This is a genomic window from Burkholderia sp. 4M9327F10 (assembly GCF_005503145.1).
In the GTDB taxonomy this organism is placed as follows: Bacteria; Pseudomonadota; Gammaproteobacteria; order Burkholderiales; family Burkholderiaceae; genus Paraburkholderia.
In genome coordinates this window covers 57,672-113,248 of the sequence record NZ_SCNV01000009.1, presented here as the reverse complement: position 1 = coordinate 113,248, position 55,577 = coordinate 57,672, and the positions used below count along the sequence as shown (strand labels likewise).

The window sequence follows — 55,577 nt, the reverse complement described above, 5'->3', positions numbered from 1 at the left end:
ACTCCCGGGTTTGACGGACGAGGCAGTCTGCGATTTCGACATCCTGGCTCAGCACTCGGCCAGCGGCTTTGGTCTCGGGCTCAAGCTGGCTGCGCGCATCGTCCGGCTTCACGGCGGCACCCTCACCGCCGATCGCAACAGGAAAGGCGGCACCGATTTTTCCATGCGTTTGCCGTGCCTGGCTGTACAGCGCGGCAACCAGGACGAGTCCGATCTGGTGCGTGAATTCGGTGGTTTCGCAACGACAGGGCGCCCGTTGCGGACGCATTCCCGGTGACAGCAGGCGCGAGACAAGGATGGGAGCTCCGGTCAAAAGCCGGAACATGAGCATGCGCAATCAAGCAAGAATTCTTATAGCCGAAGACGACCTCATCCAGCAGTCGCTCCTGGTGTCATGGCTCAAGGCCGAAGGGTATCAGGTCGAGGCATTCAGGAACGGACTGGAAGCCCGCAATTATCTGGCGGACCACTGGGCCGATCTGATGATTCTCGACTGGGATCTGCCGGGCATGTCGGGCGACAAGCTGCTGAGCTGGATACGCACCCGTTCCCACGCGACGGTGCCGGTGATCTTTCAGACGGTCCGGTCCGAAGAAGCGGATATCGTGAGGATTCTCGACACGGGCGCCGACGATTTTCTCGTCAAGCCGCTCGACCGGATGGTATTGCTGGCGCGTATCCGTGCGCTGTTCAGGCGTTTTCAAACGCCCGGCAGCGACCGGCGCCGCATGCTGGTCGGCGAGTACCAGCTCGATCGTGCCAACCTGACCATCTCACGCGGCGTAGACGTGCATACGCTGGGCACTAAGGAATTCGATCTGCTGTGGCACCTCGCCACGCACTGCGGCACCGTCGTGCAGCGCCAGGATCTGCATTCCATGGTGTGGGGCTGGGATGGCGGCGTGCAAAGCCGCTCGGTCGACATGTACGTGAGCCGCCTGCGGGCGAGCCTCAAGGCACTCGATGTCGAATGGACGATCCAGTCGGTGTATGCGAAGGGTTACCGGCTCAACCTCAGCGAAGCGGAGGCGCGGCAGGTGACCGGTGCGGCGGCAATCCGCTCGAACGAGACCGTTGCCACGCTTTAGTGACGACTTCGTGCCGGGCCGTTTCAGGGTGCGCCGCGCAGTTGCGCTCGCATGCCTCGCGGTGTCGTGCCTGCCTGTTTTCGCCACGCAGGATGCAGGCGGGCAGGCCGCCGCTCAACATGCGCCGCGTACCTCGGCCCGTACACCCGGTACGTCTGCCGGGCTGCGCTTGCCCGCGCGACCGGACTGGGGCGTGCAGCGCTATCGGCTCTCGACTAGCGGCGCCAGTGTAGCCGACGTCCTACGCGACCTGTCGTCGGCGACGGGTGTGCCGATTGCCGCCGGCCCCCATGTCGCGGGCTCTGTCGAAGGCCGTTTCGACCTCGCGCCGCAGCGTTTCCTGGAGGTGCTGACGAACGCCTACGGGCTGCTCTGGTACTACGACGGCACCGTGCTGCACGTGGACTCGACGAGCGACGCACGCTCCCTCACGCTGCGCCTGAACTACGCGAAACCGGCTGCGTTGCACACGCTGCTGGATGGCACGGGTAGTACCGATCCGCGTTTTCCGCTTGCCGACGACACGCCGGCGCCGGGGCTCATCACGGTCCGGGGGCCGCCTGCCTACCTTGCGCTGGTGGAGAAATTCGCCAGGCAGGTGGATGGGGCGGCGCGGGCGAAGGTGGCCACCTCGGTGCGTATTGTCGGATTGCGCTACGGCACGGCGGCGGATCGGGTCGCCCAGACCAACGACCGCACGAGTCCGGTGGAGGGCGTGGCGAGCGAGGCGCGGCGTCTGCTCGATCCACCGGACAACCGCCAGGTCGATGTGGTCGAATATGAAGCGCCGTTGCCGGTTATCGCCGCTGACGCCCGGACCAACGCCGTGCTGATTCGCGATCGCCCGCAGCGGCTCGACGCGGATGCTCAGGTGGTGGCCGTGCTCGATAGCAACGCGCCGCTCGTCAAGCTGGACGTGCTGATCGCCGATGTGCAGAGCGCAGCGCTGCCGCAGTTGCCGCTGGGCAACGCGCGAGCCGGTCCGAGCGGCGGTGCCGGCGGACAGGTCCGGGTCGACGCCGACGGCGAGGCGTTGCGCGGCCAGTTGCGCCAGATGGAAACCTCGCACACCGCGCACATTTGCACCGAGAACGAGCTGGCCACGATCGATCACGTGGCCGCCGCGCTCGAGCAGCGTCTCGATCGGCCGGTCGCAGTGAGCGGTCGCGCTACGCCGGCGGACACCGCGCCCGCGGCCATGTCGTTGCGCGTCGTGCCGTCGGTCGACAGCCGCGCGAGTCCGCCCGGCATCACGCTCGCGGTCGAACTGCGCAGTGCGGCCGATATCGAGGTGGCGCGCATGACGCTCGCGCCGCACCAAGGCATCGTGCTGGTGGTCCCCGACGAGAGCGGGGCTCAGGGCAGTACGCGATCTGGAACGACCTGGCTGGTCATGCTGGTGCCGCATGTGATCGACAGCCGTTGAAGGCGGCTTGCAGGAGGGCGCAACGGCGCCGCCGCCCGCTGCAACGCGGGCGCGCGGAAAGCGGCGCCGTTCAGGCGCGCAGCCAGAAGTAATCGCCGCTGACGATACCCATGAACATTTCGTCGGTCGACTCGATGATGTTGCGGCGCCAGTAGCGGCCATGTTCAGCATAGTGCGCCAGCAGGTCGGCTACCACCGTGCCGTTCACGTCGGGTGTCAACGGCAGGCGCAGGATCAGGATGATGCCGCCGGTATCGGTGTCGAGACCGAGTTGTGCCTGGTCTTGCGCGTAAATCAGCAGGTTGGCTTCGAGCATGAGCCGGAACACCACCAGCGTGCGTCCGGCGGTCACGGTGCCGTAGTGGAAGTTCACGTACATCGCTTCCGGATCGTTCTCGAAGTGATCGAGCCGGACGTCGAAGCCTTCGACTTCGATGGTGCGCGTTTGCAGCACATGTTCCGGATCGGGAAGATCGACAACAGTGCAGACGTCGCGTACGACTTCCGCGAATCGTTCGATGCTCATGATGCGTCCCGAGACGAAAATAAGGAATCCGGAGCACGAGACCCCGGCTTCCCTGTGCGGACAATAGGCGTACGACGTGCCGTGATACCTGGCAGGCCGTCACTGCTTCTTCGAATCGTCCTCGATGTCATTTGCCGCTGTTTTGGCAATGTTCAGCACCGATTGCACCATCGACATCTTCGCCTGGTCTTCGGTCGCCGTAATCATGACCGGAATCATCGCATCCATCATTCCGCTCATCATACCCGACGCCTCAGAGGCCATTGAACCAAACGACATGATCTACTCCTTTGCTGTTGAGATTACGAACACGCTAACCAGCCAGTCGGCATCCCCGGCTGCGCACCTACGGCACTGACGTACCGCCCGTTTTCTACACGGTACTGCTTCCTGCAACGACTTCACTGCAAACTGCTTTGGTCCATGCCCGACAGTTCGTGCAGGCGCAGCACGATCCGGCGCGCGGCAACCATGCCCCGATAGACCTTCTGCAGCGCGGCGCGATCGTCTTCCCCGGTCGCCTGACGGGTGGCGTCGCTGACGTCCTGCGCGCATTGTTCGAGAGCCTCGGCGATGCGCGCCACGCGTGCTGCGGCAGCGGGCGTCCTGAGGGTGTTCTCCAGACCTTTGAGATCGGCGTGAACCGCTTCGAGTGCGTTGTACATGTAGCTTCTCCTGAGCGTGATTAAAGGCACCGTGGGTGGATTACTGCGCTTGCGCATTCAGTGGGATGACCGACTCGTGCAGGATGTGCACGTTGTTCGCCGAACTGGTTGCGGCGCTGGGGAACAGATGCTTGACGCCATCGGCCGTCTGAACATAACGAGTATCGCCGACGGAAATCATTTCGGTGTACACATTCATCGGTATGTTGGTTGGAACTTCGGTAACATCCACGTCGATTCGCCTGATGTTGCCGTCCAGATCGGTTCGCAACCGTTCCAGCTGATCCTCGAACGGGGTCAGTGACGCAACGGTGCCTGTCAGCGTGAACACGCCGTTGCCCGAATACGCCACGCGCACGCTGTCCTCGCCGAGCGAATCCGCAATGCCCGCTACGTCGGCTTGCGCGACATCGTAGTGACGCGCAATGCCGTCGCGGCCGAAGCGCTCGAAGATGACGCGCGCAGCACTGTCTTCCGAGGCGTTCAGCGCCATGCCGTCGACCACGATCGTATTGCCGTGTTGCTGGGCGTGCAGGTTGCCGAGCCGGGCTTGCCGCAGCGTCGCGTTCAGTTGTTCGGTGAGGGCGCCGATTTCGCGTTCGCTGAGGGTCGAGAGGTTGCGCCCGTTCAGCGCGGCCGCGCTTGCCGCCTGCGGATGGCGCACAAGGCCCGATACCAGCGAAGCGCAGATCACCAGCACCGCGCCGGCCATGATGGCGATGCAGAGGGTGCGCAGCGCGCGCATCCCGCCGCTCGCGAGCCCGGAATCGACGGGTTTGCCGGCGTCTGTGCCGTGGCCTGGCGGCAACCCGGCGTCACCTTGGCCGGCGCCGTTGTACATGCTGGCCAGCAACTGGATGTCGGGTGGCCATTGTGCGTCTTCGGAGCCGAAGCACAAGACGGTCGTGCCGAACGGGAAGGGCACGAAGTCCGGAACCAGCACCACCACCGAATCGGCTTCGTCCGCCTGGGCGCCGCCGGCAACGGTGTCGGCGAAACGTCGCACCTTCACGACGCCGGCTTCGTCCATCTCCACCACGACCTCATGATCGTCCCAGTCGGTGATGCAGATGTCGGTGTCGTCGGCCTTGCCGATCCGGTAGCGGCCCGGCGTGAGCCTCGCCTGGATGCCCGCGTGGGTCCCAGTCAAGATGCGCAGGATTTTCATACCGCTTTCTTCCCGTTGATCGGTAGTTAAAGGAGTACCGCGGCAAGGGGCGGTACCGGATCCAGTCTAGTGAGTCTGTTGCGCCGCGCTATGCAGGCCGCGAAGTCGTTACGGCGGTTCCGAAGCATCGTCGCCGCACGGCTTTCTGCCGCCCATGACGAGCGTGTTGAGCGTGGTCGACACGTGGCGAATGGCACGATCCAGCATGCTCGGACACAACGGGCGCGTTCCGTGAAACGCCCAGAGCGGCAGCAACGCGTTATGGGTTTCTTCCTTCTCGTCGCGTGGCGGCGCGATTGGCGACGCGCGCAGGGCGGCGCTGCTCGCGATGAGATCCTGGCGTATGCCGCTGAGATCGTCAGCGGCCGAGCGGGAAAAGTCACCCGTTCGCCTGCGCGCTTTCAGCATGTCGAGCGCGATGGCGTAACGCAGGTGAGCGCCCCGCTGGTCAGGATGTGTCCGGCCCTCTTCGTTTGCCATGAAACACTGCCGGATCCATTCGGCCCGCAGGCTCTGATCGAGCAGCATGGGCCGGTCGTGCAACTCGTTCGCAAGGCTCTGCAGACCGGAGCGCGGTGCGACCGCGGCACTCGCGCCGGCCGCGCCGGCCGCGCCGGTCGCGCCGACAGCGGTGCTGCGCACGCGCGGCAACGTGCCGGCGCTGCCGTAACCGCCCGCTGTGCCGTTACCCTGTCCGCCGGGGAGCGGCCCGCGGCGCTCGCGTCCGTCCTGCTGCTGGCGGCTCTGCTGCTGGCCGCGTTGACGCTGGCCGTCCGGTTGTTTGCCACCCTGCTGTTTGCCGTCCTGCTTGCGGTCCTGTTTTCCGCCTGGTTGTCTGCCCCCGCCGCGGCCGTCGCCGTGCACCGCCGTCACCCGGCGGCCCTGCAGACCCTTCGGCAGGCGGCCGGCGTTGGCCGGGTCGTGTGCGGGCAGGGCCTTGCCCGCATGCCGAATCGTGGTCTGGCGATATTGCTTCGCTTGCCGCAGGAGCTTGTGCGGATGATGAGCCGCGAGCGCCTCGTGCGCGTCTTCGGCCTGGGTGGCGTGGACGGTTGCCGCGTCCGGGATGATGCGCTCGGTGCTCATGTCGGCACGGCCAGTGTCAGCAGCCGCATGGCAAAGCGCAGGATCGCCGAGCCGCCCCAGGCGCCGGTCAGTGCAATGGTCGCGGTGACGGCGATCAGTTTGACGCTATGTGAGATGGTCTGGTCCTGCAGTGACGTGATCGCCTGGATGAACGAGATCAGCAGCCCGGAGAGTGCAGATACGATGATCACCGGCAGCGACACGTACAGACAGAGCAGCATGCCCTGGGTGGTCAGTCCGATCAGGTCGTCGGTATTCATGCCGTGTCACCGGTAGGTCAGAATGAGGCCGTGAACCAGGGTCGACCAACCGTCCATCGCGACGAACAGCAGCAGCTTGAACGGAATCGCAACGTTGGTAGGCTGGATCTGGTTCAGGCCCATGGCCAGCAGCACGTTCGCGATGACGAGGTCGATGACGATGAAGGCGATGTACAGCAGGAAGCCGATCTTGAATGCGTCGCTCAACTCGGACAGCGTGAAGGCCGGAGCCAGCACGATCAGGTCGTCCTCATGCAACTGATTCGCCATGTCGGCCGGCCAGACCACGTGCGCCGAGCGCAGAAAGAACAGCTTCTCGCGTTCGCGGGCGTGCTTCTTGAGAAAGTTGCGGTACGGCTCGCGAGCGGCGCCGAACGCCTGGATCATCGCCTGCGATGGTTCGGGCGATACCTGCTCGTGGCCGAGTGTCTGCATCGCGCTCATGCCGATCGGCGCCATCACGTACATGGATACGAGGATGGCGATACCGTTGAGCACCATGTTCGACGGTACCTGCTGCACGCCGAGTGCGTTGCGCAGCAGGCCGAGGACGACGGTGATCTTGGCGAATGAGGTCACCACCATTGCGACGAAGGGGATCAGACCGATCGCGATGACCGCGATCATCAGTCCCGTGAAGTCACTAAACTGTGTCATGGCCGCTGAACATCTGAACGACGCGTACGCCCAGCTGCTCTCCCACGGTGACGAGTTCGCCGAAGCCGATCAACTGGCCGTACGAGACGAGCCGCACGCGCGCATCGCGCAGCGTGCCCGGCAATTCCAGCACATACCCCGCGCGCAAGGCCGAAAGCTGGACGAGCGGGAGCGTGACGGTCTCGATCTCGAACTTGACTGGCAGATCGAGATCGTCGAGCGAGCCCGCGGTGTCGACGTCCAGGTGAGCGGCATCGGTACGTTCGTTGTTGTAGGTCATGGAAGGTTCCGTGGTAATGACAAGCCGGCTGCCCTCGAGCTTGACGCCCGTGAGGAGTTGGTGGGCGCCAGGCGGGCCCCAGACGATCTGGGTACTGATGGCGGCGTCCGCGCCCTCGAGCAGCGTGCGCCAATCCTGCGGAACGGCGCGCAGAATGACATCGCCGGGACGCAGTCCGTTGAGCGCCTGGATGCTCAGCGTCTTTTCGCCGACACAGAAGTACCCAGGCACGTTGATCTCGCTGACGCGATTGGCGAACGGCACCCGATGCAGGTTGATGTGGCGTTCGAGCAGCGTCTTCCAGCCGCTGTCCACGGAGCCGAGCCGGCATTCGACAAGGCGTCCGGCGTGCGTGAAGCTCAGGCTGAGGGTAGGTTTCGTCAGTTCGTAGCGGCGCAGTCCGCAGACGTCGACGTCGGCTGCGCCCAGACTGTCGAGCGCGGCAAGCAGCGGCTCGAGCAGCAGGGCGACCACCGCGCACCGCAGCGAAGCGCCGGCCTCGACGTCGTCAACCGTGATCGCTTCCGAGACGGCGCTGGCGAGCGCTGGGTAGACCGTGAGGTCGACTGCAAAACTGGTGCGCGCGCTGCCGTGTTGCAGATCGATCCAGCACGCGCTGCGCGGCACGCTCCGGGTGTCGTGCGAGACGCGCCAGTTGGTGATGCCGATCTGGGCGAGCCGGTCCACGAGCCGGGCATCGCACAGGAGCCTGGTGAGACGGGCGGTTTCGTGATCGATGCGCGGCAGTGCGTCGGCGTGGTCGGCTAACGGCTTGACTTTGATGCTGGAGATTGGAGCTATCCGGTCCATATTGTGTCGACCCCGTGTGTTTCTGCTGTTCATTGACGTTTGAACCAGGGCGGTTCGATTTCGCGTCATCTGACCCGTCGCTACGGCATGTCGATGGAGACTTCGCGAGGGGTATCCATTTGCTGCAGTAGCGCGGCCAGCTTTTGTTTTAAGTCGTCTTCATGTCGGCAGATTAGCTTTCGTGTGGATTCCTCATCGGTTTCGAAGCGAAGCGTCAAATCGAAATGCGAAAGGCCAAGTTCGAGCGTGCAGCCGGGCAGCAAGGCGGGATCGAGCTTGATACGGATCGTCCAGCTGCCATGTTCGACAATGGCTTCGTCGCTGCAGAAATCGACCACGCGAGTGGCGAGAAACTGCATTAATCCGACGATGCGTGCCTGCTGGTTTGCCAGCGCCGCGACGAACGGCGCCGCGTGTTCCTCCTGACGCTGCTCCCGGGCCCGGATCGATACTTCGTCCGTGCCTTCGTCCTCGGTGCGCTCGTCCATCGCCATGGTTGCGCCGCCAGGCGCCGGTTGCGCCGCAGCGGCGCCTCGCGCGTCGGATGCGTTGCGCGCAGCGGCGCTGCCCGTGCAGCGCAGCATGGCCCGTTCGCTGCGCAAACGGGCTTGGCGCAGCAAGGCAGCGTAGTTGAAACCGCCGCGGCGCCTGGTCGGGTGCACCGCTGGGCGCACCGATGCCTCATCCGGGCCGGCCGGCTCCAGCGGGATGATGCGCGGATGGACGTTGCTGCTGCACATGGCGCCGGCCTGTTAGAGGGACACGCGGCCAAGCGGACGCAGTGCGACGTGCTCGCCCAGTTCCTGGTACGAATACACCGGCAGCCATGCGATATGCGCTTCGATCATGCGCCGCACGTAGCGTCGGATGTCCATCGAGGTAACCAGCGCGATGCCTTCGCGCTGGTCGTTGCCGGTGTAGGACGCGATGCGGTTGCAGATTTGCCGGATCTCATCGGGCTGCAGCGCGAGAAAATTGCCGGTGGGCGTTTGCTTGATCGACTGGCGGATATGCTGCTCGACGTCGTTGTTGAGCAGCACCGCTTCGAGAGTGCCTGCGCCGCCGGCGGCCCGGTATGCGATATAGCGGGCGAGATCGCCGCGCACATACTCGGTGAGCAACAGCATGTCCTTTTCCTTCGCCCCCCAGCTCACGAGACTTTCCATGATGCTGCGCGCGTTGCGGATCGGCACGTTTTCTTCGAGCAGGCGCCGCAGCACATCGGCGATACGTTGCAGCGGCAGCGCCTTCTGCACTTCGGCGACGAGGCCCGGATAGTCTGCGCCCAACTGGTCGAGCACCCACTGCGTTTCCTGAATACCGACGAACAGCTTGGAGCGCAGGCGCAACGCACTGATTGTTTCGTTGGCGATCACCTGCTCGGCGCGCCACACGGTTGCGTTCGGAGGGACGTGGCGTTCGCCGATCCAGTAGCTGACCGGCATGCCGCCCGCCGCGCCGGCGGTTTCGCAGAGTCCGGCCAGCCCAGGGTCGGTGGCCGCGCCCGGCAGCATCACCTTGCCGGCGGGTATCTGCGTACGGGCATACGGCACGTCCTGTACGAGGATTTCATAGGTTCCCGTGGGGAGTTCGCCGCTGGTCCACATCGTGATGCCCGGGAACGGCAGGCCGATTTCTTCCTGCAGGCGAGTGCGTTGCGCCTCGAACGCTTCGTCGAGCACAGAGGGCACAAGGCGGCCGGCGAGATCGACGGCAAGCCGCACGCCAAGTGCGCTGGTGAACTGCGGCGCATGCTTGAGGATGCTCGGTGCGTCGCCTTTTGCGCCGGCGCGCTGCAGCGACATGACCTGCTCGCCGACGTCCACCTTGCGGACTACGTTGCGCTGCAGACGATAACCCGCGAACGCCAGAATTCCCGAGAGCAGCAGGAACAGCGGCCACGGAAAGCCCGGCACGGCTGCAAAGCCCAGCAGCAGCAGCGACGCGAACCACAGCGCGTGCGCATTGCCGCCGACCTGACGGATGATTTCGTCGCCCAGCGAACGGCCGCCGTCGGCGGAATCGTCGGACACCCGGGTAATCATCACGCCGGCTGCGACGGAAATCAGCAGCGACGGAATCTGCGAGACCATCGCATCGCCGACCGACAGGATCGAGAAGCGGTTGGCGGCGTCGGCCGCGCTCATGCCGTGATAGGCCATGCCGACTGCGATACCCGCCACCATGTTCACGAGCGTGATGATGAGGCCGGCAATCGCGTCGCCTTTGACGAACTTCATCGCGCCGTCCATGCCGCCATAGAGCTGGCTTTCGACGGCGAGGCGGGTGCGTTTGCGGCGCGCTTCTTCCGGCGTGAGGATATTGGCGCGCAAGTCGGCGTCGATGCTCATCTGCTTGCCCGGCAGGGCGTCGAGCGTGAAGCGCGCACCGACTTCGGCGACCCGCTCCGAGCCTTTGGCGATCACGATGAACTGGACCGTCGAGATAATCACGAACACCACCAGCCCGACCACCAGATTGCCGCCCACCACCAGCTCCCCGAAGCTTTCGATGATGTTGCCGGCGTCCGCGTGCAACAGGATCGACTTGGTCGACGCGATGTTCAGCGACAGGCGGTACAGCGTGGTGAACAGCAGCACCGCGGGAAACGACGAGAGCGCTGTGATGGTCGGCACATACATCGTCACCATCAGCAGCGTCACGCTGATGCCGATATTGATCGACAGCAGCACGTCGATCATTTCGGGCGGCAGCGGCAGGATCATCAGTGCGATGATCGCCACCACCAGGACGGCGATACCCACTTCACCGCCGGCAGGTATTTTGAGTGCTTTAAGCATGACAGGCTCCAGGGCTAAATCCAGTGAAAAGCGGGGCTATGGCAATCTCTGTGACGGCGTGCTGCCGACCGGTTGCGGCGGCGCCGCGGCGGTCGCACCAATGGCGCGTATCGCCTGAACAGCGCTGGCGTTGCCCGCCACGCCGGCGGCGCCGCGCGGCGCGCCGATCGACTGGACCCAACGCAGAATGGCGGCGACCACTTCGAACAGATCCTCCGGAATACTGTCGTCGATATCGACGCGATGCAGTGCGCGCGCCACGGGCGGATTGGCCACGATCGGCACGCCGCGTTCGGCGGCGAGGCGGCGAATCACCAGAGCGTCGGCGTCCACGCCCTTGGCCAGTACCACCGGCAGCGCGTGCTCGAGCGGCGCATAGCGCAGGGCCACGGCGTAGTGCGTCGGATTCACCACCACGACGTTGGCGAGCGCCACGGCGGCGGGCCGCGGATCGCCTTTGATCAGTTCCTTGGCGCGCTTTTTCCGCTCGCTCTTGATCTTCGGATCACCATCCTGGCTCTTGCGCTCGCGCTTGATTTCGTCCTTCGACATCCTTTGTGATCTGAGCATCAACCAGTGCTGGATCTTCCAGTCGGCCACGCCGATGATCAGATAAAGCAGGCACGCGACCATCAACAGCTTGACAAGCGCGCTCCACAAAATCGTGGCCAGTTGCGGCAACGGCTCGTACAGCGCGCCGGTGATCAACGGAAATAGCGAGCTGATGGTCTGCCAGAGCACCAGCGCGAGCACGATCGCCTTGAGCGTCATCTTGGCCAGATCGACCAGCGATTTCTTCGAGAAGATCCGCTTGATGCCGCTGCCGGGACTGATTGCGTTCAGCTTCGGCATGATCGGCGCGAAGGTGATCTTTATGCCGATCTGGCCAATGGTCGAGACAACCGCTGCGAGCAGTCCGACGAGGCCGATCGGCGCGCAGACCATCGCACATACGCCGAGCATATGCATCAGTGCGGAGGACAGCGCCTGGGTCGAGCGGTCCGACGCGCAGAAGCCGAGGGCGATGCCGATCGTCTGATGCAGCGAGTCGAGCAGCCAATGGCTGCCAAACTGGAACACGCCGATCATGGCGAGCAGCAACGCCGCGGAAATCAGGTCTGTGCTTTTTACTACCGTGCCTTTGCTCCGGGCGTCCCGCAGTTTCTTGGGTGTGGGCGCTTCGGTCTTTTCGTCGCTCATATTGACGTCCCGTCCGGGCCCGGCGGGTGGACGTTCTGTCCGCTTGTCCGGGTCTGCGTTGCACGATAGCCGTTCATGCCGGGTTGCCGCGCAGCGGGTGCGAAGCGTCGCCGGTTCATGCGAAGCAGCCAACACACGGCGTCCACCAGGCGTTCACCACGGCCGGCGCAGGCGGCTTCGCAAATCTGCCGCTCGCTTCGTCCGACTAAGCCGTCCCGGAAGAGCGCTTTGCTACCGTTCAATCGCCAGTACGAATGAACCGTCAACTTCACAGTCAGGATTGAAAATGAACAAGCAATGCGACTATACGAATTGCAGCCAGGAGCTGGTTGGAGCGTTGACCGAGCTGGTCAGGATGGCGCTCGTCGATCAGTTTCCGCAGCCGCGTGTGGAGATTGGCGACTCCGAGCATCTGCTCGAAGCCCTGCACGCGATGCGCCCGAAACTCGGCGAACTTTCGCTGTTCGACGGCTTCACCTATATCGTCAAAGGCCAGTGGCACGATGCCATCGCCGTCTTCGAGGCGCTCGTCGCCCGCTCGGTGTGCATGCCGGGCAGCCGGGCCATGCTGGTCTATTGTCTGGGCTCCAGCGGCAATTCCGATTGGCGGATTGTGGCCAATCAGGCGCTCGATGAGCCGCTCTCAGCGGATGCGAACCTCCTGATCAGCTCCGTCACAGCCCTTCAGGACATGAAGCAGGTGCGCGCGGAGGGCGCTGTTTCGGGCAAATTCGTCATACCCGAATCCGTGCGCCCATTTGCCGAAATGAGTGCTGCGCAACACGGTGTGCAGTTTGCCGCGCCGCCGCTTGCCGAAGTCAATCACGCAAACGTCGAGATACCGCTCAACGGCTACCTCCGCCTCTGATCCAACCTGTCTATCCGGAGAGCGCAATGGATATCACCCTGTCGATGCTGCAGATGCAGGCCGCCATGGCGCAGGCGCCGGCCGCCGTCACGAACGCCCGGCCGGCGCCGCCCCAGCAGGCCGCCAGCTTCGAAGCGATGATGCAGAACGGCGTCATGGGGCCGGGGGCGCCCAATGAGGACACGACCGGAACGTTGGTTTCGGAGGTCGTGCGCGGTGAAGATACTGCGTTGCAATCGGTTTCCAACGACATGCTGTTCATGTTGCAGAACTCCAGCGGCATGTCGATGCAGCAGTTGACCGCTGCGACCATGGCGATCCAGGTCGAGTCGACCAACATGCAGGTCGACTTGCAGACGAAGATGGCCGTGGTCAACTCTTCGAAGGACGCCCTCGAAACCCTGATGAAAAACCAATGACATGAACATCCTGACTGGAACCAGACAGCGCGGCGTCGCGCTGTGCATCGCTTTCCTGATTTCATTGCTGCTGAGCGGCTGCCAGAAGGAGCTGTACGGCAATCTGAGCGAGCGCGACTGCAACGAGATCGTTGCCGCGCTGATGCAGGCGGGTATCGACGCGCAAAAGGTCAGCGCCGACGGCGGCAAGACCTGGAGCGCGAAGGTCGACGAAAACGACATCGTGCGCTCGATGGAAGTGCTGCGCGAGCGTGGCTTGCCGGCGCGCAAGTACGACGATCTCGGCGATCTGTTCAAGAAAGACGGTCTTGTTTCCACCCCGACCGAAGAGCGCGTGCGCTTCATTTACGGCATTTCGCAGGAACTCTCGGATACGCTTTCCAAGATCGACGGGGTGGTGGTGGCGCGGGTGCATATCGTGCTCCCCGATAACGACCCGCTTGCGATGACCATCAAGCCGTCGTCCGCGTCAGTGTTCATCAAGTATCAGCCGAGCGCCAATCTGGCGACGCTTACGCCGCAGATCAAGAACCTGGTGGTGCACAGCGTCGAAGGACTGACGTATGACCAGGTCAGCGTGACCTCGGTCCCGGCCAATCCGCTTGAACTGGAGGCGAGCCGGTCGTCCAGTGGCTTCTCGCTGCGCACGCTTGCGCTGGGTGCGTTCGGGCTGGGCGCGCTTGGCCTGCTGGTGCTGGTACGCCGTAACAGGCTGGGCCGCACCGGTCTGCCGGCGGCTCTGCTCAAGCGCCGCAAGCAGGCGGAACCTGTGCATTGATGCGAAGCGCCGACACCCGCACAAGGACCGCATATGACCGACACGGAACGGCACGGAAGCGTTGCGGCACAGCTTGCTGACCGGCTTCTGAAGTATCAGGGCAACCGTCTCGCGCTGTTCGACTGGATCCATCCGGGCTGGCTCGATACGGAATTGTTCCGGCGCCCGGCTGACGTATCGCAGAGTTCCCATCGACGGCTCGCGCGCGGAATCGACGCATGGCTGAGCGCGGCAGGAACCGCGGTGCCGCCACTCGAAGCGTTCCGCGGCGAGCACGCGTTGCTGGGCGCGCTGCCTCTTGACGACGCGCTGGACGCGCTGCGCCTGCGCGCGCTGTTTTTGCGCCGGGCGGAATTGCGCTATTGGGTCGACCGCGACAGCCGTGAACGGGTGTTGCGCTGGCTCGGCCGCCACGGCTCGGCCGCGCTGCGCTGGCTGATCGAAACCTCGAACGCACCGGCACTCGACCGGCTGATGCGCGATTACGACATGCGTCCGCTCGACGAGCTCGACGATCTGGAGTTGGCGTGGGAAGGCTATTGCCTGTTCGCTGCCAGCGGACTATGCGAACGCTCGATGCCGGCGGCGCTGCTGCGTTTCGTGTGGGCGCAGGACGCCATGGAACCGCGCTGGTTGTCTGCGCACGACGCGTCTGTACATGCGGATGACAGCGGTAAGGTCATGCGCCGACTGGGTGATTTCTTTGGGAGCGATACATGATGATCTGGCTAAGAGCGCCGGCTGTGGCGGACGCGGGCGAGGCGCCTCAATTGGGCGTGGGAACACACGGCGATATCGTGCCGCGCGAAGCGCTCGCACAACTCGTCGAACTGGACAGCGGCTATCTCGCGTTGCAAAACAAGCATACCGAAATACTGGCAAGCGCTCACGCCGAGGCGGCGGCAATCGTTGCGGCGGCCGCCGCCGATGCCGCGGCGTTGCGCCGGCAGACGCAACGCGAATTCGACACGGCGCACGAGCGCGGCTTTGAGGCAGGCCGTCTCGAAGCTGCGACGCAATGGTATGCGCGCACGAGCGAACTGCTGGCACAGCGGCGTGAGCTGCAGATGTCCATGCGTAACCGCATCGCTGGGCTGGTGGTGTCGGCGGTCGAGAAGATCGTCGTCAGCGAGCAGCCCGCTGCGATGTTTGCACGGGCGGCGACGGCCGTCGAGCGCATCGTCGATGGCAGCAGCCATTTGCGCATTCGCGTCAATCCCGAGCAGCGCGATGCCGCTGCCGAGGAGTTTGCGCGCGCCGCCGCCGGCTGGCGCGAAAACGGCCGCGCGGTGCCGATCACCGTGATCGCCGACCGCACGCTGGAGGCCGGCGCCTGCATTTGCGAAACGGATATTGGTTCGATGGACGCAAGTCTTGCCGTGCAGATCGAAGCGGTTCGCAACGCAGTCGACGCGGGGTTGCGCCGTGCGCTCGCGCAGGACGGCAAGGCGGGTGACGAAACGGCGGCTGGGGAGGCGGAGCTCGCGGGCAAGGAAGGAGGGGATGCTCAGCCGCAGGCGGAAGCGACGCTGCCCGACACGCTTACGCAGTCCGATGCCCAAGCCATCGATGGCGCGCTTGCGCTGGAGTTCGCATGACCTCGCATCCCGTAGCGGAGCCCATTGCCGAGGACCTGGCGCAACTGAATGTGCTGGCGGATACGATCGAGGCGGAACTCGCCAGCCGTTCGCAACTGTCGACGCGCGGCAAGGTGCTGGAGGCGATCGGCACGCTGATCCGGGTGAGCGGGATCGACGTGCGCTATGGCGAGCTATGCGAGTTGCGGACGCCGCAAGGGGGGCTGATGCAACTTGCCGAGGTGGTCGGCTTTTCACGCGACACGGCATTGCTGTCGCCGTTCGGCCGCTTCGACGGCTTGTCGCGCGACACGCAGGTCATTGCCCTGCGCAGACCGCTGGCGATTCCGGTCGGGCCGCAACTGTTCGGGCGAGTGATCGATAGCGTGGGCCGGCCGATCGACGGGCTCGCCCCGATCGAGACGCTCGCAACCACGCCGATCTACGCGGCGCCGCCCAACGCCATGAGCCGTCCGTTGCTGGACCGGCCGCTCGATACCGGCGTGCGGGTGGTGGACGGCATGCTCACGCTCGGCGAGGGTCAGCGGATGGGAATCTTCGCGCCGGCCGGCGTCGGCAAGAGCACGTTGATGGGCATGTTCGCACGCGGCACGGCCTGCGACCTCAATGTCATCGCGCTGATCGGCGAACGCGGACGCGAAGTGCGTGAGTTCGTCGAACAGATTCTCGGCCCTGAGGGCATGGCCCGTTCGATCGTGGTGTGCGCGACCTCGGACCGCTCGTCGATCGAACGAGTCAAGGCGGCGTACGCCGCGACTGCGATTGCCGAGCATTTCCGCGATGCCGGCAAACGGGTGCTGCTGATGATGGACTCGCTCACACGCTTTGCCCGCGCGCAGCGCGAGATCGGCCTGGCTGCCGGCGAACCGCCGGCGCGGCGCGGCTTTCCGCCGTCCATCTTCGCCGAGCTGCCGCGTTTGCTGGAGCGCGCAGGCCTGTCCGAACACGGGTCGATCACGGCCCTTTACACCGTGCTCGCCGAAGATGAATCGGGCAATGACCCGATCGCCGAGGAAGTGCGAGGCATCCTCGATGGTCACATGATCCTGTCGCGCGAGATTGCCGCGCGCAACCAGTATCCGGCGATCGATGTGATGGCCAGCCTGTCGCGGGTCATGCCGCAAGTGACCGATGCTGCGCATATGAGCGCGGCGGGCCACATCCGGCGTTTGATGGCGAAACATCGCGAGATCGAAACCCTGCTGCAGCTTGGCGAATATCGGGCCGGCGGCGATCCCGTTGCGGACGAAGCCGTGCGCAAGCACGAAACCATCCGCGAATTCCTCTCGCAACGTACCGACGAGTTTAGCCCGCGCGCCGAGACTCTGGCGGCGCTGATGGCCCTGCGCGGACCCTAAAGGCCCGCCTGAACCGCATACAACCCAGGAGTACCGGCATGGCCGATCCCCGGCTGAAGGCTTTTGCAATGGTGACGCGGCGGCTGGAGCGGCTGCAGTCGAGCTTGCGCGAGACGCTGGCCGCGCAGCAGAAGCAGAGAGACGACGCGATTTCGCAGGTGGAGCAGCAGACCGGGGAGGTGGCCCGCGCGAGTGGCAGAGTGCTGGAGCATGAGGCTCGCATCGATGCGTTGCTCAATGGCGGCAGGGCGGTGCGCATCGAGGAATTGTTGAACTGGGAGGATCATCGCGCCCAGGCGGTCGAGCGGCGTGCGGCGCTCATCGGGGTGCTGGGCCAAATGCGCGAGGCGGTCGCGCAAATCGACGGGAAGATCGCGCAGACGCGCGCCGAGATCATGCGTAACGATGTGCGTCTCGATCTTTGCAAGGAACGCGTCGCCAGGCTGCACGCGCACGCGCAGACCCAACTTGAGGATCTGCAGGACGAAGAGGCCGAGGAAGGGGTGGTCAACCGGCAGATTGCGCGGCGTGCACAGACGCGGCGCGAGGGGGGAGGCATTGCACGATGAATCAGTCTCAGTTCGATATTCTGCAATACGGCGTCACCCTGCAGGAGATGCTGCTGTTGTGCGGCGTCTGCAGCATCCGGCTTCTGGTCGTGATGTTCATCTTTCCGCCGACCGGCGACAACGTTCTGCACGGCACCACGCGCTCGGCGATCGTGGCGGTATGGGCCGGGTATATCGCCTTGGGTCAGCAGGCGTCGCTGCCGCAGTTGCATGGGTTTTATCTGATTTACGTGTGTGCAAAGGAAGCCGTGGTCGGGTTGGTGATGGCCTTCATCGCGTCACCGGTATTCTGGGTGGCGGAAGCGGTCGGCTCGTATGTGGACGACCTGACCGGCTACAACAATGTGCAGATGACCAACCCCAGTCAGGGACGGGAGACTTCGCTCACGTCGACGCTGATGAGCCAGTGCGCGATGATCGCTTTCTGGACGCTCGGCGGCATGACCTATCTGCTCGGCGCCTTGTTCGAATCGTATCGGCTATGGCCGCTCATGAGCGCGACACCGGTGCCGGGGGAGGTGATCGAGGCGTTTGTGATGAGACAGACGGATTCGCTCATGCAGTCGATCGCCAAGCTTGCGACGCCCGCCATGTTGCTGCTGCTGCTGATCGATGTCGGCCTCGGTCTGATATCGAGGGTGGCGCAAAAGCTGGACATCGTTTCGTTGGCACAACCGGTCAAAGGCGCAATGGCCGTACTGATGCTGGCCTTGCTGACCGGCATGTTCATTGGGCAGGTACGCGACCAGGTTGCCCTGCTGCACGTGGGCGATCAGATTCGCGCAATGGTGGACAGGAAGTAAACCTGGTCGCCGGCGAGCGCTCACTCGAACAGGTCGACGCCGAAACTCCGGCAGAACCACACTCGCGCATCAGGTGCGAGATACGACAGTATGTGTGCCTGAGATCCGCTACTGCAGGCATGTTCCGCGCCTGCCTGCACAGTCGCGATCGCGACAACCAGCATGGCGATCAGTCCAACCAGAGATCGATTCATCGCCTTCTCCCCGAATCCATTTCGACAGACCACCGGCGCGCACCGGCGTTAGCCGGGTTCGCCGATCAGTTGGCAACGGTCCCCACTCGCGGGACGTTCAATGCCGACCCTGACGACATTTGGCAGTGAGACGGCCAGCTTCCTGTAGATATAGGCGCAGAGATTTTCCAGCGTAGCCGGACCGAGGTCCGGAACCTCGTCAAGAAAGCGGTGGTCGAGCTGCTCGCGTACGACCCGGATGTGTTCGTTGAGCACTTCGAGATCGACGATCATGTGGGAAGCCGCGTTCGGCGCGCCGCTCAAGACCACTTGCGCGTGGTAGGTGTGGCCATGAATCCGGCGGCTGCTTTCGGTCCCGATCTCGCGCTCGAGGGTATGGGCTGCCTCGAAGTAAAATTTCTGGCTAAGTTCGTATCGCATATCAGCGCTCCTGTGACGATGGCATTGCATTGTCGAGCCGCGTCGGCACGCAAGCAGATGCTTGCTGAAACTATGATTCGTTATCCGGATCATCGCAGGGATGCCGCGAAGCGCGCGGCGAAGAAGCGAAGCAGATGTCACCGCTCCTCTCGCGCGAGTTTCGCTGCCACGCTCCACGCGAGGCGGCGCCGATAGACGAAGTCACGCGGTGAGCGGTAGCTGAGGCCGGTCATGTTCGTTACGAAGGCGATACGATCACGCCCGGAGCTTCGCGTGATGCGTCTGTGCTTCGGGATGAGCGAGGGCGGGGCGCCGTCGCTATGACATATTGGGTCCTGTGAATTTGATCGCTTACTCGATCTGCCGGGAGCACCCTATGTCGTTTCTCATGAACACCTGGTACGTCGCAGCCTTCTCACACGAGGTGCGCCCGGACCAGGCGTTCGCCCGCACGCTGCTGGACCTGCCCGTCGCGATGTTTCGCGAGGCTGATGGCCGGCCGGTGGTCCTGGATGACCGGTGTGCGCACCGGTTCGCGCCGCTCTCACGCGGCCGGATCGTCAATGGTGCGCTCGAATGTCCGTATCACGGGTTGCGTTTTGGCGCTTCTGGCCAGTGTGTTCACAACCCGCACGGAGGCGGTCGCATTCCATCGGGTGCGCAGGTGCGCCGCTATCCGGCTGTGGAGCGGTACGGGGCCGTCTGGTTCTGGCCGGGCGACGCGTCGCTGGCCGATGCCGCTTCGCTGCCCGATTTCCCGTTCGTTTGCCGCGATTCCAACACGACCCATGACGGCTATCTGCTCACACGCGCGAACTATCAGTTGAGCGCGGATAACCTGCTCGACCTGAGCCACTTCCAGTTCCTCCATCCCGACACGCTCGGCAGCGATGCCATGGCGGCCGGCGATGTACAGTCCGGCGGTGTCGGCGACACGGTCTGGGTGCGCCGCACGACCCGCGACGAACTGCTGCCTGCGTTCGTGGCGCAAGGATTCGGCATTGCGCCGGATGTCCGGGTGGACCGATGGATGGACGTGCGCTGGTCGCCGCCCGGGTTGTTGTCGATAGTCGTCGGTGTGACCGCGGCGGGCATGGCGCGCGAGACGGGATTGATCGCGCCGTCCGCACATTGGTTGACACCGGAGACGCTCGCGACGACGCACTACTTCTTTTCGTTTGGCTTGCCCAATGAGATGGGGGAGGCCGGTCAGCAACTGGTTCGCTACGCTGTCGACGGTCTGATGAAGCCGTTCGAACACGAAGATCTGCCCATGCTCGAAGCGCAGCAGGCCCGCATGGGCGGCCAGGAATTCTGGTCCATGCAACCCGCGCTTCTGCCGATTGATATGGGGGCGATCCGGGCCCGGCGGGTGATGGAACGGCTGATTGCCAAAGAGGCTGCGCAACGAGCGGAGCGGTTGCGCGCGGCGTGCGTGCCGATCGGCACGCTGGTGCGGGCGGCGGGGAGCAGGTAATGGCCCCGATCAACGCCACAGGCTCCACGACCCGCGCATCGCTCGAGGCCTTGCATCGATACGCCGGCGCGTCCGCGCCCGATAGCGTGTTCCTCGACGACATGCAGCACCGCATCGATGCCGCGCGTCCCACCGCCACGCACCGTGACGGCCCGCTTCGTATCCTGCTGCTGGGCTACGCAGGGGCGGGGAATACGGGGGCCGATCTTCGCGCGATCGAGACGATCCGGCAGTTGCGGCGGCTCTTCGGTGAGCGCGCGCATCTGAGCCTGCTCGCGCTGGGCGAGCGCTTCGATCATCCAGTGCTGGCCGAGGTCCCGAAGCGGGTCCCGGATTTTCCCTACCTCCCCGATGCACTCGATGCAGCGATCCGCGATTCGGATGTCGTGATCAACATGGAAGGCTCGACCTATACGTCGAGGTTTTCAGATTCGCTCGCCGGCGCGTTGATTGGCGGTGTTGCATTGGCGGCTGCGCACGGGCGGCTGGGAATTGCCTACGGGGTCGATAGCGGTAGCCAGTCTGCGGCCCTGCTGAGCTTCGTCAGGTGCAATGCGAAGCTGGGCCACGTGATCGCGCGCAACGAGGCGGCGAGGCACGAATTGCTTGCGCTTGGCGTCGCGTGCGAGGCAGGCGCGGATACGGCGTGGACGTATCGCGTGGAACATGACGCGCTTGCCGGCGATGGGATTCTCCCGTACGTCGCGCTATGCCCGAACAATCCGTACTGGTGGCCGGTCCATGCCGATGCCCCGCGTGCCTTCGCACTCGATGCACGCGGCGAAAGATCGCCGCATCGTTATGGACCACTGCACTTTCACGCATGGGACACGCACCGCTCGGCCGCGTTCGACGGCTACATCGGCCGCTTCGCGCAGATCGCGTCGGCATTGCGCGAGCAGGGGTATGTACCGGTGGTCGTCGGCATGGAACAGCTCGACGCCGCCGCCTGCGACGCGCTGGCGGCGCGTCTGCCGTTCGACATAGACAAGATCGTGCGCGGGCCGAATACGCTTTCCGAGGTTGCCGCTGTGGTGAGCCGCGCCCGCTGCGTGGTCACGACGCGCTATCACGCAGCCGTTCTTGCCATGTCGCATGGTATCCCGGTGTTCGGGCTCTCGATGGATTCGCGCATCGATCGCTTGCTGACGGAAGCGGGCGTGCAGGGCTGGCATGCGTCGTGCGATGCGCCGGATGCCGCCTGTCTGGCACTCGAAGCAATAGGTTCGCTCAACCACGACCCGGTGCGCGAGCGTCTTGTGGCTCGTCTGTTGGCGTATGCGGATAACCAGCGAGCCTGCTTTCACTCGATGGGCGCACGCCTCGCCACGCTGGTCGAAGCCTACGGCATCAATGAGACGAGCACTCCCGTACACGTCGAAGCTTGCGCAGACGCTCGAGCGTGATGAAACCCGGGCCAGTTTTCGTTTCCCGACCACGCTGAAACCGGGCTTGAAAACGGCAAAAAATAGAGGATACCGAATGAAACAGAAATATGACGTCATTGTTCTAGGCAGCGGCATCGCCGGATCGATCACTGCGCTGGTGCTGCAGCAGTGCGGCATCAGGACGCTGGTCGTCGAACACAAAACCCATCCTCGATTTGCGATTGGCGAGTCCACCCTGCCTACCAACACGTTGATTTTGAATCAGCTCGCGAGAACGCATAACATTCCCGAGCTCGCGGAAATTTGCTCCTACCCGGGATTGCAAAAGAACGGATGTGCAGCGTGGCCAAAGCAGGTATTCTGGTTCGGCGTGCACCGGGCTGGTCTGCCGCTTGAACCCAGGCACGAAAGCATCAACGAAGCGTTGCTCGCACCTATCGGTCCGGATGTCCACATGCTGCGCGCCGATGTGGATGCATTTCTCGTGTCATTGTTTGGCAAATACGGTGTTGACTATGTCGACAACACCGAGGTCCTGGATTTCCGCAGCGACGCCGATGGCGCACGTGTCTGGACACGTGGCCCGGCCGGTGAACGCGAGGTAGGCGCGCAGCTTGTGGTCGACGCCACTGGACATACGTCGTTTCTCGCAAAGCGTTTCGGGTTGCGGGATCAGGAGGCTCGACTGCATACCAATACCCGCTCCATATTTGGCCACTTTACGGCGGTGAACGACCTGGACGACACGCTTGGCGGGCCGAATCCGACATTTCGATTTCGCCGTAGCGCCGGCACCATGCATCATTGTTTTCCGGGCGGCTGGATCTGGGTGATCCCCTTTGATAACGGGGTAACGAGTGTCGGACTCGAGCTTGATCGTCGAATCTATCCACTTGACGAGAGCGTCCCTGCGGACGAAGAGTTTCGCGCCTTCATCGAGCGCTATCCGAGCATCAAGGCCCATCTGGCGGGATTGACGCCAACCCGTTCGCTGATTCGTTCCGACCGGATTCAATTTACGTCCAATTCGATCCTGGGTGACCGCTTTATTCTGACACCACATGCGGCAGCTTTTGTCGAGCCGCTTTTTTCGACCGGTCTCATGCTTACCCTCGCGTTTGTCGTTCGCTTTGTACCGGAAGCGTGCGCTGCGTACAGGGAAAACGATTGGAACACCGGGCGGTTCCGGATGATCGAAAAGATCTTCTTCGAAGAAATCGACCAGATCGATCTCCTGGTCAACGGACTGATTCAGTCTTTCCGCGATTACGATCTGTTCAAGCAATATTGGCGGACATGGGTGCTGGGTACCCTGGTACAGTACGGCGCATGCATTCTGACGAACGGCGTCACGCGAACCTGGCCCATGCTGTACGGCTCGGGAATGGTGCGTTACGTGGACGATCTGAAAAAGATGTATATCCTGGTCTGCGAGGCCGAGGCGGATCCGAAAATTCAGGCTCAGAAGATCAAGGAACAGATTGATCCGTGGTGGCGACGGCTGTTGTCGCCGTTGTGCGACCTGCGTGGAGATTTCTCTATTGACTCGGAGTTCGCCATCAACGTCTTTCCAGACGTGATGGACTACCCCGCTTTTCTCGATGTGCTACTGGACATTCAAAAGGCACATTGGCCGGGCGATGCGAACATGACCTTGGCGCATATGCATCAATGGGTCGAGCATGCAAAGCTCGACTATGTGCGTCAGCGCGAAATGTATATTCACTCCCGGCAACACGAAACGGAGTTATACCAGGCTTACGATCGCATCTTCGCCACTGCCAATCCCGCCGTCTTCGACTATCGCCAGAAGCTCAATTTAAACTAGGCAGCTGACGCGGCAGCAGGTGGTTGGCCAGCCGCCGCCGGGCCGCGTGGTCTATTTTTTCTTTCCGCCCCGGCCCTTCTTCGCGTTGCTGCCTGTACCGGCCTGCGGCTCCTTCAGCGTTTCGGCAGTCGGCCTGTTCTTGGTTGAACGGATATTGACCGTCTTCATGCTCTCCATGCGTATGCAAAAGAAATAGGGAGCCAGCGATTTGGCCTTCGCCTGAATGCTCTCGCCAGTCGCCAACAGCAGGGAGTTGTTTTTTTTGGCTTCGCCGTAGATTCTTCTCAGTAACTTGACGGCATCCGTGTCAGCAGCGAAGGAATTGCTGGATGCCAATCCCAAACCCCACGACAAATCGCCGGACTCGGCTTTCCCGCTTTTGTATCCGATGCTCTTCATATCCCGGACGAATCCCGGAGCGTAAACCTCGAGCAGATGCGTGTATTTCTGTCCTTCCTTCAGATACCGTTTCGAATATTCCCGGTAGCCGGCCCACCCTTTATGCCCGTGAGCGAGCAAGGCGCTGAGCGCCACGTATTTCCTGGCGCGTAATTCCGGCGAACCCTGCTTGAAGATGTCCTGCCAGGCATCGTATTCGTCGCGGCACATGGCGCGATAGAAATAATTCTGATTTTCCAGCTTGGGGAAATTCTGAGCGTCCATGCCCATGGCTTTGTCGGCATCGGTGTCGTTCTCGATCTCAGCCGGCCGTTCGTAATAACGGTCGCCATTCCCGCTCTGGCGCCCGAATTTCATCGTGCTGGTTTCCACTTTGTCCATCGGGTCATAGGGCGCTATGGAAACGCCGGATGCATCGGATGTGCTGGTGCCGTCTTCAGTATTGGCCATGAATCGTTCTATACCTCGAGTTCGACGTTAAGTTACGGCACATGGAGGCTTACAGGAGGCGCACCTCCATTTGAGCCGGCTTTGCAGCGGAAAACCCGGCTCGCGAAGCGCGCAACGGCCTCTGCTGTTGCTCTTACAACGCTTGGGCCCCGGGTTCTATTCCAGACGACGACGCGCAGGGAGCACCTGCCTTGAGGAAGCGAAGGCGGCGCGATGCAGACCGCCTCTTCAGAGGCCTCGCAGTAAAAAACCCCACGACAGCCCTGATACATCTCAGACAACTCACTGTTACTGCACTGAACAATTGTCCGCCGAACAAGGCGCTCCCGTGTGTCGGGTGGGACGTTTCGCTACCTCAACCGCTCAACTTCCTTCGACCATAAAAACTGCCGTTTTAAGGCCGCAAACATGCGATTTTCGGACATCACACCATTCAGAACCCAAGGTGGCAGAAACTCCGAAGCGATTGTCCGTCGTGAGCGCAGCAAATCGATAGCATGAATATACTGAACCAACGATCGACCACGGAAGCAAGTGATCCTGGAACCCGGTCATTCGCAGGACGACTGATATTGGGTCAGCCCCGGTTGGAAAATATATGGAGACTCACATGACGGATTTATCGCACCTCGACAGTATCGTCGACGATCCAGACGCGATCACCGAGGTTGTACTGGCGGCAATGAAGCGGACGGACAATCCGCGTCTGAAGCAGATTGTCGATGCGGTCGTGCGGCACGCACACGCATTTTTTCGGGAAGTCCAGTTGACGGATCAGGAGTTCGAGAAGGGTCTCGAGTTCGTCAAGGCCATCGGACAGGCCACGGTAGACGATCATAACGAGGTCGTGCTCTGTGCAGACGTGCTGGGTTTCTCGACGCTGGTGACGCTGCTCAATACGGTCGATCGCTCCAACCGCACCCCGGGTGCGCTGCTGGGGCCGTTCTATCGCGGCAATTCTCCGGAGTATGCCGACGGCGCAACCATCGTCGACGAAGGGTCGCCTGGCGCGCCGCTGTTTGTGAAGTGCCGCGTGGTCGATACGGCTGGAAAACCCGTGAAAGGCGCGATGGTCGATGTGTGGCAGGCATCGCCCGTCGGGCTCTATGAGAACCAGGATCCCGATCAGCCCGACATGAATCTGCGCGGCAGATTCCACACGGACGCCGACGGCTACTTCCGTTTCCGTTCGGTGCGGCCGGCGGGTTATCCGGTCCCCACACATGGTCCGGTGGGCCGGCTCCTCGAACATCAGCATCGCCATCCGTATCGTCCCGCGCACATCCATTTTGTCGTGATCGCAGAGGGGTACGACACGCTGATCAGTCAGGTCTTTGCCGACGACTCCGAATATCTCGGCTCGGACGTCGTGTTCGGGGTGAATCGCGCGCTGGTTGGAAAGTTCGCGGCACACGAAGATGGCAAGGCGCCGGTATCCGACGTGAGCGGAGAGTACTACACGCTCGAATATGAATTCGTCGTGGCAGAGGGTACGCCGACGTATCCGACGCCGCCCATCAAATAAGGAGGAAGAGCGTGTCGAACATTCTTCAAGGTAAGGTTGCGCTCATTCTCGGCGGCACCGGTGGCATTGGCGTTGCAACGGCGAAGCGTCTCGCCGCTGAGGGCGCGACCATTGTGGTCTGCGGCCAATCGGATCTCCAGAAAGCGCAGCACGTAGTCGATTCTCTACCCGGTCACGGACACCTCGCGAAGCTGGTGACGATCACGGATAGCCACTCGCTCTCCACGCTGGCCAATGAAATCAAGGCTGCATTCGGACGCGTCGACATTCTGGTGAACACGGCGGGTTTCACGAAGCCGGTCAAGCACGCCGACCTCGATGCACTGACCGACGAGTTGATCGACGAGATCATGAAGGTCAACTGGCGCGCTCAGTTTGCCGCGATCCGGGAGTTCCGCGCGTTGCTCGACGAATCGGGCGACGGCCTGGTGGTGAACGTTTCCTCAATCGCCGGCACCACCGGCGTTGGCAGCAATATCGCGTACTGCGCCGTCAAGGCCGGGCTCGACGTGATGGCCATGTCGCTGGGCCGCGCGCTGGCTCCGCGCATCCGCGTGTTGAACGTGTCGCCGGGCGTGGTCGACACGAGCTTCGTGCCCGGCCGCGGCGCGGATTTCAACGACAAGGTTGCGGCCTCCACTCCACTCGGGCGTATTGGTACGCCCGACGACATCGCGGATGCCATCGCGGCATGCGCGACTCACCTGAAATTCAGCACCGGCGTGAACATCGTTGTCGATGGCGGCCGGCGGCTTGGCTGATCTGATCGAGGCTCATCATGCATGCACGCAAGACTATCATCACCTGCGCGGTGACGGGGAATCTGACGAAGCCGGAGCAACACCCGGGCTTGCCCATCACGCCACAGCAGATTGCCACTGCTGCGCTGGAAGCGGCTCAGGCAGGCGCGGCCGTGGCGCACATTCATGTGCGTGACCCCGAGACGGGGCGGCCGTCCATGAAACTCGAACTGTATCGCGAAGTGATCAGGCTGATTCGCGAGGTGAATAGTGAGCTCGTGATTAATCTGACCACAGGCCCAGGCGGGCGCTTCATCCCATCGGACGAGGACCCAAAGATCGCGGCGCCGGGCACGACATTGTTGCCACCGGAAAAACGCGTCGAACATATCGCAGCGCTACGCCCGGATATCTGCAGCCTCGACCTGAACACAATGAATTCAGGTGCTGATGTGGTCATCAACACGCCGAAGAACGTGCGCCGGATGGCTCACGTGATCCGCGAAGCGGGGGTGAAGCCGGAGCTGGAAATCTTCGATTCCGGCGATCTGCATCTGGCGCTGGATCTGATCAAGGAAGGGGTGCTGGACGGCCCCGGTCTGTGGACGTTCGTCCTCGGCGTCAAGTACGGCTTTGCGGCGACACCGGAAACGCTGCTGTACGCACGCGATTTTCTTCCCGATGGCGCCGCATGGTCCGCATTCGGGATTGGCCGCGCGGAGTTTCCGATCGTTGCGCAGGCATGGCTGGCGGGTGGGCATGTGCGGGTCGGTCTGGAAGACAACATCTATCTTTCCAAGGGAGTGCTTGCCGAAAGCAACGCCGTACTCGTGGCGCGGGCGCGCGAGATTGTCCTTTCGCTCGGTGGCGAGATTGCGACCGCTGCCGAGGCGCGTGAACAACTGGGGCTGAAAAAATGAGCGAGCAACAGGACCCGAAACAGTTCGGCACGCCGTCAGTACACAAGTCGGTTTTCGTCGCGCAAGGCACATCCATTATCGGCGACGTGCAGATTGGCGAGAGGGCGTCGATCTGGTTCAACTGTGTGTTGAGGGGGGACGTTCAGCGCATTGTGATCGGCCCGAGAACAAACATTCAGGACGGCAGCATCCTGCACGGCACCACCAACGGCTTGCCGACCCTCGTGGGCAGTCAGGTGACGGTCGGCCATGGCGCCATCCTTCACGCCTGCACGATTGAAGATCGGGGCTTTGTCGGGTTCGGCGCAAGGGTTCTCGACGGTGCGATTGTGCGTACCGGCGGCATGCTGGCCGCGGGTGCGGTTCTTACCCCCGGCAAGGTCGTGGGAGCCGGCGAGCTATGGGCGGGCAATCCCGCCCGTTTGCTGCGCAATCTCACGGAGCAGGAGAGCGCGGGCATTGTGATCTCCGCGGAACGTTACGTGGCGCTCGGAGAGCGGTACATCTTCTCCAAGCCGGTAGTGATGCGTTTTTAGAACTGTCAGCCAGAACGACATTGGAGGGGTCATGGGGAGCAGTGAAGAAAGGGCGCAGAAGTTGCGCGAGGCGGCACTTGAATATCATGAGTTCCCCACGCCGGGGAAGATCGCGATTACACCCACCAAGCAACTGATCAACCAGCGTGATCTGTCGCTGGCATATTCACCGGGCGTCGCGTTCGCATGCGAGGAGATTGTAGAAAATCCGCTGAATGCGGCGCGTTTTACGGCGCGAGGCAACCTCGTGGGGGTGGTGTCGAACGGAAGCGCGGTACTGGGGCTCGGCAATATCGGGCCGCTCGCATCGAAGCCCGTGATGGAAGGCAAGGCGGTGCTTCTTAAGAAATTTGCGGGTATCGACGTGTTCGATATCGAGCTGGACGAATCCGACCCGCACAAACTCGCCAACGTGATTGCCGCCCTTGAACCGACATTCGGTGGTCTGATTCTCGAGGACATCAAGGCGCCTGATTGCTTTATCGTCGAGCGTGAGTGCCGCAGACGGATGAAGATTCCGGTTTTTCACGACGATCAGCATGGCACAGCCATTGTGGTGGCTGCCGCGATGATCAACGGTCTGAAGGTTGTCGGCAAAAAAATCGACGAAGTGAAGATGGTCGTGTCGGGCGCGGGGGCGGCGGCGCTCGCGTGTCTGAATCTGCTGGTTGATTTTGGCATGCGGCTCGACCATATCTTTGTGACCGACCTGGCCGGCGTGGTCTACAAGGGCCGCTCCGAACTGATGGACCCGGACAAGGAGCGCTTTGCGCGCGAGACGCAGGCGCGAACGCTGGGAGACGTCATCGAAGGTGCGGACGTTTTCCTCGGGTTGTCGGCGGGCGGAGTCCTGAAACAGGACATGGTCAAACGGATGGGCGACAAGCCGCTGATCCTTGCGCTTGCCAATCCGACGCCGGAAATCCTCCCGGAACTGGCGCTCGAAGTGCGTCCGGACGCGGTGCTTGCCACCGGCCGTACCGACTACCCGAACCAGGTGAACAATGTGCTGGTGTTCCCATTCCTGTTTCGCGGCGCACTCGATGTGGGTGCAACGAGTATCACGAAGGAGATGGAGATCGCGGCAGTCAACGCGATCGCGGAACTGGCGCGTCAGGAGCAGAGCGACGTGGTCGCCGCCGCGTATGGGATTCGCGATCTTTCCTTCGGCCCGCAATATCTGATTCCCAAGCCGTTCGATCCGCGCATGATTGTCAGGATCGCACCGGCCGTCGCACGTGCGGCGATGCAGTCCGGCGTCGCCACGCGCCCGATCGAGGACATGGTGGCGTACGAGCAGCATCTGCAGCAGTTCGTCTACCACAGCGGCGCGGCCATGAAGCCGATCTTTCAGCTCGCCCACAGCGTCGCGCCGGAAAACAAGCGGATCGTTTTCGCTGAGGGCGAAGAGGAGCGCATTCTGCGCGCCGTCCAGATCGTGGTCGACGAAAAGCTTGCAACGCCGATCCTGGTGGGACGTCCCGCCGTGATTGAACAACGCATCGCGCGCTATGGTCTGCGTCTCGTTGCGGGGCAGGACTATACGGTGGTCAACACGGATCGCGACGAACGCTATCGGGATTTCTGGCAAACCTACGCGAAGACGATGGCGCGCAAAGGCATCTCGCCCCAGATGGCGAAGCTCGAGATGCGCCGCCGCACCACCTTGATTGGATCGATGCTGGTGAAGAAAGGCGAGGCGGACGGCATGATTTGCGGGACGATCAGCACAACGCATCGCCACCTGCACTTTATCGACCAGGTGATCGGCAAGCGGGAAGGTTGCAGCGTCTATGCCACGATGAACGGGCTCGTCTTGCCGGGCCGGCAGATTTTCCTTGTGGATACACACGTCAATATCGACCCCACGCCTGAACAGCTCGCCGAAATCACCATCATGGCCGCTGAGGAGGTGCGCCGTTTTGGCATCGAGCCGAAAGTGGCGCTGTGCTCGCACTCCAACTTCGGCTCGAGCTTGGCACCCTCAGCGCAAAAGATGCGCGATCTGCTCGAGATTCTGAAGGTGCGTGCGCCGGAGCTGCAGGTGGACGGAGAGATGCACGGCGATCTCGCACTGGACCCGGAACTGCGCAAGGAACTGCTGCCTGATTCCACGCTGGTCGGTGAAGCCAATCTGCTCGTGATGCCAAATATCGATGCGGCAAACATTTCATACAATCTGCTGAAGACGGCGGCGGGTGGGAATGTGGGCATTGGTCCCATGTTGCTCGGTGCGGCCAGGCCCGTACACGTCGTGAGCGAGACGGCAACGGTGCGGCGAATCGTCAATCTCACGGCAGTTCTGGTCGCCGGTGTGGGGCGTTCTTCCTGAGGCGGTCCGCTTTTGTTCCATGAAAAAAGCCGGACGAGACTGACCATCTCGTCCGGCTTTTTGCGGGTCCAGGGGCGAGTGTTGGAATGTCTCGCCCCTGCCATGCGTTCTACGTCTGATTACATATTGATGACCACGCGACCGGCAGTGCCTGCGGCGACCGCGCGGTATGCATCCTGGCCGTGAGCCAGATCGAAGCGATGCGCGATGATCGGCGCACGCAGCTTGCCGTTCTCGAAGCCTTCGACCAGCGCGCTCATGAGCGGTGCCGACTCGGCCACGCCGAGTTTGGCGCTATCGGCGCCGATCAACTGCGTCTCGTTGTGATAGAAGTCGATCAGGTCGAAGTCCACACGGCGCTTGCCCGTTGCGCTGATCTCCACGACGCGGCCGCGACGCTTGACGAGCTGCAGCGCGGTCTCGAATGCGATGCCGCCCACGGAGTCATAGACGACATCGACGCCACCGGTCAAATCGCGCACACGGGCGATTGTATCGTCATCAAAGGGCACGTAGGCATCGATGAGCGCCGCTGCCGGAGAACCCTCGGCCGGTGCCGCGCGGTCGATTCCGATCACCCGGCATCCGCGTGCCTTGGCGATCTGCGTCACGGCGCCGCCAACGCCGCCGCCCGCGCCGATGACGGCGATTGTCTCGCCTTCAGCAAGCTGCGCATACGTCACCGTGCCGAGCCACGCCACGACGAAATTCACACCGATAGCAGAGGCTTCTTCGTGCGAGAGCGTGCTGGGCTTGCGCGCAAGCGCGGCGATGGGCACCTTGATGAATTCGGCGTGACTGCCATCGCGTGTGAAGCCGATGTCACCGCCGGTACCCCAGACATCCTTGCCCACCCACTCGGACGGACCGTCGATGACTACACCGCTGAAATCGCGTCCCGGGATGCGCGGGGGGACCGTGTGGTCGAAATGACCCGAGACGTTCTTGACGTCGCTGGGGTTCACAGACGCGCTGCGAACCTGTACCACCGCGCTCCCGCTGTCGCACTCCGGCGTCGGCACGTCGACGTATTCGAGAACGTCGGGGCTGCCAAAGGATTTGAATTGCAAGGCTTTCATCTTGTCTGCTCCTGATTTTCGATGGGTTGCTACTGCATCTACCGAGGGCAGTGTAGGGTCATGCGGTCCCGCCATTCAGACAGCCGCTTTCGAGTTATGGACAGAATGGGTCAATCCGTATGAACGACTGCGATCGCTATGGCAGTCTCGGACGCGTGAGGTTCGTTGCCAATCCTGAAACGGTCAGTTCAGGCGTAGCTCATTTAACCGATGTGCGAGGGCCCTTAAACTGAACGGAGGGTTTTGCCGCGCGTATCGATCTTGCCCATTGACCAGAGGCTGCGCCGTGCAACCGATTGCAAGATACATGCCAAATCTGTTTTCGCACAGGCAAGAATGAATTAAGCAGGATATCGATCCTGCTGATGGGAAGTTGGGCTGAGTAAGTTGGTAGAATAGAGCAATCGATTGCATAAAATGTGCAAGCGCTTTGCCATTGCTTTGCCATTGCTTTGCCATTGCTTTGCGATTACTTTGCCGTTGCCTTGCTGCGATGTGCTTCCCCCGACTGCGCACCCTTCACGGAGCCGGCGAGCGGTTAGGGGGAACTCCATGACGAGGATGCTGCGCGTCGAGCGCCGCAAAGATAGGGAGACGAAACGTGAATGTGACCCGATTCTCAGAAGCACCCGAGTATTTCCCGCCTAACCATTTCATGATGCGATGCCTGCGGCTGCAGGGGCACGAAGCAGGTCCGGCACAAGCCCTATGGATGGGTGTTTCGATCATCGAACCCGGTGGCCATACGTCGTTGGACGCTTCGCCGGTGGAAAAGCACTACGTTGTGCTTGAGGGCGTGGTGACCGTGGTAACGGAGGGAGGCGAAGCCGAGCTGAATCGGCACGATTCATGCCGGCTTGCACCTGGCGAGCGGCGCAAACTGGAGAACCGCACCGAAACCCGTGCCGCAATCCTGCTGGCTATGCCTTTCCCTCAAGGCTGATCGGTCAACGGAAATCAGTCCACATGCAATTTCCAGCACCTTTTGACGAGACGGCGTCCCGACCGTTTTCGATACGGACCGGATCGGTATTGCTCATCCTGGGGGAACAGGATAGCGCGATCCGGCACGGTGGCCGCTTCATATACGTCTCACAAGGCGGTGTGTGGGTGAGGGTGGGCCGGCATGCGTACTGTCTGAGCAGGCAATGGGGCATCTGGTTGCCACCCGGCGTCGTTTGCCTGGGTTATCCGGTGATGGAGGCCGAGCTGATCGAAGTGGCTGCAACGGATGGCCAGAGTGCGAATCTTTCGTCTGAAGTTACCGTCCTGCGAAGTTCCACCGAGCTTTGCGCGAGGCTGACCAGGCTCAAAGGAAGCGGGGAGGCTGCCCCGGTGGATCACGACATTGCGGCCCCTCTAGCGGCGGCGATCGCCGCGGCGCCCGAAGTCCCCGATGCGCTTGTGGTCAGGTTGCCTGCTTATGACAGCCGCCTGTGCAGGGTTTGCGAAGCGGTGCTGCGCAACCCCAACAAGGACGGCCAGCTGGAGAAGGCGGCAGCAGCGCTGGAGGTCACGGTTCGGACTCTCGCAAGAATCTTCAGGGATGAACTCGGGACCAGTGCGGCCAGATGGCGCCGCAATGTTCAGATCGCCGCGGCATTTTGCGCGCTCGATAACGGCACTTCAGTGTCTGAGGTCGCCACGAGGCTGGGGTATGGGGCGAGCGCGTTCTCGACGTTCTTTCGCTCGCGGCTGGGCTATTCACCACGCGAGCAAAAGCTGCGTAGTGTCGAGAATGACGAGGGGTGAGGGCGAGCGAGGCAACGGGTTCTCGCGATTTGACCGAAATTCGAAAGCGGTTGTCGCACTGTGGTCTTCGATGAAACCTATAGTCGCACCCTTAAGTGCCTCGAAGCGTCGAACCAAGGTTCGATCACACTGAGGTTTTCTGTAACCCGAATCTATCGGAAGGCCGGAAAATGTATCGAGTGTGTGCAACCGCAATTCTCTGTGGGATGAGCAGCCTGGCCTGGGCGGACGGTGGCGTTGAGTTCAGCGGCAGAATCGACGCCGGTGTGACCTACGTCAGCAACGAGCATGGCAGTTCGACGGCATTCTTCGATAGCGGTATCGCCGCACCCAGCACTTTTTCCATCCGTGGCCAGGAGGATCTGGGTGCCGACACCCGCGCGATCTTCGAGTTGACTTCCCAGTTCAATGTGGGTGACGGCACAACGGTTCCCGCTTCGAACGAACTGTTCAACAGGACGGCGCTGGTTGGCCTGTCCAGCGGGCAGTATGGAACGTTGACGCTCGGAACCCAGTACGATTTCATGACGGACTCACTGTCTGCCCGGGGATTCGACGATGCGTTTTCATACGGTGGCCTGTATGACTTCAGACAGGGCCCGTTTGCCAGACTGGCCATTCCGGAAAACCCAACGGGCGCTTTCGACTTCGATCGCATGGGGGGTACGGAGCGCGTTTCGAATTCGGTCAAATATCAAAGCCCGGAGTTTGCGGGATTTTCGGCGGGCGGCCTCTATGGTTTTGGAAACGTAGCCGGCGCCATTTCGCAGGACGCGACGATGAGCTTTGGCGCGAATTACCATGCGGGTCCATTCGCTTTGGGGCTGGCGTACGTCGATGTCAAATATCCCGAACTGGACGACGGGCACGAAGGGGTGCGCACGTGGGGTGCCGGCGTGCGCTATCAGTTTTCCAGGGTGCTCGGGACGATGCTTTTCACCCGCACCCAGAACACCCTCACGGGCGGTGCGGTGAACGTCTACAAGGCGGGCGCAAGCGGCACCTTGTCTGGGCCGTGGTCGGGCGCACTGGACTACACGTATATTAAAGGCAACCAGGCCGTGGGGGATACGGCCGCAAACCAGTTTGCGGCCACTGTTTCGTACGCGTTGTCGCGTCGAACCAAGCTCTATGCGGAAGCGATCTATCAGCGCAGCAATAGCGATTCGGCGGGCGCGTGGATTAACGGTCTGCCTGCCGCGGATAGCGAGTCGAGCAGCAAGAACCAGTTGCTCTCCCGGATTGGCATTTTGACCTCGTTCTAGCATTTGCGAGTGACAGCGGTAATGGGTTAACTGCGGGGCTAACGGTGAGGTTAACCGCAAGGTTAGCCGCGGTCACGCGACTGCATGCGCGGCTCAGATTCTCACGGTGGAATCGTCGAAGTGTGTGCGGTAGCATTCCAGCGCGGTGGCGGCGTTAAACTCGCGCACCGATTTGCCGATCACGACGGTGGCGACGATATTGCCGATCAGCGTCAACGTGGCGCGTCCCATGGACATGAAGCGTTCTACCGCAAGCAGTAGTGCGATGCCTTCAACGGGCACGATGTGCGTAGCGGTAATGGTGGCCGACAGGACGACGAAGGCGCTGCCCGTGACGCCGGCAACCCCTTTCGAAGTCAGCATCAGAAGCACCAGAATGCCGATCTGCTGTGACAGGCTGAAATGAACGCCATACACCTGTGCGATGAAAACCACGCACATCGAAAGGTAGATGGAAGATCCGTCCTGATTGAACGAATACCCTGTCGGCATCACCAGTCCGACCACGCGTTTTGAACAGCCGAGAAGCTCCAGCTTCGCCATGGCCGCGGGCAACGCCGTTTCGCTGGACGACGTGCCGATGGTCAGCATGATTTCCTCCTTGAAGTAGCGCAACAGCCTCCAGAGGCTCAGGCCGGTAAGACGCGTAATGGCGCCGAGCACAACGAAAACGAAGACTCCCATGGTGCCGTAGACGTAGCCGACGAGTTTGCCCAGCGCGACCAGCGACCCGAGTCCGTACTTGCCGATGCTGAAAGCCATCGCCGCAAACGCGGCAATGGGCGCGTAGACCATGATGATTCTGACAATATTGAACATCACGCCGCTGAGGCGTTCGAAGAAATCTTCGATTGGCTTGCCGCGGTCTCGCATCATCGACAGGGCGCAGCCGAAGAGAATCGAGAAAACGATGATCTGCAGCAGGTTTCCGTTGGCAAACGCCTTCATCGCGTTGTCGGGAAAAATATCGACGAGCGCTTTCACGACGGAGGCGCCGGGGGAGTCGCTCCCCGCGGCAGCGGCGGTGGCGTGGGCGGAAAGGGCAGCGCCCGGTACGGCTACTCCGTCGCCAGGTCTGAGCACGTTTGCAACAAACAGACCCAATGCCAGCGCGAACGTGGTGAGCACTTCAAAATAAGCCAGCGCGGAAACGCCAATACGCCCGGCCCTTTTCAGGTCTCCTGCACTGGAAATGCCGGTGACGATGGTGAGGAACACAATAGGCCCGATCACCATCCTGATCAGGCTCACGAAGATATCGGCGAGCGGCTTGAGAGCCGTTCCAAGGGACGGGAAGAAGTGCCCCGCGGCAATGCCAAGTATCACAGCCAATCCGATCCAGAGTGTGCGCCCTTGATACCACCGGCGCCGTAGTGCTTCAGTCGAGCGGGTCAATCTTTCCTCCGGTTTGTCGGCGATCAAATCGGGTCAGTTTTCGATTCGATCAATGCAAATTAATGCAAACGAATGCATAAAAAGTGCGGAAAATACTCGCACGCAAAACTGCATCGGGTAAGCATGGAAAACCCTGAATCAGGCGCCGTGAAACGGATTTGAGGCAGTATTTGGCGCAAAAACAGTTAGTGGAGTCATGTTGTTCGATTTCCTGCTTTCTGTGCAGCATCATCGCTGATGCGTTTGACAGCGTCATTTTTAGACAATAGTATGCAATCGAATGCATAAATAGGTGTCATTCCCGCGCAGGTGGCGACCGGTAATCTGCACCTGAGATGTGTGTTCCACCACGCGGCATCAAGTGATCGGATAGTCAATAAACTAATAAGTAGTACTATTTATGGAGACGAGCGATGAAAAAGACGAGAATCACGCTACTGCTGGCGAGTGTTGGCATTTCGTCGGTGGCCTCGGCGCAGAGCAGTGTCACGCTATACGGCGTGGTCGACCCGGCGCTGGTGTTTGTCAACAACGCGCAGGTCGGACGATCCGCAGGGGGGCTGCGAGGCGCGCAACAATACGCGATGATCGACGCCTCCACGACGGCATACGCGGGAAGCCGGGTGGGTTTCAAGGGGAATGAGGATCTCGGCGGCGGCTCCAGCGCCTTGTTTGTGCTGGAAAACGGATTCGCGGCGAACACCGGCGCCCTCGGGCAAGGCGGCCTGCTTTTCGGGCGTCAGGCCTATGTCGGTCTCTCGAACAGCGGGTTGGGAACCGTTACGTTGGGCCGGCAATACTCGTCGATGATCGACTACGTGTCGCCGTTGACGTCGATTGTGCAGTGGGGCGGCTATATCACGGCTCAACCCGACGACATAGACAACCTCGGGCTGACGAACCGGCAAAACAATGCGGTCAAATACGCGACCCCGACATGGAACGGCTTGTCGGCGAATGTGCTGTACTCGTTTGGCGGCGTGGCGGGCGATGTATCGCGCAGCCAGATCGTGACGTTCGGAGCGGGGTATACCGGCGGACCCCTGCGCATTGCCATCGGTTATCTGAATGCCTTCGACCCCAACCTGTCGATGTGGGGGTCGCAGCCGAACGCAGGCGGCGCAACGACCAACAACATTGGCACGCTCGGTTCAGCGACGACACCTGAGAAAAATCCGGTCATGGCCGGATACGCCTCGGCGCACCGTGAGCAGATCTTTGGCGGCGGCGCATCGTATACGTTTGCGCGGGCGACCGTGGGTGTCGTCTACACAAACACACGCTTCGTCGGGCTTGGCTCGAATGCGGGACCCGACCCGCTAGGCTACACGGGCAGCGCAATGTTCAACGTAGCTGAAGCCAATGTGTCGTACCAGGTGAGCGCGCCGCTGTCGCTGGGCGCCTCGTATTCCTATACGGAGGGAAGCGGGCCTGTAGGCAACCGGGCGCACTACAACCAGGTCAACGCGGGTGTCCACTACGCCCTGTCGAAGCGAACCGATCTCTACATGGTCGCCGCCTGGCAACGCGCAGCCGGGGTCGATTCGTTTAACCAGCCCGCGGTCGCCTCGATCAATGGATTGACGCCGTCCGCGTCGAAGCAGCAGGTCGTCGATACGTTGGGTATTGCACACCGCTTCTAAGCGACGCCGCGAACCAACCCACAAGCTATGAAACGGAGAAAACGATGAATCAGAAAGTGTTATTGCTGGCAGCGGTCGTGACGGTTGCGGCGCTTAACCCATCTGCCTATGCCCAGAATGATGCGTCGAGCGGGGCTGCCGCAGCAGCGTCGCCGTCAGCGGCGCCGGCCAGCGCGCCGCCCTCGAGCCGCAAGGCCATGAAGGCTGCAGACCGCAAGCTCGCGCGTGCAGTGCGCAAGGCCATTGAGCATGTGAAAGGGCTTGACGCGACGCGTATCGCAATCGTTGCCAACGACGGCAGCGTGACGCTGGCGGGTTCGGTTCCGCAAGCGGCTCAGGTGGACGTTGCTGTCCAGCACGCGAAGGCGGTGCCAGGGGTCACGAGCGTTACCAGCCGCCTCGAGGTGGGCGAGATCGGGCCGTGAGCACGGCAGGCCTCGCTGCCCGCGAAGCGTGAGCAGACCTGGGCGCCGCCAGGCCGGGGGCGCCCGCCTTCTTTAACGGCGCGAAGGAACAGGGCTTAGTCGCCGAAGTAGATCGAGTTGCGGTCGCCCGGCAGAGGCAAGCGCGCGCCGGTTTCAGTGGAATGGGGCAGACTGCCGCCGTATCCGCCGGCATTGACGCTCTGGCCTGCCTGGAGATTCGCCGGGTAGTCCGTCTCGTCATTGCTCGGTGAGTAGCCGGCCTGCTCGAGTTGCGTCAGTTCGCCTTTGACTTCTGCCCGCGTAACGGGCGCATCTGTCTGCGCAAGCGCGAACACCGGAGCACAGAACAGCGCCGCTACGGTGGCGGCGTGGATGATTGACTTCATGGCGCAAGCCCTACCTTTGTATTTAGAAAGTCCCATCAGAAGCTTGTGCAGTCACAAGGCTGAAGGGCGCAGTCTACTGAGCGCAGGCGCCAGGATAAATACTGAGCAGGGCAAGGGATACTTGTTCAACCGGGCAAGAGTCTGATGCCGCGCTGGGCGCGCACAGACCTTGCAACAGGGTTTTGGGCGACGCTCAAACGCTAGCGCTGCGTTGTGCGGTGCTGGGCGCCGGGCCTGACCTTGCGCGGCACGTCCGTCGACCCGCGCAGGATCAACTGCGGGGGTAGGGTGATGCGCAACGGGGGCGAATCCGGCGCGTTGATCATGTTGAGCAGCAGGCGCGCCGCGTGCCGTCCCATTTCGCGATGCTGGATACGGATTGTGGTGAGCGGCGGGCTCAGCATGTCGAACAGCGGCATGTCGTTATGGCCGACCAGCGAGATGTCGGCGGGGCACCGTATGGCCGCTTCCGCGAAGGTGTCGTAGCAGCCTAGCGCAATCAGGTCGTTGCCGGCGACGATGGCCGTAATGCCCCTGTGCTCGCGCAGCAGGGTTTCGCATGCCTGCCTGCCGGCTTCCCGCGTAAATTCGCTCGCCTCGACGATCACGGCCGGATCGAGCCCGTGCTGCTTCATGGCGATTTCAAAGCCGACAATGCGTGCGTGCCCGGTGGCGAGCCTGGACGGTCCTGCCAGATGGGCAATCTGCTTGTGTCCGAGGGAGACGAGGTGATCGACCGCGAGCTGAAGCGAGAGCAGATCGTCGTTCACTACTTCCGGAACCTGACCTGCTTCCAGCGCACGATTGACCAGAACCACCGGCGTGCGTTGCAGGAGTGTGCGGCGTACGAGCGGGTCGTTGCGCACCGCAGTAGCGAGGATCAGCCCGTCGACGCGGCGTTCGAGCATCTGCTCGAGCAATTTTTCCTGCTCCTTGGCCGTGCCCGCCACGTTTGCGATCAATACGCCGTATCCCTCGGCGCTCATCTGCTCTTCGATACCGCGAACGATCGGTGGAAACACCGGATTCTCGATATCCGGCAGGCACACGCCGATCACGTGGGACTGGCCGCCGCGCAGCGCAGCAGCGAGTTTGTTCTGCCGATACCCCAGTGCCTTGGCGGAGGCCATCACACGACGCACCACTTCGTCGCCGATCAGATGCCGGGTGGACGGGTTCAAGGCACGCGAAACCGTCGAGGGATTCACCGCGGCGTGCAGTGCGACGTCGCGAATGGTGATGCGGCCGTTACCGCGCGCGGTGGAGGGCTTTGACATGTCGTGAGTGAGCGGCTGGCGATGATCCGGTTCAGGCGGCGGCCGGTGAGTGCCGATTCGATTGCCGCGCCGCCTGCATTGGCATGTTACCAGACGGGCTTGCCCCGGCAGTACGGCACGAACGGAGTTTTCGCCTGCCTCACGAGCGATTCGCGGCCTTCTCCCCCTTGGTTTGCGGCCACCGTTGGGTCCACCTGCGTTCATATTCCATCGAGCCGAAATGCTCGATCAGGAAATCCGCAAAGGCGCGCACCTTGGAGGAGATGTACTTGCGGTTTTGATAGGCCAGGTTGATCTTCAGTCTCGGCAAGTCCCAGTCGTCGACAATCGGCACGAGCCGGCCGGCGATCACGTCGTCGTGAATGATGTACACGGGTTGGATCACGATGCCGAGGCCGCTGAGTCCCGCCTTGCAGATCACCTGTCCTTCATTCGATTCCAGGACGCCATTGATCTTGACCGTGCGGGTATCGTCGCCCTTCGAAAACGTCAGTTCGTAAGGATTGTTGGCGAGCGTATAAATCAGGAACTGATGGCCTTCCAGTTCGTCGAGTGTCCTGGGCGTTCCGTGGCGGGCAAGATATTCGGGCGAGGCCGCAAGAATGCGGCGCGTTTCGGCGATGCGGCGGATCACGAGCCCGGAGTCGGCTTCGTGCTCGCGCGTGCGGATGGCAAGGTCGATGCCGCTCTCGATGAGATCGAAGTAGCGGTTGGCCGCCGTCATGGCCACACTGAGCTTCGGATAACGTGCGGAGAACTCCGGCAGCAGCGGGGCAATGATCTGCGAGCAAAACGAAACGGAGGCGGTTATCCGCAACGTTCCCATCGGGCTTAGCAGCGCCGAGCTCACGAGCGCCTCGGCTTCCTCCATTTCGAACGTAATGTTGCGGCAGCGCCGGTAAAACTCGTCGCCCACCTCGGTCAGAAACAGCCGCCTTGTGTTGCGCTCGACCAGCCGGGCTCCCAGCCGCTGTTCGAGGTTCGCCAGATGGCGTCCGGCCGCTGAGGTCGAAAGGCCCAATGCCTCCGCGGCTTTCGAAATGCTGCCCCGTTCGGCTGTCTGCACGAACAGCTGAACTTCCACCCATTTATCCACTGATGTCTCCTGTTTCCCGCTGTGAGGGATTGTGTTTCCCGCTACGAGACTTTTTCACCATCCATCGGTCGACTATATTTTGATCCAAAGCAGCCCCACATTGGAGACGTTATGCGCAATGTCGATGAGGACACGATCACACAGATCGTGCTGGCCCGCCACGCCGAGGCCCAGAATCCGCGCCTGAAGCAGATCATGACCAGCGTCGTACAGCATCTGCATGCGTTCGCCCGCGACGTTCAATTGTCCGAAGAAGAGTGGTTCCAGGGGATCCAGTTCCTGACCGACGTCGGACACATCACCGACGACAAGCGGCAGGAATTCATTCTCCTTTCGGACACCCTGGGGCTGTCGATGCTGGTGACCGCCCTGAACAATCGCAAACCGCGAGGCTGCACCGAGTCCACTGTGTTTGGCCCGTTCTTTGTCGATGACGCGCCGCAATATGAAAACGGCGACGACGTAGGCAATGGCGCGAAGGGCGAGCCGTGCTTCGTGACCGGAAGAGTCACGGGTCTGGAAGGCGAAGTCATTGCGAACGCACGCATCGACGTCTGGCAGGCGGATTCGGATGGCTTCTACGATGTCCAGTACGCCGAGGCGGCGGGCGCCCACGGACGCGGCACGTTGCGCAGTCTCGCGGATGGATCGTTCCATTTCCGCTCGATCACCGCGGAGTCGTACCCGATCCCGCACGACGGGCCGGTCGGGCGCATGCTCGCGGCGCTGGGCCGCCATCCGTGGCGACCCGCACACCTCCATTTCATGATCGACGCACCGGGCTATGAGCGGCTTATTACGCATGTGTTCAGGTCCGGCGACAAGTATCTCGACTCTGACGCCGTGTTCGGTGTGCGCTCGTCGCTGATCGCCAACTGGGAGCGCCACGAATCGGGCAGGGCGCCCGACGGAAGCGATCAGGACAGCCCGTTTAGCACACTCGATTTCACGTTTGTTCTTAACCGGCTGGATGCCGGACGTCCGCGCAGCCGCTAGGTGCCGGCTAGTGCCGCCATGTGCCGGCAAGAGCCGGTATGCCCTTTGTCCGGCAACCGGCAACCGGCAACCGGCGCACAGGCCAGGCGTATTTTCACCTTCAAGACCAGAGTGATCCGATGATCAAGCACATCGTGATGTGGAATGTGAAAGGCGACACGCCGGAGGACAAAGCCGACGTGGCATTGCGCCTCAAGACTGCGTTTGAAGGGCTGATGGGGAAAATCCCCGGCCTGCTGTGCATGGAGGTCGGTGTGGACGTCAGCCGCGTCGATTATGCGTGCGACGTCGTGCTGTATTCGGAGTTCGATTCGCACGAGTCGCTGGCAGCGTATGCGCAGCATGCCGAGCATCTGCGCGTCAGGGAAGAACTGGGCCATTTGCGGATCGCGAGACACCAGGTCGATTACCCGGTTACGTCGCTGGCGGTTTGCGCAGTGGCGTGAAGCGAGCCGGACATAAGCGGCGTGCAGGTGGAGGAGACAAAAGATGAGACGGAAGCTGATCAAAGGCGGGTACGTGCTGTCCATGGACGAGCGCGTGGGTTCCGGGCTGCTGGATGTATTGATCAACGGCGCGCGTATCGAGGATGTGTCCGCCGGACTGGAGGCATCCGACGCGGAAGTGATCGATGCCACGGGATGTATCGTCATCCCGGGTCTGGTGAATGCACACATGCACACGTGGCAGACCGCACTGAGGGGGATCGCGGCGAACTGGACCTTGCCGCAATACTTCCGCAGCGTGCACGCGGGCCTGGCAACCCTGTTTTCGCCGGACGATCTTCATATCGGCACCCTGGTCGGCGCGCTGAACCAGCTCAATTCCGGCACGACGACGCTGGGAGACTGGTGTCACAACAACCCGACACCCGCTCACACTGATCGCGCTATCGACGGTCTGATTGAATCGGGCATCCGCAGCGTGTTTTTTCATGGTTCTCCGAAGCCGGACCCAAAACCCGGCCAGAAACATTTCAGCGAAATTCCACATCCGCGGGAAGAAATCGAGCGCCTGCTGAAGAGCCGCTTCGAGAATCGCGATGCGTTGGTCACGCTGGGCATGGCCATTCTGGGGCCGCACTATTCGACCTACGAAGTGACGGTGCAGGACTTCCAGCTCGCCCGGGAATATGGACTGGTGGCCAGCATGCATTGCGCAGGCCTCGAGGCCAAAACACCTGACGGCTGGGAGCGTCTCGCTGCGGCAGGCCTGCTTGACTCGCGGACCAACGTCGTTCATGGAAACAACCTGAGCGACACGCAACTGCACATGATGCTCGAGCGCGGCGTGACGTTTTCCCTCGCGCCCGAGACGGAGATGCAGCAGGGGCACGGGCATCCGATTACCGGACGTCTGCGCGATGCGGGGCATGCTCCGTCGCTCGGTGTGGATCTCGAATCGTCGATTGCCGGAGACATGTTCACGGTCGCCCGCATCGCGCTTGCGTCGCAGCGCGCGCTGGATAACGCCGCGTCGAGAGAATTGCATGGCCAATTGCCGCCGACCTCCACGCTGTCCTGCGACGACGCACTGGGCTGGATCACGATGCGGGGCGCGCAGGCGCTCGGGCTGGCCGACGAGATCGGCTCGCTCACGCCGGGCAAGCAGGCCGATGTCGTGCTGGTGCGCGCGGACACGATCGGCATGCGCCCGTTGCACGACCACGTCGCCGCGCTTGTCATGCAGGCCAGTCCATCCCATGTCGATACGGTGCTGGTCGCCGGGGAGTACCGCAAGCGCCACGGTGAGCTCACCTATGCGGCGCTGGGACGCCGGCTTGATGAACTCGACGCGTCCGGACGACGCATCGCAGGCGGCCTGAACCAGTTGCTCGGCTCGCACTGAACCTCATCCGTATTTCTCCGCCGTCATTTTGGGAGCACGTCATGAATGAAGCAAAGCCGGCCTTGCGTGTCGGGTTCATTGGAATCGGCAACATGGGTTTGCCGATGTGTACGAATCTGCTGAAGGCGGGTTACGAAGTGATGGCGTTTGATCGTGTACAGGATCGCCTGGATGAAATCGTCTCCCGGGGGGCGGCGCCAGCCGGTTCAGTCGCGCAGGTCGCAAGCGAATCCGACGTGGTCGTCACCTCGTTGCCCAACGACAGGATTTTCCGGGCCGTTGCGCTCGGCGCCGAAGGTGTGGTTGAAAACGCCCGTAGAGGCGCGGTCCTGATGGACACCAGCACGGTTTCCGCCACCGTGTCCGCCGAAGTGGCCCAGGCGGCGCTTGCCCGCGGTGTGCAATACCTTCGCACGACAGTCTCCGGCAACGGCGTGGTCGCGGCAGCGGCGGCGCTCACGGTAATGGCATCGGGTCCGCAAGCCGCCTACGATCTGGCATTACCCCTGATCAACACAATCGGGCGGCGCGCGTTCTATCTTGGGCAGGCGGAGGAGGCGCGGCTCATGAAGCTCGCCGTCAACCTGATGATTTCCGTCTCGGCGGGCATGATCGGCGAGGCGCTGACGCTCGGCCGCAAGAGCGGGCTTGACTGGTCGAAGATGCTGGAGGTGCTGGCGTCGAGTCAGGTTGCTTCGCCAATGGTGCTCTACAAGACGCCGCCGCTGAAAGAGCGCGATTTCACCTCGACCATGTCCGCCATCACGCAGACCAAGGATGTCGATCTGATCCTGGATTGCGCGGCGCAAAGCTATGTGCCGCTTCCTCTGACTTCCGCTGTGCGCGGCATGTTCCAGGGACTGATTTCGATGGGCGGCGGCGAAGACGATTACATTGCTCTCGTCAAGCATGTCGAGACGCTTTCGGGGGTGGCATGAACGCGAACCCTGTCAATGTCGCTGCAATGCGCAGCGCGGCATCTTACGGCACCACGAGCGGAAGCGGGGCAAGTGCCGCAAACCGGCAGCCCGCCGGCCATGGCGAGGCCGCGAGTGTTCACCCCCTGCTGGAGTTGCGCAATATCGCCAAGCAGTTCCCGGGCGTCCGGGCACTCGATGGCGTGACGTTTGCCGTGCACGCCGGCGAAGTGCATATGCTGCTCGGCGAGAACGGCGCCGGCAAGTCGACCCTGATGAAGGTGATGAGCGGCGTGTATCGCGCTGACGAAGGCGCGTTTCTTCATAACGGGCAACCGGTCGTTATCCAGTCTCCGAAAGATGCGCAGGCGCTTGGCGTCGCCGTGATCTACCAGGAATTCTCGCTGGTTCCGCATCTGGACATCGCGCAAAACATCTATATCGGCCGCGAGTTTCGCGGCCGTCTGCCCGGCACTGTCGACAACGCGCGAGCGCACGAAGAAGCGAAGAAGGTGCTGGACCTGCTTGCCTTCGATTGCGATCCCCATACGCCGGTCCACAAACTCGGCGTGGCGCAGCAGCAAATGGTGGAGATCGCCAAGGCGCTCTCGCAGAACGCGCGCATCCTGGTGATGGACGAACCGACCGCGCCGTTGTCGGAGCGCGAGACGGAGAACCTGTTCCGGGTCATCCGTATGCTGCAGTCGCAGGGCGTGGCCATTGTCTACATCTCGCACCGGATGAGTGAGGTGTTTGAACTCGGAGACCGGATTACCGTGCTGCGCGATGGCCGCATGGTCGGCGCCGCGGTGCCGTCGGAAACGACTCCGGCCGAGCTGGTGCGCATGATGGTGGGCCGCGACGTCGATCTGACCTATGCGCGGCGCTTCTGTGAACAACCGGGCGCGCCGGCGCTGGTCATGCGTGGCGTGTCGTCGCCAAACGGCATCCGCGACGTGAATCTGGAAGTGCGTGCGGGCGAGATCGTCGGGCTTGCAGGTCTGGTCGGCTCCGGCCGCTCCGAGGTGGCGAGAGCCGCTTTCGGCATCGATCCGGTAAGCGCCGGTGAAGTGGAAGTGTTCGGTCAGCCGCGCCGGGGCGAGCCGCATGAGTCGGTCAAGCTCGGCATGGCGCTGATTCCCGAAAGCCGGAAACACGAGGGCCTCGCGGTGACCCGTTCGGTCGCCGACAACCTGATGTTGTCCGGCCTGGCAAAGCGCTTTCCCGGCGGCTGGTTTCGCCCCCGTCTCGCCCGGCAGGTCGCACGCGACATGGTGGCCGAACTGCGCATCGCAACGCCCACCATCAATCGTCGCACAGCCGTCCTGAGCGGCGGCAACCAGCAGAAGATCGTGATCGGCAAATGGCTCGCCACAGGCACGAGGCTGTTCATTTTCGACGAGCCGACACGCGGGATCGACGTCGGCGCCAAGGCCGAAATCTTCGCGCTGATCGGGCGTCTTGTCGAAGAGGGCGCTGCGGTGCTGTTGATCAGTTCCGAGTTGCCGGAAATCGTTCACGTCTGCGATCGCGCGTACGTCATGAGGGAAGGCCGGGTGGCGGGGCAACTGAGCCGCGATCAGCTTTCCGAAGAGAACCTTCTAGCCTTGGGGATGCATGATGCGTAACGTTCAGGGAATGACTCAAGCGGTGAACTGGACGCGCATACCCGCGCAGGTGCCAGGGGTCGCATGGATGATGGCGCTCGTCATCGTGGTCTTCACGGCGCTGAACCGCCAGTTCGTCGACATGGCGAATCTCGTCAATATCGGCTCGCAATCGTCGATCCTGCTGATCATTGCGTTGCCCATGACCTTCGTGATCCTGACCGAGGGCATCGATGTGTCGGCGGGTGCGGTGGCCGCTGCGAGTAGCGTGGCGCTCGGCTGCGTGATGCAGGCCGGCGCGAGCAGCGCCGTCGGCATCGTGACGGCCATCGGCGTCGGCGCACTGTTTGGTCTGGTCAACGGCACCCTCATCTCCTGGCTCAGGCTGCCTCCGTTTGTGGTGACGCTGGGGACCATGGGCATGGCGCAAGGTCTCGCGCTGATCCTGAGTGGCGGCCAGAGCATCACGGACATCGGCACAACCATTCCTGCGCTCTACAACGGCTCCATCCTCGGGATACCCGCGCCTTTGATCTTTGCCGCCGGCGCGTATCTGCTCAATCACGTTTTGATGTACCGGAGCCGCGTAGGGATCTACGCGAGAGCAATAGGCGGCAACCCCGAGGCGCTGCGTTTTGCGGGTATCTCGGTGCGGGTGTGGTTGATCGGCGTCTACACCTTCGCTGGCGCAATGTTCGGCATCGGCGCCGTGTTGCTGACCGCACGCATGAGCACGGCGCACCCAACGGCGTCGCTTGGCCTCGAATTCGATGCGATCGCAGCGGTGATCGTCGGCGGAACGTCGTTTGAAAAAGGCAAGGGCGGTCTGCCCGGCACGCTGCTCGGTGTGTTGACCATCGGCATGCTCAGAAATGGTCTCGATCTGGTGGGTGTGCCGTCGTCCGTGCAGGTGTCGTGTATCGGCGTGCTTGTGCTGCTCGCTCTCTTCGTTGAAGGATGGAAGACGCAATCATGAACTCGCTCAATTTCCCCAAAGCACTGCGGCCCACCGAGAACGTGTCGAAGCTGGTTTCGCGTCTCGCAGCGGTCTTCGTGGTGGGCCTCGCGCTGTCTCTCGCAACCGATGCGTTTCTGACCACCGGCAATCTGCTCAACGTCCTGCGCCAGACGAGCCTGCTGTTCCTGATGGCGTCGGGATTGACTCTGGTCGTGCTGACCGCGGGTATCGATCTCTCGATCGGCGCCAACGTGGCGCTGTCGGCGTGCCTTGCCGGGACCGCAATCAAGGCAAGCGGCTCGGCGCTCGAAGGCGCGGCGATCGCGCTGGCCTGTGGAACGATGATCGGTCTCGTGAACGGTCTGCTGGTCGCTGCGCTACGGATGCCGTCGTTTATCGCAACCTACGGAATGATGTGGCTGATCAACGGCTTTACGTATTACTACATGGGCGGCAACACCATCTACGGGTTTCCGCATGGCTTTCGCCAGCTCGGAAGCGGCTATCTGTTTTCGATTCCCGTACCGGTCTATCTGATGCTGATCTTCCTTGCGCTCGCCGCGCTCTTTGTCGGCCGTACGACATGGGGGCAACAGGTGTACGCGATCGGTTCGAATCCGGTCGCCGCGCGCTTCTCCGGTGTGCCGGTCAAACGGCGGCTCGTGCTCGTGTATGCGTTGAGCGGTCTGATGGCGGGTCTGGGCAGCCTCGTGTTTCTTGCGCGGCTCAATTCCGCGGAAGGGGATATCGGCGAGCCGTTGACGCTGCCTGCCATCGCGGCCGTGCTGATCGGTGGAACGTCGCTGTTCGGTGGCGTGGGGAGTCCGTATGGAACCCTGATCGGCGCACTGATCCTGACGCTGGTCCTGAACGGCCTGAACCTTCTGAATGTGGATGCGAACTGGCAACCGTTTGTCACGGGCGCAATCATCATCGTGGCGGTGCTGGTGGACTCCGTGAGCCGTCAGCGGCAGGAAGCACGAGCCTAGCGCGGTACAGAGGCAGACCCGCGACAAACCGAATGGGGAACTAGATGAAGCACATGCAACACGTGGTATGGCTCGGCAATGCCGCCTGTGAGCCGGTCAAGGAACGGCTGTCTCAACACCTTCAGGAACGCACGGGGCTTGTGCACGGCGGCCCGATCGATGACGCACAGGCGGTAATCAGCGCTTGCGCAAGCGAAGCAGAACTCCGTGAACGGGTACTGGGCCGCGGCGGGCTGTTTAGCGAGAAGCGCGCGGGCCTGCTGTATGTGGACATCACCTGGATCAGCGAAGGCCTCTCAGCGCAGATCGCGAAAGCTGCCGAAGCGGCCGGGGCACTGTATGTGCGCGCACCGTTGACGCAGGGACCGGGCGAGAGCGGCACGCCGGTTCATACGGCGATGGTGAGTGGCAGACATGACGCATACGAAGCCGCGCGCTTCCTGCTGGAAGGACTGGCCGGGAAGATCGTCTTTCTTGGCGAAAGCGAAGAAGCCCGTGCGATGACGCGCGTGCTTGATGTGATGACGGGCGTCTCGCTCGGAATGTGGGCGGAGGCATTGGTGTTCGGCGAGGCGGTGGGGCTGGACTGGAGCGAGATGGTTCAGGTCATGGAGACCAGTGCGATCGCTTCACCGTTGATCAAGGAGCACGCAGCGCGTGTTGCGCAGCACGACTACGATTCTCCCCTCACATGCGCAATCCTGGTCGAACGGCTCGAAGCAGCGCTGGCTCAGGGAAAGTCGACGGGCGTGGTGTTGACTCTCACTGGAATCGCGCACCAGATGTATCTGGGTGCGGTCGCCAGCGGAGCGGCGGAGCACGGTGCGACCGCGGTGATTCCCTGGCTCGAGACGGCGGCCGGCATGCGCGCCAACGACAGGAAGCGGGCACAACGCCGCTTGTGAGCCTTGCCCGAACTTTACCTTGATTGAAACCTGGAACTGGATGGATCGCATCATGACTACCACTGAAAGCAAGCTGGCCCCGGAAGCACTCGACCTGGTGTTCCGTTCTGCGCGCACCCAGAACGGCTGGCTTGACAAGCCCGTCACCGATGCGCAATTGCAGGAACTCTACGACCTGCTGAAGTACGGTCCGACGAGCATGAACACGTGTCCAGCGCGCTTCGTTTTTTTACGCACGCCTGAGGCGAAGGCACGCCTGTTGCCTGCATTGGCTCCGGCCAATGTCGAAAAAACGCAGCGGGCGCCTGTGTGTGTCATTGTCGGCTACGACCGGCGCTTTCACGATCAGTTGCCGACGCTTTTTCCGCATAAGGCCGACGCACGCGCGATCTTCGATGGCAAGCCGGAGCTGATCGAGAGCACCGCCTTTCGCAACGGCAGCCTGCAGGGCGCTTATCTGATCATCGCCGCACGGGCGCTTGGGCTTGACTGTGGACCGATGTCCGGGTTCGACGCGAAGAAAGTCAACGACGAGTTTTTCCCTGAAGGCGACGTCGCCGTCAACTTCCTGTGCAACCTCGGCTATGGCGACTCGGGCAAGGTTCTTGGGCGTCTGCCGCGCCTGCCGTTCGACGACGTCTGCACGCTGCTGTAACGGCCATTCGTCCCCACTCAACGAGGCTCAAGTCCATGTCGCACGCGTTCATTTACCAGGGGCTGCCTTCCCGGGTCATATTTGGCCGGGGAACCAGCGGAAAACTCGCCGAAGAAGCCGAGCGCCTCGGCTTGCAGCGGCTGTTGATCCTTTCGACGCCGGAGCAGACCGCGCTTGCCGAGCGCGTGCGTGAGCTGCTTGGAGCGCGTGCGGCAGGGATCTTTTCGGACGCCACCATGCATACCCCGGTAGACGTCACCGAGCGTGCACTGGAGGTTGCCGGCACGCTGGGCGTGGATGGCGTGGTGGCGGTCGGCGGCGGCTCGACGACGGGACTGGGCAAGGCGATCGCGCTGCGCACCGACCTGCCGCAGATCGTCCTGCCGACCACCTATGCGGGTTCAGAGATGACGCCGATCCTCGGCGAAACCCGGGGTGGCCGGAAAACGACCCAGCGTGGCCCGAAGATCCAGCCGGAAGTGGTGGTGTACGACGTGGACCTCACGTTGACCTTGCCGCCCACCATGTCGGCGCTTTCCGCGCTCAACGCGGTTGCTCACGCAGTGGAGGCGCTCTATGCACCGGACGGCAATCCGATCGTCTCGCTGATGGCAGAAGAGGGCGTGCGCGCAGTTTTCGATGCGCTTCCCGACGTGCTGCGCGAACCCGGCAATCCGGATGCGCGCGGCGAACTGCTGTATGGCGCGTGGTTATGCGCATGCTGTCTCGGCGCCTCGTCCATGGGGCTGCATCACAAGCTATGCCACACGCTGGGCGGACTGTTTGATTTGCCGCATGCGCAAACGCATGCAATCGTTTTGCCCTACGCGCTGGCCTTCAATGCGCCGGCGGTGCCGCAAGCCATGGAGCGGCTTGGCCGCGCCACGCGTTCCGCTGACGCCCTCGCGGCGTTGATGCAGCTTGAGCGTCAGTGCGACATCCCGCTCGCCTTGCGCGATATCGGCATGCCGCAGGATGGTGTCGCGCGTGCAGTCGAGGATGCGATGGCCAACCCGTACAACAACCCGCGGCCAGTCGACGCGGAAGGACTGCGCGCGCTTCTGGAGCGCGCGTGGGCTGGCATGGGGGTTTGACGTATGCATGCGCCGAGGACGGATCAAGACCCGGCACAGGGTCGGGATGCTGACGCAGGGCAGCAACCGGACTTTCTGATTGTCGGGGGCGGCACCGCGGGGGCGGTGCTCGCCGCGCGCCTCTCGGAGAGCGGCCGGCATAGCGTCATGCTGGTCGAGGCCGGGGTCGATACGCCGCCGGAATCGACGCCCGCCGACATACAGGACACGTTTCCCAGCTCGACGCTGAACCCCGCTTACTTTTGGCCGGGCCTTGAGGCCACCATCGTCGCGGGTGAGCGTCCACGTCCCTTTCCGCAGGCAAGGATCATGGGCGGCGGCTCGAGCATCATGGGGATGTTCGCATTGCGAGGCTTGCCGTCGGACTTCTCGCGCTGGGTTGCTGCCGGAGCGTCGGGATGGTCGTGGGAAGAGGCGGTGCGGCTTTACCGGAAGATCGAAAACGATCCATCGCGCGCAGGCGGGCAGACAGGTACGAGCCCTATCCGCAGGATGCCCGCGGACGAATGGCCGCCCTTTGTCTCGGCCATGAAGGAGGCCGCTCGGGCCCAGGGATTCGCTTACATCCACGATATCAACGAGACGCCGGGGGATGGTTTCTTCGCGATGCCGTCCAGCCGCAATGCAAACGTGCGCTCGACGAGCGCCGGCTGCTATCTGACGGACGAGGTGCGTAACCGCAAGAACCTGACGATCGTCGCGCAGACCCAGGTCACGCGCCTGGTTTTCGACGGGCGTAAGGTGGCAGGCGTCGACTATGTACGCGATGGCGGCGCGGGCAGGATCCTCGCGCGGCGTGTGATCGTTTCCGCCGGCGCGATCCATTCTCCGGCACTGCTGCTGCGCTCCGGTGTGGGGCCAGCAGCGGAGATTGCAGAGGCGGGCATCGCGCCGCTTATCGAGCGATCTGGCGTCGGACGGAATCTGCAGAACCATTCGTATCTGTTCTTCGCGCTGACGCTTCCGCGAGGCAAGCGGCTCGCTTCGCATCTGCGGCGCTTCGTGGTGGCGGGCCTGCGGGCTTCCTCGAAAGCGCCGGATTGCCCGGCTGGCGATCTGCTGCTGTTCACGCTGGGACGGGTCAGTCCACGCGGCTTCGGGACCGATGTTGCAATGGTGGGCTCGGCGTTGTACTCCCCGTTCTCGAAGGGCTTTGTGACGCTGGCGGGCAACGATCCGCTCGCGAGCCCGCGCGTGGACTTCCGGATGCTGGACGATCCGCGGGATGCGCCACGCGTGGTCAAAGGCGCGCGTCTGGCAGAGGAGCTGCTGCGCCATGCCGGCGTGGCCGCCTGCTACAGCGAGGCGTTCCTGCTGCCCGCGGGTATGGCCGTCAACCAGTTCAACCGCCCCGGCCTCGCGGGAACGGCGCTTGCCGCCGGTGCGAGCATTGCCCTCAATGCGCCGGGTCCGGTGCGGCGTTTCGCGGTGCGCCGCGCGTTCGGCACAGGACGGCCGCTCTCCGAGCGCCATGGCAGCACGGGCATCACCGACCGTGAGCTATTGGCGGCGATCGCGCCAATGGGGCATCCGGTTGGCACCTGTGCGATGGGCAGCCACAGTGATGAAAAGGCTGTGGTGGATGCGGGCTACCGTGTCATCGGGCTGGAGAACCTGTACGTCGTCGATGCTTCGGTGATGCCCGTGATTCCCAGCGCCAATACGAATCTGCCGACCCTGATGGTCGCGGAGCACGCTGCCGAGAAGGTGCTGCAAAGCGTTCATTAAAGCGCTCGCCCCGGCTGCTTGAAGCGGAAATTTTCAACGAGAACCATGGAGACAGACATGAACAAGCTTGCTATCAGGACCGTTCTTTTCGCCGCGTTGTGTGGATTGGCACCGCTTGCCCACGCCGACGGCGAGAATATCGCCGTGTTCACCAAAAACCTGACGAATCCGTATTTCCAGAGCGTGCGGCTTGGCGCGCAGGATGCGGCCAAACAGATGCATGCGAATGCCATCAACTACGTACCGACCAAAGCGGACAGCATTCCCGAGCAGATGAGCCAGATTGACGACGTGATCGTCAAGCGGCCGAGCGCAGTGGTGTTTATCCCGGTGGACTTCAAGGCGATGGGGCCGGGGATCGCCAAGCTGAATGCAGCGAAGATTCCGACCGTCAATATCGTCGATAAGGCGCAATCGGGAGATTTCGTTTCCTTCGTGGGTGCCAGCGATTACCAGATCGGCCTGCAGACGGCGCGCTATCTGTTCAAGGCAATGAACGGCAAGGGCAACATCATCATTCTTGAAGGCGTCCGGGGGACATCGACGTCAGACGAGCGTATGCGCGGCTTTCACGACGCCTTGAAGGAGGCGCCGGGAATCAAGGTGTTGAGCTCGCAGCCGGCCAACTATCAGCGCTTGCAGGCGCTTCAGGTGATGGAGAATCTGCTCCAGACCTATACGAACGTCGACGGCATTCTCGCCGCCAACGATGCCATGGCGATTGGTGCGCTCGACGCGCTCGACGGCGCCAACCAGCACGCCAAGGTCGTGGGCATCAATGCGAGCAAGGAAGCGGTGGACCTGATCAAGCAGGGCAAGCTTCTCGCCAGCGGAGATTATTCCGGCTTCAAGCAAGGCTGCATTGGCGTGATGGCCGCCCTGAGGGCGCTAAGGGGACAACCGGTGCCCAAGAGCATTGCGCTGAAGACGGAGGTCGTCACGGCGGCCAACTACCAGCAGTTCGATATCGCACCCGACAAGCTGACGTGCCCGGCCTGGGCCGATGCGACCGCGCAGTAATCGTGCACGGATAAACCTGAGGAGTCGATGATGCACTGGATCATATATTGCACCGATAAGCCGGACGCGCTGGCGTTGCGCGAGGCGAACATCGCGCTTCACCGCGCTTATCTGGAGAAGGCCCCGATCAAAGTCGCGATGTCAGGGCCCCTTACCGATGACAGCGGGGAGAAGATGAACGGCAGCTTCTTCCTCGTCGAAGCGGATTCGCGCGAAGAGGTCGAATCGTTTAACCAGCAGGATCCGTTCTTCGGCCTCAAGCTGTGGTCGGAGATCCGCATCCATCGTTTTTATAAGCGCGTCGGCTAGGTGTTAGCGCCAGAAAATCTTATCGCCTGGCGATTCCGGACCAACAGTTGGCCACCTGCAACAACCCGCATCGAGCGAACCGGACGACAATTTTGCTTCGAAGCCGATCAAAGATGGCTGTTTCGAGGTCTTTGAATGTCGTGGACGAGACGCCGGCCGGACATAAGCCGGGCGTCGCAAGGAGCGAATGTCATGCAGAGGAAAGTGGAGCCGGGTATGTCACATGTCATCCCTGCTGGAGAAGGGAAGCGGTTTGATGTTCTGGGTGCGCACCTGATCTGGAAAGCGCGCGGTGAAGACACCGATGGAACCTTTACGGTCGCGGTCCAGACCCTGGCGCCGTCGGAACACATTCCGCCGCATAAACATCAGTATCCGGAGGTGTTCTTTGTGACATCAGGAGAGCTGATCTTTACGCTCACTCGTGGTGCGGAGGAAGTCGAAGAGAAAGTCAGTCAAGGCGGTACGGTGATTGTGGCGGCAAACTCATACCACAGCGTCAGAAATAGCAGCAATGAAGATGCGACATTGCTCGACATCGCCTGCTTCGAACATCAGCAGTTCTTCGACGACGTTCAACAGGCGCATCAGGCGTGGAATGGGCTAACGCCGGAGCAGACGATGCAGCAGGTTGGCGAAATTGGACTAAGACACACCCTGGAATTCCGTGCGCCTGGCTAATCCATCGGCCAGTTCATCGAGCATTTACCAACGCGTGGGACCGGTCGCGGCTATGAATGCGTGGGAATTGAGGACACTTTGAGCGAAGGTGACAAAGGTGCATCCAGATGACGCAGACGAAACCCGATTAACCGGCCCCGTGCCAGAGGAGCCGGAGTTCGAGCTTGACGCGAAAGAAATCAACGCCCGTTTGCTAGCGGCCCCCTCATCAAAAAGCCCTTCCAACCCATACTTAGAACATATGGGTACCTACACTACTATGTATTTTTCATTTCTCCTGCCGCTTTGTATGCTACATGCTACACGCGGTTCGGCAGCCTACCCGGCGGGCGACGAGGCGCTATAAGGAGACCGCTTCCGATGTCATGCCGTGCTCCGTCACCGCGCGAACGCCAGTCCCTCAACCCGTCATCAAACATGCGCCGTCGCGGCTTTACGAAGCTGCATGTCAAACAACACTAGTTAGACTTCAAGGCCTGTCAGGATCGAAGCGGAGGTTTGTCCGCATGAACTCAGCGTCGGGATTCGATAGCCTTGACGATGGCAAATTCCGTCTGACTCGTGTCGACGGACAACGCATTTTCTGTCGAAACTGGCATGACGGCATCGCCGCTGGCGTTCTGAGGGCGCATGTCGCCGATACTGATACTGCCATGCAAGGCGATCTGCATCGTCTTGCGCATGAATTCAGCCTGAAAAGCGATCTCGATGGCACGTGGGCCGCTCGACCCGTGGAGCTTATCCGCGATCATGGGTGGACTGTACTGCTGATCGAGGAGCCGGGCGGCGAGCCGCTCGACCGCTTGCTGGGTCATCCCATGAAGATGGGACTGTTTCTGCGTACCGCCGTGAGTCTGGCAACCGCGCTCAGCCGTCTGCATGAGCGCGGCCTGATCCATAAGGACATCAAGCCTGCGAATGTATTGGCGGATCCGGAGAGCGGCGAGGCCTGGCTAACCGGTTTCGGAATTACGTCGCGCCTG

Annotated in this window: 59 protein-coding genes (2 of these 59 cut by a window edge); 39 read left to right on the top strand and 20 right to left on the bottom strand. The window is 62.2% G+C overall.

Annotation, left to right across the window (positions count from 1 at the left end):
* The 3 genes in view from FFS45_RS11920 to FFS45_RS11910 are tightly spaced (at most 52 nt apart) and all read left to right on the top strand, a layout consistent with a single transcriptional unit that may run on beyond the window.
* On the top strand, window positions 1–277 hold the 3' portion of the coding sequence (locus tag FFS45_RS11920) for a HAMP domain-containing sensor histidine kinase (RefSeq protein ID WP_137954842.1). Its footprint begins 860 nt before the window's first position; only the last 277 of its 1,137 coding nucleotides appear in the window; the start codon falls outside the window, past its left edge; it ends in the stop codon at window positions 275–277.
* Between the two features lie 52 nt (window positions 278–329).
* Window positions 330–1,088, top strand: a complete 759-nt coding sequence (locus tag FFS45_RS11915; RefSeq protein ID WP_137954841.1) for a response regulator transcription factor — start codon at window positions 330–332, stop codon at window positions 1,086–1,088.
* A complete protein-coding gene (locus FFS45_RS11910; protein ID WP_137954840.1) occupies window positions 1,075–2,514 on the top strand; it encodes a hypothetical protein in 1,440 nt (479 codons plus the stop codon). The genes FFS45_RS11915 and FFS45_RS11910 overlap by 14 nt, the downstream gene beginning before the upstream one ends.
* A 70-nt stretch (window positions 2,515–2,584) precedes the next feature.
* On the opposite strand, the gene FFS45_RS11905 is transcribed toward FFS45_RS11910, so the two are convergent.
* From FFS45_RS11905 to sctU, 11 genes are all read right to left on the bottom strand, one after another.
* The gene (locus FFS45_RS11905) at window positions 2,585–3,040 is read right to left on the bottom strand and encodes a molecular chaperone Tir (protein ID WP_137954839.1); all 456 of its coding nucleotides are present in this window, start codon (window positions 3,038–3,040) and stop codon (window positions 2,585–2,587) included.
* Between the two features lie 99 nt (window positions 3,041–3,139).
* Window positions 3,140–3,319 carry a hypothetical protein gene (locus FFS45_RS11900; protein ID WP_137954838.1) on the bottom strand — a complete coding sequence of 60 codons (180 nt, stop codon included), beginning with the start codon at window positions 3,317–3,319 and terminating at the stop codon, window positions 3,140–3,142.
* Between the two features lie 122 nt (window positions 3,320–3,441).
* A complete protein-coding gene (locus FFS45_RS11895; protein ID WP_137954837.1) occupies window positions 3,442–3,705 on the bottom strand; it encodes a type III secretion system protein in 264 nt (87 codons plus the stop codon).
* A 40-nt stretch (window positions 3,706–3,745) separates the two neighbouring features.
* Window positions 3,746–4,873: a hypothetical protein gene (locus FFS45_RS11890; RefSeq protein ID WP_137954836.1), complete on the bottom strand. Its 1,128-nt coding sequence runs from the start codon at window positions 4,871–4,873 to the stop codon at window positions 3,746–3,748.
* 108 nt (window positions 4,874–4,981) lie between these two features.
* Window positions 4,982–5,959: a hypothetical protein gene (locus tag FFS45_RS11885; protein ID WP_137954835.1), complete on the bottom strand. Its 978-nt coding sequence runs from the start codon at window positions 5,957–5,959 to the stop codon at window positions 4,982–4,984.
* The gene (gene sctS / locus FFS45_RS11880; RefSeq protein ID WP_137954834.1) at window positions 5,956–6,219 is read right to left on the bottom strand and encodes a type III secretion system export apparatus subunit SctS; all 264 of its coding nucleotides are present in this window, start codon (window positions 6,217–6,219) and stop codon (window positions 5,956–5,958) included. Before sctS ends, FFS45_RS11885 begins: the two co-directional genes overlap by 4 nt.
* A gap of 6 nt (window positions 6,220–6,225) precedes the next feature.
* Window positions 6,226–6,876 carry a type III secretion system export apparatus subunit SctR gene (gene sctR, locus FFS45_RS11875; protein WP_137954833.1) on the bottom strand — a complete coding sequence of 217 codons (651 nt, stop codon included), beginning with the start codon at window positions 6,874–6,876 and terminating at the stop codon, window positions 6,226–6,228.
* A complete protein-coding gene (gene sctQ, locus FFS45_RS11870) occupies window positions 6,863–7,966 on the bottom strand; it encodes a type III secretion system cytoplasmic ring protein SctQ (protein WP_171029644.1) in 1,104 nt (367 codons plus the stop codon). The genes sctR and sctQ overlap by 14 nt, the downstream gene beginning before the upstream one ends.
* A gap of 80 nt (window positions 7,967–8,046) precedes the next feature.
* Window positions 8,047–8,706 (bottom strand): type III secretion system protein SctP, encoded by a 660-nt coding sequence (gene sctP / locus FFS45_RS11865; RefSeq protein WP_137954831.1) that lies wholly within the window; start codon window positions 8,704–8,706, stop codon window positions 8,047–8,049.
* Window positions 8,707–8,718: 12 nt separating this feature from the next.
* The gene (sctV, locus tag FFS45_RS11860) at window positions 8,719–10,767 is read right to left on the bottom strand and encodes a type III secretion system export apparatus subunit SctV (RefSeq protein ID WP_137954830.1); all 2,049 of its coding nucleotides are present in this window, start codon (window positions 10,765–10,767) and stop codon (window positions 8,719–8,721) included.
* Window positions 10,768–10,803: 36 nt separating this feature from the next.
* Window positions 10,804–11,967 carry a type III secretion system export apparatus subunit SctU gene (sctU, locus tag FFS45_RS11855; protein WP_137954829.1) on the bottom strand — a complete coding sequence of 388 codons (1,164 nt, stop codon included), beginning with the start codon at window positions 11,965–11,967 and terminating at the stop codon, window positions 10,804–10,806.
* A gap of 286 nt (window positions 11,968–12,253) precedes the next feature.
* Between sctU and FFS45_RS41715 the strand changes: the two genes are divergently transcribed.
* From FFS45_RS41715 to sctT, 8 genes are read left to right on the top strand one after another with little or no spacing between them, the layout of a single operon-like run.
* Complete coding sequence (locus tag FFS45_RS41715) at window positions 12,254–12,835, top strand: HrpB1 family type III secretion system apparatus protein (protein ID WP_171029643.1); 582 nt, start codon at window positions 12,254–12,256, stop codon at window positions 12,833–12,835.
* 26 nt (window positions 12,836–12,861) lie between these two features.
* The gene (locus tag FFS45_RS11845; protein WP_137954827.1) at window positions 12,862–13,254 is read left to right on the top strand and encodes a serine kinase; all 393 of its coding nucleotides are present in this window, start codon (window positions 12,862–12,864) and stop codon (window positions 13,252–13,254) included.
* 1 nt (window position 13,255) lies between these two features.
* The gene (gene sctJ, locus FFS45_RS11840) at window positions 13,256–14,032 is read left to right on the top strand and encodes a type III secretion system inner membrane ring lipoprotein SctJ (RefSeq protein ID WP_137954826.1); all 777 of its coding nucleotides are present in this window, start codon (window positions 13,256–13,258) and stop codon (window positions 14,030–14,032) included.
* Window positions 14,033–14,065: 33 nt separating this feature from the next.
* Window positions 14,066–14,752 carry a type III secretion protein HrpB4 gene (locus FFS45_RS11835; protein WP_137954825.1) on the top strand — a complete coding sequence of 229 codons (687 nt, stop codon included), beginning with the start codon at window positions 14,066–14,068 and terminating at the stop codon, window positions 14,750–14,752.
* On the top strand, window positions 14,749–15,630 hold the full coding sequence (gene sctL / locus FFS45_RS11830; RefSeq protein ID WP_137954824.1) for a type III secretion system stator protein SctL: 882 nt from the start codon (window positions 14,749–14,751) through the stop codon (window positions 15,628–15,630). Before FFS45_RS11835 ends, sctL begins: the two co-directional genes overlap by 4 nt.
* Window positions 15,627–16,988, top strand: a complete 1,362-nt coding sequence (gene sctN / locus FFS45_RS11825) for a type III secretion system ATPase SctN (RefSeq protein WP_137954823.1) — start codon at window positions 15,627–15,629, stop codon at window positions 16,986–16,988. The genes sctL and sctN overlap by 4 nt, the downstream gene beginning before the upstream one ends.
* A 38-nt stretch (window positions 16,989–17,026) precedes the next feature.
* Complete coding sequence (locus FFS45_RS11820; protein ID WP_137954822.1) at window positions 17,027–17,557, top strand: hypothetical protein; 531 nt, start codon at window positions 17,027–17,029, stop codon at window positions 17,555–17,557.
* Window positions 17,554–18,360 (top strand): type III secretion system export apparatus subunit SctT, encoded by an 807-nt coding sequence (gene sctT / locus FFS45_RS11815; protein WP_137954821.1) that lies wholly within the window; start codon window positions 17,554–17,556, stop codon window positions 18,358–18,360. The genes FFS45_RS11820 and sctT overlap by 4 nt, the downstream gene beginning before the upstream one ends.
* 20 nt (window positions 18,361–18,380) lie before the next feature.
* Here the strand turns inward: sctT and FFS45_RS41710 are convergent, their stop codons facing one another.
* Together FFS45_RS41710 and FFS45_RS11810 are read right to left on the bottom strand one after the other, a co-directional pair.
* Entirely contained in the window at window positions 18,381–18,554 is a 174-nt protein-coding gene (locus FFS45_RS41710) for a hypothetical protein (RefSeq protein WP_171029642.1), read from the bottom strand.
* Window positions 18,555–18,602: 48 nt separating this feature from the next.
* Complete coding sequence (locus tag FFS45_RS11810; RefSeq protein ID WP_137954820.1) at window positions 18,603–18,974, bottom strand: 6-carboxytetrahydropterin synthase; 372 nt, start codon at window positions 18,972–18,974, stop codon at window positions 18,603–18,605.
* 376 nt (window positions 18,975–19,350) lie between these two features.
* Between FFS45_RS11810 and FFS45_RS11805 the strand changes: the two genes are divergently transcribed.
* The 3 genes from FFS45_RS11805 to FFS45_RS11795 all read left to right on the top strand — a co-directional run bounded on the left by FFS45_RS11805 (window position 19,351) and on the right by FFS45_RS11795 (window position 23,667).
* Window positions 19,351–20,451 (top strand): aromatic ring-hydroxylating dioxygenase subunit alpha, encoded by a 1,101-nt coding sequence (locus FFS45_RS11805; RefSeq protein ID WP_137954819.1) that lies wholly within the window; start codon window positions 19,351–19,353, stop codon window positions 20,449–20,451.
* Window positions 20,451–21,857: a polysaccharide pyruvyl transferase family protein gene (locus FFS45_RS11800; protein WP_137954818.1), complete on the top strand. Its 1,407-nt coding sequence runs from the start codon at window positions 20,451–20,453 to the stop codon at window positions 21,855–21,857. The genes FFS45_RS11805 and FFS45_RS11800 overlap by 1 nt, the downstream gene beginning before the upstream one ends.
* A gap of 76 nt (window positions 21,858–21,933) precedes the next feature.
* The gene (locus FFS45_RS11795) at window positions 21,934–23,667 is read left to right on the top strand and encodes a tryptophan 7-halogenase (protein ID WP_171029641.1); all 1,734 of its coding nucleotides are present in this window, start codon (window positions 21,934–21,936) and stop codon (window positions 23,665–23,667) included.
* Window positions 23,668–23,718: 51 nt separating this feature from the next.
* Here the strand turns inward: FFS45_RS11795 and FFS45_RS11790 are convergent, their stop codons facing one another.
* Window positions 23,719–24,516: a hypothetical protein gene (locus tag FFS45_RS11790; protein WP_137954816.1), complete on the bottom strand. Its 798-nt coding sequence runs from the start codon at window positions 24,514–24,516 to the stop codon at window positions 23,719–23,721.
* 610 nt (window positions 24,517–25,126) lie between these two features.
* Between FFS45_RS11790 and FFS45_RS11785 the strand changes: the two genes are divergently transcribed.
* Genes FFS45_RS11785 through FFS45_RS11765 form a run of 5 tightly spaced genes read left to right on the top strand, consistent with a single transcriptional unit; the run spans window position 25,127 to window position 30,569 of the window.
* On the top strand, window positions 25,127–26,041 hold the full coding sequence (locus tag FFS45_RS11785) for a dioxygenase (RefSeq protein ID WP_137954815.1): 915 nt from the start codon (window positions 25,127–25,129) through the stop codon (window positions 26,039–26,041).
* 11 nt (window positions 26,042–26,052) lie between these two features.
* Window positions 26,053–26,802: an SDR family oxidoreductase gene (locus FFS45_RS11780; protein ID WP_137954814.1), complete on the top strand. Its 750-nt coding sequence runs from the start codon at window positions 26,053–26,055 to the stop codon at window positions 26,800–26,802.
* A 17-nt stretch (window positions 26,803–26,819) separates the two neighbouring features.
* Window positions 26,820–27,701, top strand: coding sequence for a 3-keto-5-aminohexanoate cleavage protein (locus FFS45_RS11775; protein ID WP_137954813.1), 882 nt, complete (start codon window positions 26,820–26,822; stop codon window positions 27,699–27,701).
* A complete protein-coding gene (locus FFS45_RS11770) occupies window positions 27,698–28,237 on the top strand; it encodes a gamma carbonic anhydrase family protein (RefSeq protein ID WP_137954812.1) in 540 nt (179 codons plus the stop codon). Before FFS45_RS11775 ends, FFS45_RS11770 begins: the two co-directional genes overlap by 4 nt.
* Before the next feature lie 31 nt (window positions 28,238–28,268).
* Window positions 28,269–30,569, top strand: coding sequence for an NADP-dependent malic enzyme (locus FFS45_RS11765; RefSeq protein WP_137954811.1), 2,301 nt, complete (start codon window positions 28,269–28,271; stop codon window positions 30,567–30,569).
* Window positions 30,570–30,688: 119 nt separating this feature from the next.
* On the opposite strand, the gene FFS45_RS11760 is transcribed toward FFS45_RS11765, so the two are convergent.
* The gene (locus FFS45_RS11760; RefSeq protein ID WP_137954810.1) at window positions 30,689–31,648 is read right to left on the bottom strand and encodes a zinc-binding alcohol dehydrogenase family protein; all 960 of its coding nucleotides are present in this window, start codon (window positions 31,646–31,648) and stop codon (window positions 30,689–30,691) included.
* A gap of 601 nt (window positions 31,649–32,249) precedes the next feature.
* Here FFS45_RS11760 and FFS45_RS11755 point away from each other — a divergent pair.
* From FFS45_RS11755 to FFS45_RS11745, 3 genes are all read left to right on the top strand, one after another.
* Complete coding sequence (locus tag FFS45_RS11755) at window positions 32,250–32,591, top strand: cupin domain-containing protein (RefSeq protein WP_137954809.1); 342 nt, start codon at window positions 32,250–32,252, stop codon at window positions 32,589–32,591.
* A gap of 23 nt (window positions 32,592–32,614) precedes the next feature.
* On the top strand, window positions 32,615–33,400 hold the full coding sequence (locus FFS45_RS11750) for an AraC family transcriptional regulator (RefSeq protein WP_171029640.1): 786 nt from the start codon (window positions 32,615–32,617) through the stop codon (window positions 33,398–33,400).
* A 170-nt stretch (window positions 33,401–33,570) separates the two neighbouring features.
* The gene (locus FFS45_RS11745; RefSeq protein ID WP_137954807.1) at window positions 33,571–34,665 is read left to right on the top strand and encodes a porin; all 1,095 of its coding nucleotides are present in this window, start codon (window positions 33,571–33,573) and stop codon (window positions 34,663–34,665) included.
* A 93-nt stretch (window positions 34,666–34,758) separates the two neighbouring features.
* Here the strand turns inward: FFS45_RS11745 and FFS45_RS11740 are convergent, their stop codons facing one another.
* On the bottom strand, window positions 34,759–35,997 hold the full coding sequence (locus FFS45_RS11740) for a cation:dicarboxylase symporter family transporter (protein ID WP_212745724.1): 1,239 nt from the start codon (window positions 35,995–35,997) through the stop codon (window positions 34,759–34,761).
* A 476-nt stretch (window positions 35,998–36,473) separates the two neighbouring features.
* On the opposite strand from FFS45_RS11740, the gene FFS45_RS11735 reads away from it, so the two are divergent.
* Together FFS45_RS11735 and FFS45_RS11730 are read left to right on the top strand one after the other, a co-directional pair.
* Window positions 36,474–37,703, top strand: a complete 1,230-nt coding sequence (locus FFS45_RS11735; RefSeq protein WP_137954805.1) for a porin — start codon at window positions 36,474–36,476, stop codon at window positions 37,701–37,703.
* Between the two features lie 44 nt (window positions 37,704–37,747).
* A complete protein-coding gene (locus FFS45_RS11730) occupies window positions 37,748–38,128 on the top strand; it encodes a BON domain-containing protein (protein ID WP_137954804.1) in 381 nt (126 codons plus the stop codon).
* Between the two features lie 95 nt (window positions 38,129–38,223).
* Here FFS45_RS11730 and FFS45_RS11725 read toward each other — a convergent pair whose 3' ends face one another.
* The 3 genes from FFS45_RS11725 to FFS45_RS11715 all read right to left on the bottom strand — a co-directional run bounded on the left by FFS45_RS11725 (window position 38,224) and on the right by FFS45_RS11715 (window position 40,887).
* Window positions 38,224–38,514 (bottom strand): DUF4148 domain-containing protein, encoded by a 291-nt coding sequence (locus FFS45_RS11725; protein WP_137954803.1) that lies wholly within the window; start codon window positions 38,512–38,514, stop codon window positions 38,224–38,226.
* A gap of 200 nt (window positions 38,515–38,714) precedes the next feature.
* Window positions 38,715–39,791: a LacI family DNA-binding transcriptional regulator gene (locus FFS45_RS11720; RefSeq protein ID WP_137954802.1), complete on the bottom strand. Its 1,077-nt coding sequence runs from the start codon at window positions 39,789–39,791 to the stop codon at window positions 38,715–38,717.
* A gap of 139 nt (window positions 39,792–39,930) precedes the next feature.
* Window positions 39,931–40,887: a LysR family transcriptional regulator gene (locus FFS45_RS11715; protein ID WP_137954801.1), complete on the bottom strand. Its 957-nt coding sequence runs from the start codon at window positions 40,885–40,887 to the stop codon at window positions 39,931–39,933.
* Between the two features lie 111 nt (window positions 40,888–40,998).
* On the opposite strand from FFS45_RS11715, the gene FFS45_RS11710 reads away from it, so the two are divergent.
* From FFS45_RS11710 to FFS45_RS11645, 14 genes are all read left to right on the top strand, one after another.
* Window positions 40,999–41,883 (top strand): intradiol ring-cleavage dioxygenase, encoded by an 885-nt coding sequence (locus FFS45_RS11710; protein ID WP_137954800.1) that lies wholly within the window; start codon window positions 40,999–41,001, stop codon window positions 41,881–41,883.
* A 119-nt stretch (window positions 41,884–42,002) separates the two neighbouring features.
* Window positions 42,003–42,329 (top strand): Dabb family protein, encoded by a 327-nt coding sequence (locus FFS45_RS11705; protein ID WP_137954799.1) that lies wholly within the window; start codon window positions 42,003–42,005, stop codon window positions 42,327–42,329.
* 43 nt (window positions 42,330–42,372) lie between these two features.
* Window positions 42,373–43,731, top strand: coding sequence for an amidohydrolase family protein (locus FFS45_RS11700; protein WP_137954798.1), 1,359 nt, complete (start codon window positions 42,373–42,375; stop codon window positions 43,729–43,731).
* 41 nt (window positions 43,732–43,772) lie between these two features.
* Window positions 43,773–44,669, top strand: coding sequence for an NAD(P)-dependent oxidoreductase (locus tag FFS45_RS11695; protein WP_137954797.1), 897 nt, complete (start codon window positions 43,773–43,775; stop codon window positions 44,667–44,669).
* Window positions 44,666–46,276 carry a sugar ABC transporter ATP-binding protein gene (locus tag FFS45_RS11690; protein WP_249362763.1) on the top strand — a complete coding sequence of 537 codons (1,611 nt, stop codon included), beginning with the start codon at window positions 44,666–44,668 and terminating at the stop codon, window positions 46,274–46,276. Before FFS45_RS11695 ends, FFS45_RS11690 begins: the two co-directional genes overlap by 4 nt.
* Before the next feature lie 10 nt (window positions 46,277–46,286).
* Complete coding sequence (locus tag FFS45_RS11685; RefSeq protein ID WP_137954903.1) at window positions 46,287–47,231, top strand: ABC transporter permease; 945 nt, start codon at window positions 46,287–46,289, stop codon at window positions 47,229–47,231.
* A complete protein-coding gene (locus FFS45_RS11680; RefSeq protein ID WP_212745723.1) occupies window positions 47,228–48,202 on the top strand; it encodes an ABC transporter permease in 975 nt (324 codons plus the stop codon). The genes FFS45_RS11685 and FFS45_RS11680 overlap by 4 nt, the downstream gene beginning before the upstream one ends.
* Before the next feature lie 44 nt (window positions 48,203–48,246).
* Window positions 48,247–49,107 (top strand): NAD-binding protein, encoded by an 861-nt coding sequence (locus tag FFS45_RS11675; protein ID WP_137954795.1) that lies wholly within the window; start codon window positions 48,247–48,249, stop codon window positions 49,105–49,107.
* 52 nt (window positions 49,108–49,159) lie between these two features.
* Window positions 49,160–49,762, top strand: coding sequence for a malonic semialdehyde reductase (locus FFS45_RS11670; protein WP_137954794.1), 603 nt, complete (start codon window positions 49,160–49,162; stop codon window positions 49,760–49,762).
* Between the two features lie 35 nt (window positions 49,763–49,797).
* Window positions 49,798–50,856 (top strand): maleylacetate reductase, encoded by a 1,059-nt coding sequence (locus FFS45_RS11665; RefSeq protein WP_137954793.1) that lies wholly within the window; start codon window positions 49,798–49,800, stop codon window positions 50,854–50,856.
* Window positions 50,857–50,859: 3 nt separating this feature from the next.
* Window positions 50,860–52,584, top strand: a complete 1,725-nt coding sequence (locus FFS45_RS11660) for a GMC family oxidoreductase (protein WP_137954792.1) — start codon at window positions 50,860–50,862, stop codon at window positions 52,582–52,584.
* 57 nt (window positions 52,585–52,641) lie between these two features.
* Entirely contained in the window at window positions 52,642–53,604 is a 963-nt protein-coding gene (locus FFS45_RS11655) for a sugar ABC transporter substrate-binding protein (RefSeq protein WP_212745721.1), read from the top strand.
* A gap of 27 nt (window positions 53,605–53,631) precedes the next feature.
* A complete protein-coding gene (locus FFS45_RS11650; RefSeq protein ID WP_249362762.1) occupies window positions 53,632–53,913 on the top strand; it encodes a YciI family protein in 282 nt (93 codons plus the stop codon).
* A 192-nt stretch (window positions 53,914–54,105) separates the two neighbouring features.
* Window positions 54,106–54,594, top strand: coding sequence for a cupin domain-containing protein (locus FFS45_RS11645; protein WP_171029638.1), 489 nt, complete (start codon window positions 54,106–54,108; stop codon window positions 54,592–54,594).
* 512 nt (window positions 54,595–55,106) lie between these two features.
* Here the strand turns inward: FFS45_RS11645 and FFS45_RS41705 are convergent.
* Window positions 55,107–55,277: a hypothetical protein gene (locus tag FFS45_RS41705; protein WP_171029637.1), complete on the bottom strand. Its 171-nt coding sequence runs from the start codon at window positions 55,275–55,277 to the stop codon at window positions 55,107–55,109.
* On the opposite strand from FFS45_RS41705, the gene FFS45_RS11640 reads away from it, so the two are divergent.
* A protein-coding gene (locus tag FFS45_RS11640) for an ATP-binding sensor histidine kinase (protein WP_171029636.1) crosses the window boundary here: on the top strand, window positions 55,248–55,577 show its beginning. It continues 5,052 nt past the right edge of the window; 330 of the gene's 5,382 nt are visible here — the first part of the coding sequence; its start codon is at window positions 55,248–55,250; its stop codon lies beyond the right edge, outside the window. The two genes, FFS45_RS41705 and FFS45_RS11640, sit on opposite strands and share 30 nt — an antisense overlap.

Bases quoted from the DNA above. Each gene is read 5' to 3' on its own strand.
- FFS45_RS11725 (WP_137954803.1), bottom strand. From the start codon at position 38,514: ATGAAGTCAATCATCCACGCCGCCACCGTAGCGGCGCTGTTCTGTGCT.
- FFS45_RS11660 (WP_137954792.1), top strand. From the start codon at position 50,860: ATGCATGCGCCGAGGACGGATCAAGACCCGGCACAGGGTCGGGATGCT.
- FFS45_RS11750 (WP_171029640.1), top strand. From the start codon at position 32,615: ATGCAATTTCCAGCACCTTTTGACGAGACGGCGTCCCGACCGTTTTCG.
- FFS45_RS11765 (WP_137954811.1), top strand. From the start codon at position 28,269: ATGGGGAGCAGTGAAGAAAGGGCGCAGAAGTTGCGCGAGGCGGCACTT.
- sctT (WP_137954821.1), top strand. From the start codon at position 17,554: ATGAATCAGTCTCAGTTCGATATTCTGCAATACGGCGTCACCCTGCAG.
- FFS45_RS11670 (WP_137954794.1), top strand. From the start codon at position 49,160: ATGACTACCACTGAAAGCAAGCTGGCCCCGGAAGCACTCGACCTGGTG.
- FFS45_RS11760 (WP_137954810.1), bottom strand. From the start codon at position 31,648: ATGAAAGCCTTGCAATTCAAATCCTTTGGCAGCCCCGACGTTCTCGAA.
- FFS45_RS11790 (WP_137954816.1), bottom strand. From the start codon at position 24,516: ATGGCCAATACTGAAGACGGCACCAGCACATCCGATGCATCCGGCGTT.
- FFS45_RS11900 (WP_137954838.1), bottom strand. From the start codon at position 3,319: ATGTCGTTTGGTTCAATGGCCTCTGAGGCGTCGGGTATGATGAGCGGA.
- FFS45_RS11785 (WP_137954815.1), top strand. From the start codon at position 25,127: ATGACGGATTTATCGCACCTCGACAGTATCGTCGACGATCCAGACGCG.
- FFS45_RS11775 (WP_137954813.1), top strand. From the start codon at position 26,820: ATGCATGCACGCAAGACTATCATCACCTGCGCGGTGACGGGGAATCTG.
- FFS45_RS11645 (WP_171029638.1), top strand. From the start codon at position 54,106: ATGCAGAGGAAAGTGGAGCCGGGTATGTCACATGTCATCCCTGCTGGA.
- FFS45_RS11700 (WP_137954798.1), top strand. From the start codon at position 42,373: ATGAGACGGAAGCTGATCAAAGGCGGGTACGTGCTGTCCATGGACGAG.
- sctQ (WP_171029644.1), bottom strand. From the start codon at position 7,966: ATGGACCGGATAGCTCCAATCTCCAGCATCAAAGTCAAGCCGTTAGCC.
- FFS45_RS11710 (WP_137954800.1), top strand. From the start codon at position 40,999: ATGCGCAATGTCGATGAGGACACGATCACACAGATCGTGCTGGCCCGC.
- FFS45_RS11685 (WP_137954903.1), top strand. From the start codon at position 46,287: ATGACTCAAGCGGTGAACTGGACGCGCATACCCGCGCAGGTGCCAGGG.
- FFS45_RS11890 (WP_137954836.1), bottom strand. From the start codon at position 4,873: ATGAAAATCCTGCGCATCTTGACTGGGACCCACGCGGGCATCCAGGCG.
- FFS45_RS11730 (WP_137954804.1), top strand. From the start codon at position 37,748: ATGAATCAGAAAGTGTTATTGCTGGCAGCGGTCGTGACGGTTGCGGCG.
- FFS45_RS11845 (WP_137954827.1), top strand. From the start codon at position 12,862: ATGGATATCACCCTGTCGATGCTGCAGATGCAGGCCGCCATGGCGCAG.
- FFS45_RS11745 (WP_137954807.1), top strand. From the start codon at position 33,571: ATGTATCGAGTGTGTGCAACCGCAATTCTCTGTGGGATGAGCAGCCTG.
- FFS45_RS11810 (WP_137954820.1), bottom strand. From the start codon at position 18,974: ATGCGATACGAACTTAGCCAGAAATTTTACTTCGAGGCAGCCCATACC.
- FFS45_RS11905 (WP_137954839.1), bottom strand. From the start codon at position 3,040: ATGAGCATCGAACGATTCGCGGAAGTCGTACGCGACGTCTGCACTGTT.
- FFS45_RS11895 (WP_137954837.1), bottom strand. From the start codon at position 3,705: ATGTACAACGCACTCGAAGCGGTTCACGCCGATCTCAAAGGTCTGGAG.
- FFS45_RS41705 (WP_171029637.1), bottom strand. From the start codon at position 55,277: ATGCGCAAGACGATGCAGATCGCCTTGCATGGCAGTATCAGTATCGGC.
- sctL (WP_137954824.1), top strand. From the start codon at position 14,749: ATGATGATCTGGCTAAGAGCGCCGGCTGTGGCGGACGCGGGCGAGGCG.
- FFS45_RS11795 (WP_171029641.1), top strand. From the start codon at position 21,934: ATGAAACAGAAATATGACGTCATTGTTCTAGGCAGCGGCATCGCCGGA.
- FFS45_RS41715 (WP_171029643.1), top strand. From the start codon at position 12,254: ATGAACAAGCAATGCGACTATACGAATTGCAGCCAGGAGCTGGTTGGA.
- sctR (WP_137954833.1), bottom strand. From the start codon at position 6,876: ATGACACAGTTTAGTGACTTCACGGGACTGATGATCGCGGTCATCGCG.
- FFS45_RS11675 (WP_137954795.1), top strand. From the start codon at position 48,247: ATGAAGCACATGCAACACGTGGTATGGCTCGGCAATGCCGCCTGTGAG.
- FFS45_RS11915 (WP_137954841.1), top strand. From the start codon at position 330: ATGCGCAATCAAGCAAGAATTCTTATAGCCGAAGACGACCTCATCCAG.
- FFS45_RS11885 (WP_137954835.1), bottom strand. From the start codon at position 5,959: ATGAGCACCGAGCGCATCATCCCGGACGCGGCAACCGTCCACGCCACC.
- FFS45_RS41710 (WP_171029642.1), bottom strand. From the start codon at position 18,554: ATGAATCGATCTCTGGTTGGACTGATCGCCATGCTGGTTGTCGCGATC.
- FFS45_RS11800 (WP_137954818.1), top strand. From the start codon at position 20,451: ATGGCCCCGATCAACGCCACAGGCTCCACGACCCGCGCATCGCTCGAG.
- FFS45_RS11805 (WP_137954819.1), top strand. From the start codon at position 19,351: ATGTCGTTTCTCATGAACACCTGGTACGTCGCAGCCTTCTCACACGAG.
- FFS45_RS11655 (WP_212745721.1), top strand. From the start codon at position 52,642: ATGAACAAGCTTGCTATCAGGACCGTTCTTTTCGCCGCGTTGTGTGGA.
- FFS45_RS11705 (WP_137954799.1), top strand. From the start codon at position 42,003: ATGATCAAGCACATCGTGATGTGGAATGTGAAAGGCGACACGCCGGAG.
- sctN (WP_137954823.1), top strand. From the start codon at position 15,627: ATGACCTCGCATCCCGTAGCGGAGCCCATTGCCGAGGACCTGGCGCAA.
- sctJ (WP_137954826.1), top strand. From the start codon at position 13,256: ATGAACATCCTGACTGGAACCAGACAGCGCGGCGTCGCGCTGTGCATC.
- FFS45_RS11770 (WP_137954812.1), top strand. From the start codon at position 27,698: ATGAGCGAGCAACAGGACCCGAAACAGTTCGGCACGCCGTCAGTACAC.
- FFS45_RS11680 (WP_212745723.1), top strand. From the start codon at position 47,228: ATGAACTCGCTCAATTTCCCCAAAGCACTGCGGCCCACCGAGAACGTG.
- FFS45_RS11665 (WP_137954793.1), top strand. From the start codon at position 49,798: ATGTCGCACGCGTTCATTTACCAGGGGCTGCCTTCCCGGGTCATATTT.
- FFS45_RS11820 (WP_137954822.1), top strand. From the start codon at position 17,027: ATGGCCGATCCCCGGCTGAAGGCTTTTGCAATGGTGACGCGGCGGCTG.
- FFS45_RS11735 (WP_137954805.1), top strand. From the start codon at position 36,474: ATGAAAAAGACGAGAATCACGCTACTGCTGGCGAGTGTTGGCATTTCG.
- FFS45_RS11835 (WP_137954825.1), top strand. From the start codon at position 14,066: ATGACCGACACGGAACGGCACGGAAGCGTTGCGGCACAGCTTGCTGAC.
- FFS45_RS11690 (WP_249362763.1), top strand. From the start codon at position 44,666: ATGAACGCGAACCCTGTCAATGTCGCTGCAATGCGCAGCGCGGCATCT.
- sctV (WP_137954830.1), bottom strand. From the start codon at position 10,767: ATGCTTAAAGCACTCAAAATACCTGCCGGCGGTGAAGTGGGTATCGCC.
- FFS45_RS11650 (WP_249362762.1), top strand. From the start codon at position 53,632: ATGATGCACTGGATCATATATTGCACCGATAAGCCGGACGCGCTGGCG.
- FFS45_RS11695 (WP_137954797.1), top strand. From the start codon at position 43,773: ATGAATGAAGCAAAGCCGGCCTTGCGTGTCGGGTTCATTGGAATCGGC.
- FFS45_RS11720 (WP_137954802.1), bottom strand. From the start codon at position 39,791: ATGTCAAAGCCCTCCACCGCGCGCGGTAACGGCCGCATCACCATTCGC.
- sctU (WP_137954829.1), bottom strand. From the start codon at position 11,967: ATGAGCGACGAAAAGACCGAAGCGCCCACACCCAAGAAACTGCGGGAC.
- sctP (WP_137954831.1), bottom strand. From the start codon at position 8,706: ATGTGCAGCAGCAACGTCCATCCGCGCATCATCCCGCTGGAGCCGGCC.
- sctS (WP_137954834.1), bottom strand. From the start codon at position 6,219: ATGAATACCGACGACCTGATCGGACTGACCACCCAGGGCATGCTGCTC.